General features: G+C 63.3%; 48 protein-coding genes and 9 pseudogenes (2 of these 57 running past the window's edge). 47 read left to right on the top strand and 10 right to left on the bottom strand.

Translation table 11 applies throughout. The annotated features are described in order from the left end of the window. From ACQVLG_RS08590 to ACQVLG_RS08695, 22 genes and pseudogenes are all read left to right on the top strand, one after another. On the top strand, window positions 1-434 hold the 3' portion of the coding sequence (locus ACQVLG_RS08590) for a glycoside hydrolase family 43 protein (protein WP_474293961.1). It extends 514 nt beyond the left edge of the window; only the last 434 of its 948 coding nucleotides appear in the window; its start codon lies off the left edge, out of view; the stop codon is at window positions 432-434. A 17-nt stretch (window positions 435-451) separates the two neighbouring features. Then, the gene (locus ACQVLG_RS08595) at window positions 452-1,522 is read left to right on the top strand and encodes an aldose epimerase family protein (RefSeq protein WP_474293963.1); all 1,071 of its coding nucleotides are present in this window, start codon (window positions 452-454) and stop codon (window positions 1,520-1,522) included. 196 nt (window positions 1,523-1,718) lie between these two features. Next, a complete protein-coding gene (locus tag ACQVLG_RS08600) occupies window positions 1,719-3,464 on the top strand; it encodes an IlvD/Edd family dehydratase (RefSeq protein WP_474293965.1) in 1,746 nt (581 codons plus the stop codon). Between the two features lie 12 nt (window positions 3,465-3,476). Continuing rightward, a pseudogene (araD1, locus tag ACQVLG_RS08605) lies at window positions 3,477-4,479 on the top strand (AraD1 family protein). Further along, window positions 4,476-6,053 carry an aldehyde dehydrogenase (NADP(+)) gene (locus ACQVLG_RS08610; RefSeq protein ID WP_474293967.1) on the top strand — a complete coding sequence of 526 codons (1,578 nt, stop codon included), beginning with the start codon at window positions 4,476-4,478 and terminating at the stop codon, window positions 6,051-6,053. Before araD1 ends, ACQVLG_RS08610 begins: the two are co-directional and overlap by 4 nt. Before the next feature lie 35 nt (window positions 6,054-6,088). Continuing rightward, window positions 6,089-6,856, top strand: a complete 768-nt coding sequence (locus ACQVLG_RS08615; protein ID WP_474293969.1) for an SDR family NAD(P)-dependent oxidoreductase — start codon at window positions 6,089-6,091, stop codon at window positions 6,854-6,856. 163 nt (window positions 6,857-7,019) lie between these two features. Beyond that, window positions 7,020-8,570: an alpha-N-arabinofuranosidase gene (locus tag ACQVLG_RS08620; RefSeq protein WP_474293971.1), complete on the top strand. Its 1,551-nt coding sequence runs from the start codon at window positions 7,020-7,022 to the stop codon at window positions 8,568-8,570. A 94-nt stretch (window positions 8,571-8,664) separates the two neighbouring features. Continuing rightward, window positions 8,665-9,411, top strand: coding sequence for a family 43 glycosylhydrolase (locus ACQVLG_RS08625; RefSeq protein ID WP_474293974.1), 747 nt, complete (start codon window positions 8,665-8,667; stop codon window positions 9,409-9,411). Next, window positions 9,299-9,871 (top strand): glycoside hydrolase family protein, encoded by a 573-nt coding sequence (locus ACQVLG_RS08630; protein WP_474293976.1) that lies wholly within the window; start codon window positions 9,299-9,301, stop codon window positions 9,869-9,871. The genes ACQVLG_RS08625 and ACQVLG_RS08630 overlap by 113 nt, the downstream gene beginning before the upstream one ends. Then, window positions 9,805-10,200, top strand: coding sequence for a lipocalin-like domain-containing protein (locus tag ACQVLG_RS08635; protein WP_474293978.1), 396 nt, complete (start codon window positions 9,805-9,807; stop codon window positions 10,198-10,200). Before ACQVLG_RS08630 ends, ACQVLG_RS08635 begins: the two co-directional genes overlap by 67 nt. 15 nt (window positions 10,201-10,215) lie before the next feature. Beyond that, complete coding sequence (locus ACQVLG_RS08640; RefSeq protein ID WP_474293980.1) at window positions 10,216-11,250, top strand: family 43 glycosylhydrolase; 1,035 nt, start codon at window positions 10,216-10,218, stop codon at window positions 11,248-11,250. Window positions 11,251-11,259: 9 nt separating this feature from the next. After that, window positions 11,260-11,679, top strand: a pseudogene (locus tag ACQVLG_RS08645) (beta-L-arabinofuranosidase domain-containing protein); the annotation flags it as partial. 43 nt (window positions 11,680-11,722) lie between these two features. Further along, window positions 11,723-12,904, top strand: coding sequence for a glycoside hydrolase family 127 protein (locus tag ACQVLG_RS08650; protein WP_474293982.1), 1,182 nt, complete (start codon window positions 11,723-11,725; stop codon window positions 12,902-12,904). Window positions 12,905-12,935: 31 nt separating this feature from the next. Next, window positions 12,936-13,085, top strand: a pseudogene (locus ACQVLG_RS08655) (DUF4986 domain-containing protein); the annotation flags it as partial. 136 nt (window positions 13,086-13,221) lie between these two features. Next, complete coding sequence (locus ACQVLG_RS08660; RefSeq protein WP_474293984.1) at window positions 13,222-13,620, top strand: DUF6805 domain-containing protein; 399 nt, start codon at window positions 13,222-13,224, stop codon at window positions 13,618-13,620. 165 nt (window positions 13,621-13,785) lie between these two features. Continuing rightward, window positions 13,786-14,760 carry an ABC transporter substrate-binding protein gene (locus tag ACQVLG_RS08665; protein WP_474293986.1) on the top strand — a complete coding sequence of 325 codons (975 nt, stop codon included), beginning with the start codon at window positions 13,786-13,788 and terminating at the stop codon, window positions 14,758-14,760. A 12-nt stretch (window positions 14,761-14,772) separates the two neighbouring features. Beyond that, window positions 14,773-16,313 (top strand): annotated as a pseudogene (locus ACQVLG_RS08670) (sugar ABC transporter ATP-binding protein). 47 nt (window positions 16,314-16,360) lie between these two features. Next, window positions 16,361-17,394: pseudogene (locus ACQVLG_RS08675) on the top strand (ABC transporter permease). Then, the gene (yjfF, locus tag ACQVLG_RS08680) at window positions 17,391-18,368 is read left to right on the top strand and encodes a galactofuranose ABC transporter, permease protein YjfF (RefSeq protein WP_474293988.1); all 978 of its coding nucleotides are present in this window, start codon (window positions 17,391-17,393) and stop codon (window positions 18,366-18,368) included. Before ACQVLG_RS08675 ends, yjfF begins: the two are co-directional and overlap by 4 nt. A 40-nt stretch (window positions 18,369-18,408) precedes the next feature. Next, a pseudogene (locus ACQVLG_RS08685) lies at window positions 18,409-18,708 on the top strand (family 43 glycosylhydrolase); the annotation flags it as partial. Between the two features lie 49 nt (window positions 18,709-18,757). Then, entirely contained in the window at window positions 18,758-19,261 is a 504-nt protein-coding gene (locus ACQVLG_RS08690; RefSeq protein ID WP_474293990.1) for a family 43 glycosylhydrolase, read from the top strand. A 179-nt stretch (window positions 19,262-19,440) separates the two neighbouring features. Further along, a pseudogene (locus tag ACQVLG_RS08695) lies at window positions 19,441-20,381 on the top strand (LysR family transcriptional regulator). A 121-nt stretch (window positions 20,382-20,502) separates the two neighbouring features. Here ACQVLG_RS08695 and ACQVLG_RS08700 read toward each other — a convergent pair. From ACQVLG_RS08700 to ACQVLG_RS08710, 3 genes are all read right to left on the bottom strand, one after another. Beyond that, window positions 20,503-21,768, bottom strand: a complete 1,266-nt coding sequence (locus ACQVLG_RS08700) for a DUF6445 family protein (RefSeq protein WP_474293992.1) — start codon at window positions 21,766-21,768, stop codon at window positions 20,503-20,505. A gap of 46 nt (window positions 21,769-21,814) precedes the next feature. Next, window positions 21,815-23,413 carry a hypothetical protein gene (locus ACQVLG_RS08705; RefSeq protein WP_474293994.1) on the bottom strand — a complete coding sequence of 533 codons (1,599 nt, stop codon included), beginning with the start codon at window positions 23,411-23,413 and terminating at the stop codon, window positions 21,815-21,817. Between the two features lie 85 nt (window positions 23,414-23,498). Then, entirely contained in the window at window positions 23,499-24,884 is a 1,386-nt protein-coding gene (locus ACQVLG_RS08710; RefSeq protein WP_474293996.1) for a caspase family protein, read from the bottom strand. Between the two features lie 187 nt (window positions 24,885-25,071). On the opposite strand from ACQVLG_RS08710, the gene ACQVLG_RS08715 reads away from it, so the two are divergent. The 12 genes from ACQVLG_RS08715 to ACQVLG_RS08770 all read left to right on the top strand — a co-directional run bounded on the left by ACQVLG_RS08715 (window position 25,072) and on the right by ACQVLG_RS08770 (window position 37,566). Beyond that, window positions 25,072-25,839, top strand: a complete 768-nt coding sequence (locus ACQVLG_RS08715; RefSeq protein ID WP_474293998.1) for a hypothetical protein — start codon at window positions 25,072-25,074, stop codon at window positions 25,837-25,839. Then, window positions 25,836-26,858, top strand: a complete 1,023-nt coding sequence (locus ACQVLG_RS08720; RefSeq protein ID WP_474294000.1) for a hypothetical protein — start codon at window positions 25,836-25,838, stop codon at window positions 26,856-26,858. The genes ACQVLG_RS08715 and ACQVLG_RS08720 overlap by 4 nt, the downstream gene beginning before the upstream one ends. 28 nt (window positions 26,859-26,886) lie before the next feature. Beyond that, entirely contained in the window at window positions 26,887-27,747 is an 861-nt protein-coding gene (locus ACQVLG_RS08725) for a hypothetical protein (protein WP_230540218.1), read from the top strand. Between the two features lies 1 nt (window position 27,748). Then, entirely contained in the window at window positions 27,749-29,389 is a 1,641-nt protein-coding gene (locus ACQVLG_RS08730; protein ID WP_474294002.1) for a hypothetical protein, read from the top strand. Further along, window positions 29,364-30,269 carry a glycerophosphodiester phosphodiesterase gene (locus tag ACQVLG_RS08735; protein ID WP_474294004.1) on the top strand — a complete coding sequence of 302 codons (906 nt, stop codon included), beginning with the start codon at window positions 29,364-29,366 and terminating at the stop codon, window positions 30,267-30,269. The genes ACQVLG_RS08730 and ACQVLG_RS08735 overlap by 26 nt, the downstream gene beginning before the upstream one ends. A 201-nt stretch (window positions 30,270-30,470) precedes the next feature. Continuing rightward, on the top strand, window positions 30,471-31,496 hold the full coding sequence (locus tag ACQVLG_RS08740; protein ID WP_474294006.1) for a LacI family DNA-binding transcriptional regulator: 1,026 nt from the start codon (window positions 30,471-30,473) through the stop codon (window positions 31,494-31,496). After that, complete coding sequence (locus ACQVLG_RS08745; protein WP_474294008.1) at window positions 31,496-32,983, top strand: sugar ABC transporter ATP-binding protein; 1,488 nt, start codon at window positions 31,496-31,498, stop codon at window positions 32,981-32,983. Before ACQVLG_RS08740 ends, ACQVLG_RS08745 begins: the two co-directional genes overlap by 1 nt. Then, a complete protein-coding gene (locus ACQVLG_RS08750) occupies window positions 32,964-33,971 on the top strand; it encodes an ABC transporter permease (RefSeq protein ID WP_474294010.1) in 1,008 nt (335 codons plus the stop codon). The genes ACQVLG_RS08745 and ACQVLG_RS08750 overlap by 20 nt, the downstream gene beginning before the upstream one ends. Before the next feature lie 61 nt (window positions 33,972-34,032). Beyond that, entirely contained in the window at window positions 34,033-34,995 is a 963-nt protein-coding gene (locus tag ACQVLG_RS08755; protein ID WP_474294012.1) for a substrate-binding domain-containing protein, read from the top strand. Window positions 34,996-35,040: 45 nt separating this feature from the next. Continuing rightward, a complete protein-coding gene (locus ACQVLG_RS08760; protein ID WP_474294014.1) occupies window positions 35,041-36,093 on the top strand; it encodes a sugar phosphate isomerase/epimerase family protein in 1,053 nt (350 codons plus the stop codon). Between the two features lie 9 nt (window positions 36,094-36,102). After that, window positions 36,103-37,254, top strand: a complete 1,152-nt coding sequence (locus ACQVLG_RS08765) for a Gfo/Idh/MocA family protein (RefSeq protein WP_474294016.1) — start codon at window positions 36,103-36,105, stop codon at window positions 37,252-37,254. A 9-nt stretch (window positions 37,255-37,263) separates the two neighbouring features. Then, a complete protein-coding gene (locus ACQVLG_RS08770) occupies window positions 37,264-37,566 on the top strand; it encodes a 2Fe-2S iron-sulfur cluster-binding protein (protein ID WP_474294018.1) in 303 nt (100 codons plus the stop codon). A gap of 1 nt (window position 37,567) precedes the next feature. Here the strand turns inward: ACQVLG_RS08770 and ACQVLG_RS08775 are convergent, their stop codons facing one another. Then, window positions 37,568-37,879, bottom strand: coding sequence for a hypothetical protein (locus ACQVLG_RS08775; RefSeq protein ID WP_474294020.1), 312 nt, complete (start codon window positions 37,877-37,879; stop codon window positions 37,568-37,570). 91 nt (window positions 37,880-37,970) lie between these two features. On the opposite strand from ACQVLG_RS08775, the gene ACQVLG_RS08780 reads away from it, so the two are divergent. Both ACQVLG_RS08780 and ACQVLG_RS08785 read left to right on the top strand, forming a co-directional pair. Beyond that, window positions 37,971-38,240 carry a MoaD/ThiS family protein gene (locus ACQVLG_RS08780; protein ID WP_474294022.1) on the top strand — a complete coding sequence of 90 codons (270 nt, stop codon included), beginning with the start codon at window positions 37,971-37,973 and terminating at the stop codon, window positions 38,238-38,240. A gap of 2 nt (window positions 38,241-38,242) precedes the next feature. Then, window positions 38,243-39,352, top strand: a complete 1,110-nt coding sequence (locus ACQVLG_RS08785; RefSeq protein WP_474294024.1) for a WD40/YVTN/BNR-like repeat-containing protein — start codon at window positions 38,243-38,245, stop codon at window positions 39,350-39,352. Here the strand turns inward: ACQVLG_RS08785 and ACQVLG_RS08790 are convergent. Beyond that, a complete protein-coding gene (locus tag ACQVLG_RS08790) occupies window positions 39,325-39,948 on the bottom strand; it encodes a TetR/AcrR family transcriptional regulator (protein WP_230540230.1) in 624 nt (207 codons plus the stop codon). The two genes, ACQVLG_RS08785 and ACQVLG_RS08790, sit on opposite strands and share 28 nt — an antisense overlap. Before the next feature lie 151 nt (window positions 39,949-40,099). On the opposite strand from ACQVLG_RS08790, the gene ACQVLG_RS08795 reads away from it, so the two are divergent. Further along, complete coding sequence (locus tag ACQVLG_RS08795; RefSeq protein ID WP_474294026.1) at window positions 40,100-41,143, top strand: MBL fold metallo-hydrolase; 1,044 nt, start codon at window positions 40,100-40,102, stop codon at window positions 41,141-41,143. A gap of 9 nt (window positions 41,144-41,152) precedes the next feature. Here ACQVLG_RS08795 and ACQVLG_RS08800 read toward each other — a convergent pair whose 3' ends face one another. Beyond that, a complete protein-coding gene (locus ACQVLG_RS08800; RefSeq protein ID WP_474294028.1) occupies window positions 41,153-41,485 on the bottom strand; it encodes a hypothetical protein in 333 nt (110 codons plus the stop codon). Window positions 41,486-41,920: 435 nt separating this feature from the next. Here ACQVLG_RS08800 and ACQVLG_RS08805 point away from each other — a divergent pair, with 435 nt between their 5' ends. Beyond that, window positions 41,921-42,931 carry a substrate-binding domain-containing protein gene (locus ACQVLG_RS08805; RefSeq protein WP_230540233.1) on the top strand — a complete coding sequence of 337 codons (1,011 nt, stop codon included), beginning with the start codon at window positions 41,921-41,923 and terminating at the stop codon, window positions 42,929-42,931. Window positions 42,932-42,938: 7 nt separating this feature from the next. Here ACQVLG_RS08805 and ACQVLG_RS08810 read toward each other — a convergent pair whose 3' ends face one another. The 3 genes and pseudogenes from ACQVLG_RS08810 to ACQVLG_RS08820 form a co-directional block, all read right to left on the bottom strand. After that, complete coding sequence (locus tag ACQVLG_RS08810) at window positions 42,939-44,396, bottom strand: ATP-binding protein (RefSeq protein WP_474294030.1); 1,458 nt, start codon at window positions 44,394-44,396, stop codon at window positions 42,939-42,941. A 146-nt stretch (window positions 44,397-44,542) separates the two neighbouring features. After that, window positions 44,543-48,141: pseudogene (locus tag ACQVLG_RS08815) on the bottom strand (indolepyruvate ferredoxin oxidoreductase family protein). A 199-nt stretch (window positions 48,142-48,340) separates the two neighbouring features. Next, window positions 48,341-49,281, bottom strand: a pseudogene (locus tag ACQVLG_RS08820) (LysR substrate-binding domain-containing protein). Window positions 49,282-49,450: 169 nt separating this feature from the next. Here ACQVLG_RS08820 and ACQVLG_RS08825 point away from each other — a divergent pair. Both ACQVLG_RS08825 and ACQVLG_RS08830 read left to right on the top strand, forming a co-directional pair. After that, entirely contained in the window at window positions 49,451-49,888 is a 438-nt protein-coding gene (locus tag ACQVLG_RS08825) for a DUF3391 domain-containing protein (RefSeq protein WP_474294032.1), read from the top strand. Window positions 49,889-49,928: 40 nt separating this feature from the next. Continuing rightward, window positions 49,929-50,642, top strand: a complete 714-nt coding sequence (locus ACQVLG_RS08830; RefSeq protein ID WP_474295586.1) for an HD-GYP domain-containing protein — start codon at window positions 49,929-49,931, stop codon at window positions 50,640-50,642. 122 nt (window positions 50,643-50,764) lie between these two features. Here ACQVLG_RS08830 and ACQVLG_RS08835 read toward each other — a convergent pair whose 3' ends face one another. Then, window positions 50,765-51,811, bottom strand: coding sequence for a GGDEF domain-containing protein (locus ACQVLG_RS08835; RefSeq protein ID WP_474294034.1), 1,047 nt, complete (start codon window positions 51,809-51,811; stop codon window positions 50,765-50,767). Between the two features lie 481 nt (window positions 51,812-52,292). Here ACQVLG_RS08835 and ACQVLG_RS08840 point away from each other — a divergent pair, with 481 nt between their 5' ends. The 7 genes from ACQVLG_RS08840 to ACQVLG_RS08870 form a co-directional block, all read left to right on the top strand. Next, the gene (locus ACQVLG_RS08840; RefSeq protein ID WP_034752975.1) at window positions 52,293-52,475 is read left to right on the top strand and encodes a Flp family type IVb pilin; all 183 of its coding nucleotides are present in this window, start codon (window positions 52,293-52,295) and stop codon (window positions 52,473-52,475) included. A 54-nt stretch (window positions 52,476-52,529) separates the two neighbouring features. Beyond that, window positions 52,530-53,063, top strand: a complete 534-nt coding sequence (locus tag ACQVLG_RS08845) for an A24 family peptidase (RefSeq protein WP_474294037.1) — start codon at window positions 52,530-52,532, stop codon at window positions 53,061-53,063. 93 nt (window positions 53,064-53,156) lie between these two features. Further along, complete coding sequence (locus ACQVLG_RS08850) at window positions 53,157-53,969, top strand: ATP-binding protein (protein WP_474294039.1); 813 nt, start codon at window positions 53,157-53,159, stop codon at window positions 53,967-53,969. Next, window positions 53,917-54,531 (top strand): P-loop NTPase family protein, encoded by a 615-nt coding sequence (locus tag ACQVLG_RS08855; protein WP_474294041.1) that lies wholly within the window; start codon window positions 53,917-53,919, stop codon window positions 54,529-54,531. Before ACQVLG_RS08850 ends, ACQVLG_RS08855 begins: the two co-directional genes overlap by 53 nt. After that, window positions 54,528-55,385 (top strand): Flp pilus assembly protein CpaB, encoded by an 858-nt coding sequence (cpaB, locus tag ACQVLG_RS08860; RefSeq protein ID WP_474294043.1) that lies wholly within the window; start codon window positions 54,528-54,530, stop codon window positions 55,383-55,385. The genes ACQVLG_RS08855 and cpaB overlap by 4 nt, the downstream gene beginning before the upstream one ends. An 18-nt stretch (window positions 55,386-55,403) precedes the next feature. After that, window positions 55,404-56,834: a type II and III secretion system protein family protein gene (locus ACQVLG_RS08865; RefSeq protein ID WP_474294045.1), complete on the top strand. Its 1,431-nt coding sequence runs from the start codon at window positions 55,404-55,406 to the stop codon at window positions 56,832-56,834. A 16-nt stretch (window positions 56,835-56,850) separates the two neighbouring features. After that, on the top strand, window positions 56,851-57,010 hold the 5' portion of the coding sequence (locus tag ACQVLG_RS08870; protein ID WP_474294047.1) for a hypothetical protein. It continues 143 nt past the right edge of the window; the window shows 160 of its 303 coding nt (coding positions 1-160); it begins with the start codon at window positions 56,851-56,853; its stop codon lies beyond the right edge, outside the window.

Here is a 57,010-nt window from a genome sequence, read left to right on the forward strand (position 1 = left end):
CCGGCCCGCCCGTGATGCTGAGCAAGCCGGAATTCGACTGGGAAATCCGCGGCTTCTGGGTCAACGAAGGGCCATCCGTGCTGAAACGCAATGGCAAGATCTTCATCAGCTATTCGGCCAGTGCCACCGATGAAAACTACGCGATGGGCCTGCTGTGGGCGGACGAGTCCGCCGACTTGCTCGACCCGTTCTCGTGGACGAAGTCGCCCGAGCCCGTGTTTGCCACCTGCTATGAGCACGGCATCTACGGCCCCGGCCACAACAGCTTTACCACGGCCGAGGACGGCGACGGCGTATTGCTGGTGTACCATGCCCGCACCTACACGGAAATCGTCGGCGACCCGCTGTGGAACCCGGATCGCCACACGTTTGTGAAGCCGCTGCGCTGGGATGCGCAAGGCATGCCCGTGTTTGGCCGCTCATCGACCCTGTAAAACCTGGACCCGACGCCATGACCCCAGTTGATTCTGTTTCAGTGACGCAAGCGCCGTTCGGCGTCCTGCCCGGCGGCGACCACGTCACCGTGTTTACCCTGACGAACCGCCAGGGCATGCAAGTGAAAGTGCTCGATTTTGGCGCCATCATCAGCGAAATCCACGTGCCGGACCGCACAGGTGCCTTTGCCGACGTGGTGCTCGGATTCGAGCGCATCGAGCCGTATCTGCACAACGGCGCTTTCCTGGGCGCCGTCATCGGGCGCTACGGCAACCGCATTGCCGGGGGACGTTTCAGCCTCGACGGCAAGGATTACCAGCTGGCCGTCAACAACGCACCGAATCACTTGCATGGTGGAAACCAAGGCTACCACCAGGTCATGTGGCAGGCCGAACCGTTCACGAAGGAAGACGCCGTGGGCGTCACGTTCACGCGCAGCAGCCCGGACGGCGAAGACGGCTACCCGGGCAAGCTCGACGTCACGCTGACCTATGAACTGGACAACGACAATGCCCTGAGCCTGCGCTACCATGCCGTCACGGACCAGGCCACGCCCGTCAACCTGACCAACCACAGCTATTTCAACCTGGCAGGGCAGGGCCATATCCTCGGCCACGAAGTGTCCATCAATGCGGACCGCTACCTGCCCGTCGATGCCGGTTCGATTCCCACGGGCGAGCTGGCGGACGTCACCGGCACGCCATTCGACTTGCGCCAGAGCACCGTCATCGGCGACAGCATTGACTTGCCGCACGAGCAGATCCGCACCGGGCGCGGCTACGACCATAACTTTGTGCTGAATCAACAACCCGGTCAGCTGCTGAACCTGGCGGCCACCGTGCGCGATCCGCAATCGGGCCGGGTGATGCAGGTGTACACGCAGGAACCGGGCATCCAGTTTTATTCCGGCAATTTCCTCGACAGCAGCCAGTATGGCAAGCTGCGCGCCATCAGCTACCGCAGCGCGCTGTGCCTGGAAACCCAGCATTTCCCCGATGCGCCGAACCAGGCGCATTTCCCGAACACCATCTTGCGCCCGGGCGAGGAATACCGGACGGAAACCGTCTACCGGTTTTCCGTAGAGTAAGCGCCCCAGCCAAAATCGCCCACGCCCTGCCGCCATGCGCCCGCAGGGCGTTTTCATTGGCACATGCCGATATCGTTTTCGATATCGGAACGCATTAAAAATTGATTGGAAAGGCATGGCAGGATTCTTTAGTATTCCAACATCGCTGCCCGGGCCGACGACCTTAGATCCGGCATGGCACAACCAGGAGAATGGCATGTCTGAGACAAAAAAGAAGGTACCCCTGCGCTCGGCCGAGTGGTTCGGCTCGCAGGACAAGAACGGCTTCATGTACCGCAGCTGGATGAAAAACCAGGGCATACCTGACCACGAATTTCACGGCAAGCCCATCATCGGCATTTGCAATACCTGGTCCGAACTGACTCCTTGCAACGCGCATTTCCGCCAGTTGGCCGAGCACGTCAAGCGCGGCATCCTGGAAGCGGGCGGTTTCCCCGTGGAATTCCCCGTCTTCTCGAACGGCGAATCGAATCTGCGCCCGACCGCCATGCTGACGCGCAACCTGGCCTCGATGGACGTGGAAGAATCGATCCGCGGCAACCCGATGGACGCCGTCGTGCTGCTGGTCGGCTGCGACAAGACGACGCCGGCCCTGCTGATGGGCGCTGCCAGCGTCGACATTCCCACCATCGTCGTCAGCGGCGGCCCCATGCTGAACGGCAAGCTGAACGGCAAGGACATCGGTTCCGGCACGGCCGTGTGGCAGCTGCACGAGCAGATGAAGGCGGGATCGATCACCTTGCACCAGTTCATGTCGGCCGAATCGGGCATGTCGCGCTCGGCCGGTACCTGCAACACCATGGGCACGGCCTCGACGATGGCCAGCATGGCCGAAGCGCTGGGCACGTCCTTGCCGCACAACGCGGCCATTCCCGCCGTCGATTCGCGCCGCTACGTGCTGGCGCACATGTCGGGCATCCGCATCGTCGAAATGGTGCACGAAGACCTGCGCCTGTCGAAAGTGCTGACGCGCGAAGCGTTCCAGAATGCCATCAAGGTCAACGCGGCCATCGGCGGCTCGACCAATGCCGTGATCCACCTGAAAGCCATTGCCGGCCGCATCGGCGTGCCTTTGGAGCTGGAAGACTGGACCAAGACGGGCCGTGGCACGCCGACCATCGTCGACCTGCTGCCGTCGGGCCGTTTCCTGATGGAAGAGTTTTACTACGCGGGCGGCTTGCCGGCCGTGATACGCCGCCTGGGCGAGGGCGACGACTTGCTGCCGCACAAGAATGCACTGACCGTCAACGGCAAGTCGCTCTGGGACAACTGCGTCGAAGCGCCGATCTACAACGATGAAGTGGTGCGCACCCTGGACAACCCGCTGCTGGCCGATGGCGGCATCTGCGTGCTGCGCGGCAACCTGGCGCCCCGCGGCGCCGTGCTGAAACCGTCGGCCGCTTCGCCGCATCTGATGCAGCACCGGGGCAAGGCCGTCGTTTTCGAAGACTTTGAACATTACAAATCGCGCATCGTTGATCCGGATCTGGACGTCGATGCCAATTCCGTGCTGGTGATGAAAAATTGCGGCCCGAAAGGTTATCCGGGCATGGCGGAAGTGGGCAACATGGGCTTGCCGCCGAAATTGCTGGCGCAAGGCATCACCGACATGGTGCGCATTTCGGATGCGCGCATGAGCGGCACCGCCTACGGCACCGTCGTGCTGCACGTGGCGCCGGAAGCCATGGCGGGCGGCCCGCTGGGCATTGTGCGCGACGGCGACATGATCGCCCTCGACTGCCACGCCGGCAGCCTGAACATCGACATCAGCGACGCGGAAATCGCCGAACGCCTGGCGGCCCGCGAACTGGGCAGCGCGCCCGGACCGAAGAGCGGCTACCAGCAGCTGTACATCGAACACGTGTTGCAGGCCGATGAAGGCTGCGATTTCGACTTCCTGGTCGGCAATCGCGGTTCCGCCGTGCCGCGCCACTCACACTAAGCGGAGACAATTATGCTGTTGCTGCAATTTACGAATGAACATGGCGGGCGCCTCGTCGGCCTGCTGCAAGACGACGTCATCCGCGTCATCGAAGGCTACAACACGACCTATGCGCTGGCGCAAGACGCCATCCGCAAAAAGGTGAGCCTGGCGGAGCTGGTGAATGCCAGCGTCGGCAACGCCACGCACCTGTATGCGGATGTGGCCGCCAGCGGCCGCCTGCTGGCGCCGCTCGACCATGCGGACGAGGCGCACTGCTATGTGACGGGCACGGGCCTGACCCACCTGGGCAGCGCCGGCGCGCGCGACGCCATGCACAAGAAGATCGGCGGCGATGCCGAGTCCCTGAGCGACTCCATGAAAATGTTCCGCCTGGGCGTGGAAGGCGGCAAGCCCGCCGACGGCACGGCCGGCGCCCAGCCCGAATGGTTCTATAAAGGCGACGGCTCCATCGTGCGCGCTGGCGGCCAGCCGCTGCGCATGCCGGACTTTGCCCTGGACGGCGGCGAAGAGCCGGAAATCGCCGGCCTGTACGTGATCGGCGACGACGGCCAGCCTTACCGGGTCGGCTACGCCATCGGCAATGAGTTCTCGGACCACGTGACGGAACGCCAGAACTATCTGTACCTGGCCCACTCGAAGCTGCGCATGTGCAGCGTGGGTCCGGCCCTGCTGGTAGGCGAATTGCCCGCGCACATCGCCGGCAGCTCGCGTGTGCTTGATGCGGCCGGCAAGGTGCGCTGGGAAAAGGCGTTTGTCAGCGGCGAAGAGAATATGTCGCACACGATTGCCAACGATTGCCAACCTGGAACACCATCACTTCAAGTATCCGCTGTTCAAGCGCCCTGGCGACGTGCACGTGCATTTCTTCGGCACGGCCACCCTGAGCTTTGCCGATGGCGTCAGCGTGGCGCCGGGCGAAACCTTTGAAATCGAAGCGCCGGCCTTTGGCCCTGCCTTGCGCAACCGCCTCGACGTCTTCCCAACCGAATTTGCGAAAGTGAGCACATTATGAGTTTCAATATCACCGGTGATGCATTGATCGGCGGCGTCGCCGTCAAGGGCAATGGCGGCTCCTTCGAAGCGTGGGACCCGGCCGCGCGCGCGCACATCGCGCCCGCCTTCCACATGGTTGACGTGGCGCAAATCGATGAAGCCTGCCGTCTGGCGCAAGCAGCCTTCGACCCGTTTCGCGCCACCACGGATGCGGAACGCGCCGACTTTTTGGACACCATCGCCGCGCAAATCGGCGAACTGGGCGACGACTTGATCGTGCGCGCCATGATGGAAAGCGGCTTGCCGCGCGCGCGCCTGGAAGGCGAGCGTGGCCGCACCGTGGGTCAATTAAAACTGTTCGCCGGCTTGCTGCGCGAGGGTTCCTGGACCGATGCGCGCATCGATTCGGCGCTGCCGGACCGCGTGCCGCCCCGTCCTGACTTGCGTTTGCGCATGATCGGCCTGGGCCCCGTCGCCGTGTTTGCCGCCAGTAACTTCCCGCTGGCCTTCTCCGTGGCCGGCGGCGATACGGCCTCGGCCCTGGCGGCCGGCTGCCCCGTCGTGCTGAAAGCCCATTCGGCCCATCCGGGCACGTCCGAGCTGGTGGCGCGCGCCATCGTCAAGGCGATTGCCATCTGCAAGCTGCCGGTTGGCGTGTTCGCCTTGCTGACGGGCACGGGCAATGGCATCGGCCAGGCGCTGGTCGCCCATCCGGCCATCCAGGCCGTCGGCTTTACGGGTTCGCGTTCGGGCGGCATCGCCCTGATGAAGGTGGCGGCGGAACGCCCGCAGCCGATCCCCGTGTATGCGGAAATGAGCAGCATCAACCCCGTGTTTGCGCTGCCGCAAGCCCTGGCTGCCCGTGGCGCGGCCATCGCCAGCGGTTTTGCCGCGTCGCTGACGATGGGCGTGGGCCAGTTCTGCACCAATCCCGGCCTCGTGCTGGGCCTGGAAGGTGCCGACTTCACGGCGTTTGCCGCCGCCGCCGCCGAAGCGCTGGCGCCGGCACCGGCCGCCACCATGTTGACGGCTGGTATCGCCAGCAGCTATGCGAAAGGCGTGGCCGCGCTGGCGCAGCACGCCGATGTGACGCCGCTGGTGCAAAACACGGGCGAGGAAGGCAAGGGCGCCGCCGCCCTGTTCGTCACCTCGGGCGAGGCCTTCCTGGCCAGGCACGACTTGCGCGATGAAGTCTTCGGCCCCGCTTCCCTGCTGGTGGCGTGCCGCGACATGGAGCAAATGCTGGCGATCACGGAAAGCCTGGAAGGCCAGCTGACGGCCACCCTGCAGATGGATGCGGGCGACCTGGAAGACGCGCGCCGTTTGCTGCCCGTGCTGGAGCGCCGCGTGGGCCGCATCCTGGCCAACGGTTTCCCGACCGGCGTGGAAGTGTCGACGGCGATGGTGCACGGCGGCCCGTTCCCGGCCACGTCGGACGGCCGCAGCACCTCGGTAGGCACGGCGGCCATCAACCGCTTCCTGCGCCCCGTGTCGTACCAGAACCTGCCGCAGGACTTGCTGCCGGAGTCGCTGCGCGATGATAATCCGCTCAGTATCTGGCGCCGTCACGATGGCGTGCTGGGCAAACGTTAATTACAAAAAATAAAAAATACACAGGTGGAGACAAGATGAAGCAATTGGCGAAATATGGCAGCTTGCAGGGCAAGCGCGTGTTCATCACGGGTGGCGGCAGCGGCATCGGCGAATCTTTGGTGGCGGAATTTGCCGCCCAGGGCGCGCTGGTGGCGTTTGTCGACATCGCCGTGGAAGCGAGCGAGGCCCTGTGCCGCCGCCTGGCTGAAGCGGGCCTGACGGCGCCACTGTTCCGCCATTGCGACATCACGGATATTGCTTCCCTGCAAGCCGTCATGGCGGAACTGGCGCAGAAGCTGGGCGACTTCGATATCCTCGTCAACAACGCGGCCAACGACCAGCGCCACCAGGCGCAGGACGTCACCCTGGAATACTGGAACGAGCGTATTGCGATTAATCAACGTCCGATGTTCTTCACCTGCCAGGCCGTCTTCGAAGGCATGAAGCGCAGGGGCGGCGGTTCCATCATCAACGTCAGCTCGATTTCCTGGCACATGAAGTCGGGCGGCTATCCCGTCTACGCCACCACCAAGGCGGCCGTCGTCGGCCTCACACGGGGCCTGGCGCGCGATTTCGGCGCCCATAACATCCGCGTCAATACCGTCACGCCCGGCTGGGTCATGACGCAGCGCCAGATCGAACTGTGGGTCGACGAGGCGGCGGAAGCGGAAATCAAGAAGAGCCAGTGTCTGCCCAATAAAATGATGCCGCAGGACATCGCCGCCATGGTGCTGTTCCTTGCCTCCGATGACGGCGCGATGTGCTCCAGTCAGGAATTCATTGTGGATGCTGGCTGGGTATAAGCCTTAGCGCATCGTTTAATTCGCGCCGGCACTGACCGGCAACTCCGATCTTGAAACTCCCCTCATGCCGCCCCAACCCCGCGGCAGGAGAGGCATCGCCACATCCAGATTGCGCCGGGGTTGATCCCCGGCCCTTGCTTTTCACTAAAAAACAGGAGACAGCATGAAATTCATCCATACCAGCATCGTGGCCCTCAGCCTGGCCATGGCCGTCGGCAGCGCCTTTGCCGCGCCCGTCAACGTCACCATCGACGTGGCCAAGCCCGGTCCCGTGATCAACAAGAACGTGTACGGCCAGTTCGCCGAACACCTGGGGACCGGCATCTACGAAGGCATGTGGGTGGGGCCGGACTCTGCCATCCCGAACACCAAGGGCTGGCGCAATGACGTGCTGGGCGCGCTGAAACAGCTGCACGTGCCGCTGGTGCGCTGGCCGGGCGGCTGTTTTGCCGATGAGTATCACTGGAAGGATGGCATTGGCGCGCGCGACAAGCGTCCGACCAAGGTCAACACCAACTGGGGCGGCGTGGAAGAGTCGAATGCCGTCGGCACGCATGAATTCTTCGACCTGGCCGAGCTGCTGGGCGCGCAGACCTACATCAACGGCAATCTCGGCTCCGGCACGCCGCAGGAAATGTCCGAATGGCTCGAATACATGACGTCGGACAGCAAGTCCACCCTGGCCGAGCTACGCCGCAAGAATGGCCGCGCCCAGCCATACAAGGTTGATTATTTCGGCATCGGCAATGAAGCCTGGGGCTGCGGCGGCAATATGCGCCCGCAATACTACGCCGACCTGTACAAGCACTATCACACCTTCATGAAGACGCCGGAAAGCGCGCGCCCGAAATTCATCGCCAGCGGCGGCAATGACGACGACATCAGCTGGTCCGGCACCCTGAGCCGCGAAATCAAGCCGAACATGATGGACGCCATCAGTTTCCACTACTACACGGTGCCGACCGGCGTGTGGGAAAAGAAGGGCGCAGCCACGGGTTTTGGCGAAAACGAGTGGATTTCCACCCTGAGCCGCACCCTGCGCATCGATAGCTTGATCAAGAACAATCTCGCCGCCATCGACAAGAACGACCCGTCGAAAAAGACGGGCTTGTACGTCGATGAATGGGGCACCTGGTACGACGTCGAGCCGGGCACCAACACGGGTTTCCTGTTCCAGCAAAACAGCTTGCGCGACGCGCTCGTCGCCGCCCTGAACTTCAATATTTTCCATGCCCACGCGGACCGCGTGCGCATGACGAATATCGCGCAAATGGTCAACGTGCTGCAGGCCATGATCATCACGGACAAGGACAAATATTTCCTCACGCCGACGTATCACGCGTTTGAAATGTACGTGCCGTTTCAGGATGCCACGTCCTTGCCGGTTGCCATTAGCGGCAATGGCAAGTACAGCCTGGGCAAGGTCAGCATTCCTGAGGTAAGCGCCTCGGCCGCGCGCGCCAGGGATGGCAAGGTGTACTTGTCCCTGGTCAACACGAACCCGCACAAGGCCGTCGACGTCAACGTGGCGCTGGCCGGCAAGCAAGTGGCCAGCGTGAACGGTCGCGTGCTGACCGCAGGCAAGATGGATGCCGTCAACAGCTTTGCGCAGCCGCAAGCCGTGCAGCCGGTGGCCTTCCATGCCCAGGCGCAAGGCGGCAAGCTGACCGTGTCGGTGCCCGCCAAGGCCGTCGTGGTCGTCGCCGTCGAATAAGCCGCCAGCTTCCTGCTGTCTACTCTGTGCCGGCGCGGGAGCTTTCCTGCGCCGGCCAGCCGCATCGTGCTGCACGTTGTAGAGAAAGTATTCCATGAACAGAAGAGAAGCTGTACTGGCGCTCGGTAGCGCCATGGCCCTGGCCGCCTGTGGCGGCGGTGGCTCGTCCGGGAGCGCGCCTGTCGTATCCGTCACGCCGCCCGTCGTGCCTCCCGTCGTCCCTCCCTTAGTCGTGCCGCCCGTACAGGGCGCCATCACCTTTATGAATGCTTCCGTGCATGACCCGTCCGTCATCAAGGTGGCCGGCACCTATTATGTGTTCGGTTCGCACCTGGCGGCCGCCAGGTCCACCGACCTGATGAACTGGACGAAGATGGCCGACGGCGTCAACGCCGGCAATCCCCTGTTCAGCAATGTCGTCAGTGCCTTGGCCGACACCTTTGCCTGGTCGCAAGTGACGGGCCTGTGGGCGCCCGATGTCATCCAGCTCGCTAATGGCAAGTTCGCCATGTATTACAACAGTTGCAAGGGCGATTCACCCCGTTCCGCCATGGGCCTGGCCCTGGCCGACAAGGTGGACGGCCCCTATGTGAACCAGCAGATTTTCCTCAAGTCCGGCATGTGGGGCCAGCTCAGCGAGGATGGCGTGACGCTCTACGATGCGTTGACGCAACCGAACGTGGTCGATCGATCCGAACACTTTCCGCGACGCCACGGGCAAGCTGTGGATGATATACGGCTCGTATTCGGGCGGCATCTTCATCCTGGCCATGGACCCGGCCACGGGCTTGCCCGTTGCAGGGCAGGGCTATGGCAAGCACGTGATCGGCGGCAACCATAGCCGCATCGAGGGCGCCTACGTGCTGTACAGCCCGCAATCGCAGTATTACTACCTGTTCACCTCGTTTGGCGGCCTGGACGCGAACGGCGCCTACAATATGCGCGTGGCCCGTTCGCGCAATCCGGACGGCCCCTACGTGGATGCCCGGGGCAACGATATGCGCCAGGTCAAGTCCAACCCCGCCTTGCCCCTGTTTGACGATGCCTCCATCGCACCGTTCGGCCAGAAGCTGATGGGCAACCATCAATTCGCGCTGGCGGCGGGCGAGACGGGCACGCCGCCGGGATATGTGTCGCCAGGACACAATTCAGCGGTGTACGATGCTGCCACGCAGCAGTATTTATCATCTTCCACACGCGCTTCCCCAACACGGGAGAATTGCACGAGCTCCGTGTGCACGAGCTCTTCCTCAACGCCGATGGCTGGCTGGTGGCGGCGCCGTTCCGTTACGTGCCCTTGAGCAAAAGCGTCACGCCGCTGGCGGCGCAGGTGGCGGTAGCGGAGGTGGCGGGCAGCTATCAATTGATCAACCACGGCAAGGATATTTCCACGGCGCTCAAGCTGTCGCAAAGCGTCACATTGCTGGCCGACGGCACGCTCTCGGGGGCGCAAACGGGCACGTGGCAGCACCAGGGCAACAATTTGCTCGCCGTCACCCTGGCGTCGGGCGGCCTGTTCAATGGCGTGCTGTCGCGCCAGTGGCATACGAATGCGCAAGCCTTCGTCGTCACGTTCACGGCGCAGTCCATCGATGGCGTGTCGCTGTGGGGCGCCCGCACGGGCAATTAAAAGTAAAGGAAAACCATGATGCAAACGCTCAAGCGCGGCCTGGCCGCCGTTACCGCCACCCTGCTGGCGCTGTCTTGCCACGCCGCGCAAGTGAGCGTGCACGACCCCGTGATGGCCAGGGATGGCGACACGTATTACCTGTACAGCACGGGGCCCGGCATCACCTTCTACAGCTCGAAGAATATGGTCGACTGGCAACCGGAAGGGCGCGTCTTCGCGGGCCAGCCTGTCTGGGCCAAGACGGCCGCGCCGTCGTTTGACGACCATATCTGGGCGCCCGATGTGCAATTCCATGACGGCAAGTATTACCTGTACTACTCGGTCTCCGGCTTCGGCAAGAACACCTCCGGCATCGGCGTGACCGTCAACACCACCCTGAACCCCCGCTCGCCCGATTACCGCTGGGTCGACCAGGGCATGCTGCTGCAATCGGTGCCCGAGCGCGACGAGTGGAATGCCATCGACTCGAACATTGTCACCGATGCCAAGGGCACGCCGTGGATGGCCTTCGGCTCGTTCTGGAACGGCATCAAGCTGGTGAAACTCAACGCCGACTGGAAAACCATTGCGGAACCGCAAGAGTGGCATTCCCTGGCGCGCCGCGTGCCCCTGCCGCCAAGGGCCGGCGAATTCAAGCCCGCGCCCGAGGAAATCGAGGCGCCGTTCATCTTCCAGCGCGGCAACGATTATTTCCTCTTCGTCTCCTGGGGACTGTGCTGCCAGAAGGAAAAAAGCACCTACCACCTGGCCGTGGGCCGTTCGAAAAGCGTGACGGGGCCGTATCTGGACAAGGATGGCCGCGACATGGCGCAGGGCGGCGGCACGGTGGTCTTGAAAGGCGACAAGGATTGGCGGGGCCTGGGCCACAACAGTGCCTATACCTTTGACGGCAAGGATTACCTGGTGCTGCACGCCTACGAGACGGCGGACAATTATTTGCAGAAGCTCAAGATCCTGCCCATGACGTGGGACAAGGATGGCTGGCCGCAGGTGGATCCGCGCGACTTGAACCGCTACCAGAGCAAGCAGTTGCCCGCTGCCAAACCGTAAGGGTCTGCCATGAAAACAACCTTGCTGACGCTGGCGCTGGCCGCCGGCGGCCTTGCCACGCCGCTACTCCAGGCGGCGGAGCTGTTTCCCCTCGCGTCCGTGCGCCTCGGTGCGGGACCGTTTCTCGATGCGCAGACGACGGACTTGCAGTATCTGCTGGCCTTCGACCCGGATAAGCTGCTGGCGCCGTTCCGCCGCGAGGCGGGCTTGCCGCAGATCCAGCCCAGCTATGGCAACTGGGAAGCGACGGGCCTCGACGGTCACATGGGCGGCCATTATCTGTCCGCGCTGGCCCTGATGGTGGCGTCCACGGGCGACGCGCAGGCGCGCGAACGCCTCGACTACATGCTGGCGCAGTTGAAGCAATGCCAGGACGCGAATGGCAACGGCTACCTGGGCGGCATCCCGGACGGCAATGCCGCCTGGCAAGCTATCGCTCGGGGCGAACTGCAGGCTGACACCTTCTCCGTCAATGGTAAATGGGTGCCGTGGGTACAACCTGCACAAGGTATTCGCCGGCTTGCGCGACGCCTACCAGTACACCGGCAATGCCGAGGCGAAGGCCATGCTGATCGGGCTGTCGGACTGGGCCGTGAAACTCTCGGCCTCCTTGTCCGATGCGCAGATGCAGGCCATGCTGCGCGCCGAACACGGCGGCATGAACGAGGTGCTGGCCGACGTTTACGCGATGACGGGCGGGCAAAAGTATCTGGACCTGGCCGTGCGCTTTTCGCACCAGGCGGTCTTGCAGCCTTTGGCGGCCCGGCAAGACAAGCTGACGGGCCTGCATGCGAATACGCAAATCCCGAAAATCATCGGCTTCGAGCGCATCGGCGCCCTGACGGGCCGGCGCGACTGGCAGCAGGCGGCGCAATTCTTTTGGCAAACCGTGCACGACAAGCGCACGGTGGCCATCGGCGGCAACAGCGTCAAGGAACATTTCCACGACGAACACGATTTTTCCTCGATGGTGGAGGAAGTCGAGGGGCCGGAAACCTGCAATACCTACAATATGCTCAAGCTCACGCAGCAGCTGTTCCGCCGCGACGAGCAGGTGAAGTATGCGGATTACTACGAGCGCGCCCTGTACAACCATATTTTGTCGTCGCAGCGCCCCGGCACGGGCGGCTTTGTCTACTTTACGCCCATGCGCCCGAACCACTACCGCGTGTATTCGCAAGTGGACAAGGGCATGTGGTGCTGCGTGGGTTCCGGTATCGAAAGCCAGGCCAAGTATGGCGAGTTCATCTACGCGCATGACGGCGACGCGCTGTACGTAAACCTCTTCATGGCCTCCACCCTGGACTGGGCAGAGCAGGGCGTCAAGATCGTGCAATCGACCCGGTTTCCCGACCAGGACACGACGCGCATCAAGGTGCTGGGAAATAAAACCTTCAGCATGAAGATACGCTACCCGCAGTGGGTAGCCAAGGGCAAGCTGCGCCTCAAGCTCAACGGCAAGGCCCTGCGCGTGGCCGGCGCGCCGGGCGAGTACGTACGTGAGCATCACGCGCGCCTGGAAGAGCGGCGACACGGTCGACGTGGTGCTGCCGATGAGCACGCGCCTGGAACAGATGCCGGACCAGTCGAATTACTATGCCGTGCTGCACGGCCCCATCGTGCTGGCCGCCAGGACGCAGCCGTTTGTGTATGAACAACTGAACTATTTTGCCGACGACTCGCGCATGGGCCATATCGCCCAGGGGCAAGTGTGTCCGCTGGAATCGTCACCGCTGTTCGTCAGCGACACAAAAGAATTCATGCACAAGATCAAACCCGTGAAGGGCCAGCCGCTGACGTTTACGGCGCCCGGCTTGATCCAGGGCAAGGATGCGGCGACGATCAAACTGATCCCGTTCTTCCGCCTGCATGACTCTCGCTACATGCTGTACTGGCCCGTATCCGCGCCGGCCAGGCTGGCGCAGCTGCAGGATGCCACGCGCCAGGCGGAAGCCGAGCGCCTGGCGCTCGATGCGCAGACCATCGACCAGGTGGCCGGGGCAGCAGCAGCCCGAATCCGACCACAGCTTCCAGGCCGAAGGGGGAGAAAACGGCGTCAACAAGGGCCGGCACTGGCGCCATGCGACGGGCTGGTTCAGCTATGACCTCAGCGACCCGAAGAGCGAAGCGAGGATTTTGCAGCTGACCCTGTCCACCCTCGATGCGGGCAGGACCTTCGACGTGTTGCTCAATGGCGTCAAGCTGCAGACGGTGGCCGTGGCGGCCGATGCGCCGCAGGAGCTGCATACGGTCGATATCGCCGTGCCTGCGGACTTGGTCGCGGCCGCCAAGGGCAAGCTGGTCGTGAAATTTGTTGCCGGCAAGGACTCCGTGGCGGGTGGCCTGTACGGGCTGCGCCTGCTGCGCTGAGGGGGAGGGCGCAGCTGCGGCCATCCAGTGATACGCAAATCGGTATCGCAAGCGAAAAAGAATTGATTGGATGGCTATGTTGCTTTCTCCTACCATGGGTTCATAAAAAACCGCCCATCCGGCATCCGGCTGTGATGGTATTCCAATAAAAAACTGGAGACAAGAATGACCTTGAGCCGCCGCACCCTCCTCGCCAGCGCCATGCTGCTGGCCGCTTCCGCCACCACCTTCGCCACGCCTTCCGCGTTTGCCGCCAAGCCCCTCGTCATGGGCTTTTCGCAGGTGGGCGCCGAAAGCGAATGGCGCACCGCCAATACCGTCTCCATCAAGGAGGCGGCCAAGAAAGACGGCGTCACCCTGAAATTTGCCGATGCGCAGCAAAAGCAGGAAAACCAGGTCAAGGCCCTGCGCTCGTTCATCGCGCAAAAGGTCGACGTGATCGCCTTCTCGCCCGTGGTCGAATCGGGCTGGGATACGGTCTTGCGCGAAGCCAAGGCCGCCAAGATCCCCGTCATCCTGACGGACCGCGCCGTCAACGTGGCCGACAAATCGCTGTACGTGACCTTCATCGGTTCCGACTTCGTGGAAGAGGGCCGCCGCGCCGGCCAATGGCTGCTGGACTATGCCAAGAAAACCCCGGATGCCACGCTGAACATCGTCGAACTGCAAGGCACGGTCGGCTCCGCGCCAGCCATCGACCGCAAGGCCGGCTTCCTGGAAGTGGTGGGCAAGAATCCGAAGATGAAGATCATCCGTTCGCAAACGGGCGACTTTACGCGCGCCAAGGGCAAGGAAGTGATGGAAGCGTTCCTGAAAGCGGAAGGCAAGAAGATCAACGTCTTGTATGCGCACAATGACGACATGGCCATCGGCGCCATCCAGGCCATCGAAGAAGCGGGCATGAAGCCGGGCAAGGACATCATCATCATCTCGATCGATGGCGTCAAAGGCGCGTTCGAAGCCATGATCGCCGGCAAGCTGAACGTCACGGTCGAGTGCAGCCCGCTGCTGGGCCCGCAATTGATGTCCATCGCCCGCGATGTGGTGGCCGGTAAACCCGTGCCGGCGCGCATCACGACGGTGGAAGGCGTGTTCCCTGCCGAGGTGGCCGCCAAGGAATTCCCGAACCGTAAATACTAAGCTTGCCGCATGATGAATACGCAAGCGCATCACACGGCCGCGCCAGCTCCCTTGCTGGAGTTGCGCGGCATCAGCAAAGCCTTTCCCGGCGTCAAAGCCCTCAGCGATGTTGCCCTGCGCCTGTATCCGGGCGAAGTGCACACCCTGATGGGGCAAAACGGCGCGGGAAAGTCGACCCTGATCAAGGTGCTGACGGGCGTCTACACGCCCGACAGCGGCCAGATCCTGTTTGACGGCAAGCCCATCGCCCCCGCCTCCACCTCGGACGCGCAGACGCTCGGCATCAGCACCGTGTACCAGGAAGTCAATCTGTGCCCGAACCTGTCGGTGGCGGAAAACATTTTTATTGGCCGCTATCCGCGCCGCTTCGGCTTCATCGATTGGCGTGCCATGCAGCAGCAGGCGCGTGCCTTGCTGCAGCAATTGCAGATCGATATCGATGTCACGGCGCAACTGTCCAGTTTTCCGCTGGCCATCCAGCAAATGGTGGCCATCTCGCGCGCGCTGAACATTTCGGCCCGCGTGCTGATCCTCGACGAACCCACGTCCAGCCTGGACGAGGCGGAAGTCAATCTGCTGTTTTCCGTGCTGCGCCGCCTGCGCGAGCAAGGCATGGCGATCCTGTTCGTCACCCACTTCCTTGACCAGACCTATGCCATTTCCGACCGCATCACCGTCATGCGCAATGGCGAGCGCGAGGGAGAGTATGCGTGCAGCGAACTGTCGCGCCTGGCGCTGGTCAATAAAATGATCGGCGTGGCGGCGGATACCCAAGCGCAAGAGCTTGACCTGGCGCAAGAAGCGGGCGCGGCCAGCTTTGGCCCGAATGTGCTGGAAGCGCAGGGCCTCGGCCGCAAGGGCGCCTTGCTGCCCATGGATTTCCACATCCGCCAGGGCGAATTGCTGGGCCTGGCCGGCTTGCTCGGTTCGGGCCGCACGGAACTGGCGCGCTTGCTGTTCGGCGCCGACAAGGCCGATTCGGGACGATCACCATGCAGGGCCAGCCGCGCCACTTCAATGTGCCGCGCGACGCGATTGCCCGCGACATCGGTTTCTGCTCGGAAGACCGCAAGCACGAGGGGGCGATTTTGTCGCTGTCCGTGCGCGAAAACATCATATTGGCCTTGCAAGCCCGCACGGGCTTGCTGCGCGCCATCCCCTTTAAACGCCAGCAGGCGCTGGCCGATGAATACGTGAAGGCGCTCGGCATCAAGACGGCCAGCATCGAAACGCCGATCGGCAGCCTGTCGGGCGGCAATCAGCAAAAAGCCTTGCTGGCGCGCTGGCTGGTGACCTCGCCCGCCATGCTGATTCTCGACGAACCGACGCGCGGCATCGACGTGCGCGCCAAGCAGGAAATCATGAGCTATGTGGCCAAACTGTGCCGCAAGGGCATGGCGATTCTGTTCATTTCGTCCGAACTGCCGGAAGTGCTGCGCTGCAGCGACCGTATTCTGGTCATGCGCGACCGCAAGGCCTGCGGCGACTACTATGCGCGCGGCGAGCTGGACGATAGTTCCGTGCTGCAAGTGATTGCCGGAGATGCCACATGAGTTTATCCACGCCATCGAGCGCGCCGCTGGCGCGTCCGGCTTCCACTATGGGTACGTCCGCCTTGCATACCGTTCTGCACTATCCTTTGAGCCGGCCGCTGGCCGCGCTGTGCTTGCTGCTGCTGGTCGATTTCTTCGCCATCCCCGGCTTTTTCCATCTGGAAATCCGCGATGGTCATTTGTACGGCAGCGTGATCGACATCGTCAACCGCGCCGCCCCGCTGATGCTGGCCGCGCTGGGCATGACCCTGGTGATCGCCACGCGCGGTATCGACATTTCCGTGGGCGCCGTCGTGGCCTTGTCCGGCACCGTGGCCGCCATGCTGATCGGCGGCACCATGGTGATGGACAATGGCGTGCCCACCTACGTGAGCAATATCCCCATGGGCTGGGCCCTGGCGGCCGCCCTGGGCGCGGCCCTGCTGTGCGGCGGCGCTGGAATGGCGTGCTGGTGGCCGGTCTCGGCTTGCAGCCCATCGTCGCCACCCTGATCCTGATGGTGGCGGGCCGCGGCCTGGCGCAATTGCTGACGGATGGACAGATCGTTACGGTCTATTATCAGCCGTTCTTCTTCATCGGTAGCGGCTATCTGTTCGGCTTGCCGTTCTCGCTGTTCCTTGTCGCGGCGGTCTTCCTCATCACCGCCTTGCTGATGCGCAAAACGGCCCTGGGCCTGTTCATCCAGGCCGTCGGCATCAACCCCGTCGCCGCGCGCCTGGCCGGCATCAGGACGGCGACATTGATTTTCTTTGTCTACGTCTTTTGCGCCGCCTGCGCCGGCCTGTCCGGGCTGATGATCAGCTCGAACATCAAGAGCGCGGACGCCAACAATGCGGGCCTGATGCTGGAACTCGACGCCATCCTGGCCGTCACCCTGGGCGGTACTTCGTTGGCTGGCGGCAAGTTCAGCTTGGTCGGCAGCATGATAGGCGCGCTCATCATCCAGACCCTGACCTACACGATCTATTCGCTCGGTGTGCCGCCCGAGGTGAACATGGTCGTCAAGTCCGTCGTCGTGTTCCTCGTCTGCCTGTCGCAATCGTCGGAATTCAAGCAATTGCTGCATCGGAGAAAAGCATGAAGGGCTTGCTGCACACCCCGTATTTCACCTCGCTCGTCACGGTCTTGCTGCTGGTGGTGATGCTGGGCCTGGGCGGCGCCGCCTACCCGGGCCTGCTGTCCACGCAAGTGATCTTTAACTTGTTGATCGATAACGCCTTTTTGCTGGTGATCGCCGTCGGCATGACCTTCGTCATCGTTTCCGGCGGCATCGACCTGTCCGTCGGTTCCGTGCTGGCCTTGTCGACCATGATCGCCGCCTGGCTGCTGAACGTGGCGCACTGGCCGCCGCTCTTGGTGATCGCCACCGTGCTGGCGCTGGGCGCCGTGTTTGGCGCCGGCATGGGCGCGCTGATCCATTATTTCAAATTGCAGCCTTTCATCATCGTCACCTTGGCCGGCATGTTTCTGGCGCGGGGCCTGTGCTATTTGATCAGCATCAATTCCATCACCATCGATGACCCGCTGTTCGTGGCCATGTCGCAGACGCAATTGGGCTTCCTGGGCGGCTTCGTTTCGCCCGGCGTCGTGATTGCCGTGGTCACTTTGCTGCTGGCCATCTGGCTGGCGCACGCCACGCCGTTCGGCCGCGCCGTGTATGCGATCGGCGGCAATGAGCAGTCGGCCCTGATGATGGGCTTGCCCGTGGGCCGCACCAAGGTTTTCATTTACGCCTTCAGCGGATTCTGTGCGTCGCTGGGCGGCGTGCTGTTTTCGTTCTACATGCTGTCCGGCTATGGCTTGCATGCGCAAGGCACGGAACTGGATGCGATCGCCGCCGTCGTCATCGGCGGCACCCTGCTCAGCGGCGGCTACGGTTACGTGGCGGGCGCGCTGTCCGGCGTGCTCGTGCTGGGCACCATCCAGACCCTGATCGCCTTCGACGGCACACTCAGCTCGTGGTGGACCAAGATCGTCATCGGCGGCCTGCTGTTCGTCTTTTGCGTCGTGCAAAGACTGATGGCCATGGGCCAGAAAACCATCAAAGGGAGTTAACCTTATGTTGAAGCAACACACACGTGCCGCAGCCATCGGCATGGCGCTGGCGCTCGCCTGCGCCACGTTCGGTGCGCAAGCGGCCAACCCCATCGTAAAAAATATCTACACGGGCGATCCGGCCGCGCTGGTCGACGATGGCCGCGTGTATTTGTACGTGGGTCACGATGAAGCGAGTGCCACGGACACGGATTACCGGATGAACGAGTGGCGCGTATATTCCTCGTGCGACATGGCCAACTGGACAGATCACGGCTCGCCCGTGCGCTTTTCCACGTTTTCCTGGGCCGGCAAGGATGCCTGGGCGGGCGACATCGTCAAGCGCGGCAGCAAATACTATTTTTACTCGACCGTCGACCACAAGACCATCCCCCGGCAAGGCCATCGGCGTGGCCGTGTCCGACAGCCCCACGGGCCCCTTCGTCGACGCGCGCGGCAGCGCCCTGATCACGAACGACATGACGAAACAGACGGCGATCCCGTGGGACGACATCGACCCGGCCGTCTTCATCGACACGGATGGCCAAGCCTATCTTTACTGGGGCAACACGGTCTTGAAGTACGCCAAACTCAAAGCGAATATGACGGAGCTCGATGGCCCGATCTTGACCTTCGGCATGGATGCGTTCACGGAAGCGGCCTATATGCACAAACATGCTGGCACTTATTACTTGTCGTACTCGCGCAACTTCCCGGAAGAAACGGCGTATTCGACGGGGCCTACGCCGACAGGCCCATGGCATTTCCGCGGCGCCATCATGGAAAAGAATGCCGTCGTGAAAACCATTCACCAGGCCATCATCGAATTCAACGGCAAGTCCTACATCTTCTATCACAACGACAAGTTGCCCGGCGGCGGAGAATACCGGCGTTCCGTGCCGTGGAAGAGCTGAAATACAAGCCTGACGGCATGATCGAATTCATCCACCAGACGGCTGGCCCGGCAGCCAACCCGAGCGCTGCCTGCAAGGCATCGTGATCGCTGCTTGACGACGCTCAAAAAGGAGACAAACCGATATCTGGAATATCGATATTGAGTTAAAACTGATATCGATCATGATATGATTTATTCATGGATACCCTTAACCCCAACTGGTTCTTGCGAGCCCGCCTGAAGACGCGGCAACTGCTGCTGCTGATCGCCCTGGACGAGCAGCGCAACATCCACCGTGCGGCGGAAGAATTGCACATGACGCAGCCGGCAGCGTCCAAGCAAATCAAGGATCTGGAAGAGATGCTCGACGTGCGCCTGTTCGACAGGTTGCCGCGCGGCATGGAGCCGACCATCTACGGCGAAACGATGATACGCCACGCGCGCATGGCGCTGACGAGCCTGTCGCTGGCGCATGACGACATCGTCGCGCTCAAATCAGGCTGACGGGCCAGGTGGAAGTGGGCGTCATCATGACGCCGGCCATGGCCTTGCTGCCGCGCGCGATTGCCCGCATCAAGCAGCAGGCGCCCCTGATGCGCATCGGCGTGCACCTGGAGCACAGCAACACTCTGATGGACATGTTGCAGCACGGCACCCTGGACTTCATGATCGGGCGCATCCTGGAAAAGGAAAGCAGCGCCGGCCTCATCTACGAGGAATTGACGGAAGAGCCGGCCAGCGCCGTGGCGCGCAATGGCCATCCGCTGCTGTCGCGCAAGAATCTGCAATTGAAGGACCTGGCGGGCCAGCCGTGGATCTTGCCGCCGCAAGGCAGCATATTGCGCCACCGCTTCGACATGATGTTCCGCCGCGCCAGCCTGGAGCCGCCCGTCGACGTGGTCGACACGACCGCCTTGCTGCTGATCACGTCGCTGCTGCAGCAGACGGATTCGCTGCACGTGATGCCGACGGAAGTGGCCCATTACTATGAATCGCTGAACGTGCTGAGCATCTTGCCGATCGAGCTGCCGTGCAAGATGGATGCGTTCGGCATCATCCGCCAGCAGGATCATCTGTTGTCGCCGGGGGCGGATATGCTGCTCAAAGCTGTACGGGCGACGGCTGCCGACATGTATTGACGATCACCCAATAAAACGTCCATGGCGTTGTTGCCGTGCCTTGTCGTACATTCGTACTGCCTACGGCACGGCGCCTAGCCCTGAACAGTCATCAACTTCGGCGATTTTTACTGCGAATAACTTAATCCGGCACTTCAAAGAAAAACAGCTGCACCAGTCGGCCATTTTCCGGCGTGTCGCCAAAGACATTGCTGATCGAGTGAAAGTAATGGCCCTTGTAGACGATCAGGCGGTTGTGGCGCATGGGCACTTCCAGCAGCGCTTGCCAACTGTCGCGCTGTTCCTGTAAGTCGTTGAATTTCTGTACTTTACTGTTCGGCAGCCAGCGTTTCTGGAAATCCTTGAAGCTGGCGTAGCCGCCCGCTTTCACGTCCGCCTCGGGCAGTCTCCGGTACCAGCCGCTGGGCTGGTGGCGCCAGAACGTGGTGCCGCCCTGGCACTGCTCGGGCGGATTCAGGTACAGCACCCCCGCATAGAAATTGAAATTGTTGCCCGTCTCGTTGTCCACGTGGATATCCGTGCGCGCCATCGCATCCGCATAGCTGAGGCGATACGAGCCGTTGTCGGGCGAGATGAAACGGATGGGGCGGCCCAGCGCCGTGGCGATGCGTTCCATGATGGCCTGGCTGGGCTGGCCCGCCGTCTGGCTGCCCGGATAGTTCTGTCCCGCATAGCGCTGCTGCTCGAACGGCAAAGCCAGCGCCTGGGCGCGCCAGGCGGTCGGGTCGGGCAGGAAATCGTCGATGATGTGCAGGTCGGTTTCACGGATAAAATCGTGTATGTCATCCGCGGCATTGAGCGCCGTCAACGTTTCGGCGTATTCCGCTTGCGGACTGGCAAAGCCGATGCGGCAGGTTTGCGCCAGTGCCGGATGCAGCGCCAGGGCTTGCGCATAGCGGGCCAAGGCCAGTTCCTGCTGTCCCGTGCGGTAATACAGCTCTGCCAGGCCCTGCAGGGTTTGCCAGCGCTGCGGACGCAGGGCGTGGGCCCGTTCCAGTTCGGCAATGGTCTCCATCAGCCGCTGTTTCCCCAACAGCAATTCCGCATGCAGAATCGCGAAATCGTGCTCGTGCGGCGCCAGCCGCGCCGCCGTGGCGTAGCTGGCCAGCGCCGCTTCGCTGTCCGTACCGCGCAGCACATTGCCCAGGTTGTAGTGGAACAGGGCGTTGTCCGGCTGTTGCTTGAGCGACAGTTTTAACAGGCCCAGGCCGAGGGTGCCCTGGCCCAGTTCCAGCATCGCCAGGCCCTGGAAATGCTGGGCTTCGGCCAGGGCCGGGTCTTGCTTGTAAGCAGCCTGGTAAGCGTTGATCGCCTCGATCAGCTTGCCTTGCTGCTGCAGTTGCCGGCCCTTGGCCAGCTGTTGTTCCGCCAGTGTCTGTTCGCCCATGTTTCGATCCCGATGCAATGTGGCGAACAGTGTAACCGAGCTCGTTCTACAGCGCCTGGCTGACGGGAATTTCCTGCCCGTTCAGCTTGATCGCCACCTTGACGATCTGCGCCTTGACCTGGTTGCTGGCCATGTCCGCTTCCTGGGCATACGCGTACACGACGATGGCGAAATCCTTGTAGCCGCTGCGCGCCGCCTCGATCTTGCGCGCCGCTTCCTGGTCCACCTTCAGCAGCGAGTAGCCGTCGCCGTTCGTGAATGCCAGCTTGTAGTCGCCGTTGTCGTACATGTAGTAATACGTGCCCGCTTCGGCGAACTTGGCGGGGAAGGCGGCCTTGTCCATCGCGTACGGCGACAGCGCGCCCTGGCCGTTGATCTGGTAGCGCAGGTAGCGTTTCGTCTTTGCTTCATTGACCTTGGCGTCGATCTGCGGTTTCAGGGCGTCGAGCACTTCCTGCTTGCGGAAGGCGTCGTTGCTGCCCGCATATTCGCGCGAGATGCGCTGCGCCACGGCCGCATAGTCGGGCGGCACGCCGGACAGGGCGATGTAGCTGTACATCAACTGGTTGCCGCTGGTGATGTCGACATAGCTGGCGCTTGGCGTGGCCGGATCCGCTTGCGGCAGGCTGGCGGCCGCCGCCTTGACTTGTGCCTTGGCGGCCATGTCGGCCACGCTGGTGGCGGGCGCCGAAGCGACAGGAGTTGCATTCTCGGAGGGCTTGCCGCAGGCGGACAGCAGGATGGCGATGGCGAGCAGAGCGGGCAGGGTACGGTTCATGATATTTCCTTCAAAGTAAGTGGAGAGTAAGTGGAGAGTGGGTGACTTAGCCGATGGTTTTACGTTTGTATTCGCCGACGCCATAGGCCGCGAGGACGATGGAAGCGGCCAGCACCAGGTAAAAGCCGATGCCGAACGACAGCCCCTGCCACACTTGCCCCAGCATTTCACTGGCCATCTGCTCGGCCATGCGGCCGCGCGGCTGCCCATGATGCCGCCCATGGCGTTGCCCGCGTCGCTGACGGCGCCTTTGATCTTGATGAACAGCAAGCTGCTGTGGATGACGATGAACAGCAGCGGCGCGCACTTGCCCAGCGCCGCTTTCGGGTGGCTGCTGGCCATGGTGGCGCAGCAGGCGGCAATGGCCAGCAGGAAGAAGAATTGGGCCGAGGTAAAACCGCCGCCGCCATCGCGGGCAAAGCTTTCCAGGCTGTCGGCGGACAGGCCCAGCAGCTGCCAATAGGTGCGTGAGACGGAAGCGAACAAACGGATGCCGATGGCGTTGAAGACGAAGGCGCCGGCGATCAGCACGCCCAGGCTGGCCAGCACCTGGATGCCGAGCGCCGAGACGGCCCGGCCCCACAGTTGCCGGCCCTTGTCGCGCGCCAGCTTGGCGGCGCCGGCCATGTCTTCCTGTGCCAGTTGCTGCGCGGGAATGGCCGTGACGGTGGCGAGGCCGCCGGCGTCGTCGAAACGCACATCGACGACGGCGTTGATGGCGGGCGCCACGTCCGAGCGCCAGTGGGTACTGATGTCGAAGGCATGCTGGATGCCGGCCACGCTGACGGAACCTTGTCCGCTTGCTTGGTAGGCGAGGATGCGGCCCCGTTGGCCGGTGGTGATTGTTGCTGGGCTGGATGCTTGCATGGGATTTCCCTGGTCACTGTCATGCTGTATTGCATGTACCCACGGATAACGGGGGCAGTTCAGGGAAATCCAAAATTATTTCAAATTATTTTTTCGGCGGCTGCATCATGTCCTTGGCAGCGCCCTGGTAATCCTTCATCAAGCCCATGAAGGCGTCCTGCAAATGCCGGGCCGCATCCTGCGGCGGCGCGCCCGTGCGCCGCGCCAGGTCGAATTTGTAGGCGTGGGCGGGGCTGTAGCCGGCCTGCGAGGCGGCATCGAGCAGCACGCCCGCCCGTTTCAGCGAGGCCGGGTCGCCCTTGACCATCAGCAATTCGGCCAGATAGGTCTGGGCAATCGGGAAATCCTTGGAGGCCGCCTTTTCCAGCCACTGCATGCCCGCCTTCGGCTGTTTGACGCCGGCATCGCCGCCGCCGATACCGTAGCCGAGGGCCGTCAGCGCCACGAGGTCGCCGCCGCGCGCGCGCTTTTCCAGCTGTTGGCGGGGAAACGGCCGCGCCGCGATCTGCATGCGGATTTCATAGTTGATGTCTTGCAGCACATTGCCAGGCCACACCTTGGCGCCGGGGGCGGCCGGCTTTTCCACCGCTGGCGCAGGCGCCGGGACCGGTGCGCGCATGCCGCCCTGGCCTTGCGCGCCGGCCAGCACGCCCGGTGTTGCCTGGCTGACACCCTTGCCGCTGCCCATGTTCAGCACCAGGCGCGCCGACGTTTCGCCAAACGACACGCGCGGTTTTTGCACGTCGTGCGTCATGGCGGCGACCCGCGCCGCCACTTGCGAGAACACGTCGCTCATGGGCAAGCCCGGCGCATCGAGCGCGTCGAGCAGGGCGCTGGTATACGGGCTGTTGCGCGAATCGGGCGACCAGAAATCGCGCGCCAGGGCGCCGGGACCGGCCGAATAGGCGATCACCACGCCGCGTGGTGCTTGCGTGTCGGCAAAGCCGTGGCTGGCCGCATTGCCGCCGGGCACCATCACGGCGCCGCCGCGCGTGTATTCCTGGCGGCAAGCATCGAGGATCAGCACGGCGCCGCGCGCGCCCGAGCGCTGCAGATCGCCCGCCAGGCTGGACACGGACACGCCCTGCGCGGCGATGGTGGCGGCGCTGAGCGCATGCATGTTCGCGCCCAGCGGCAGCACGTAATTGGCTTCGCCCGCCTGGGCGCCGTGGCCCGCGTAAAACACGAGGGCAATATCGGCGCCGCGTGCCTGCGTGGAAAATTCGGCCGACGCCTTTTGCAGCTGTTGCGCATTGATGTCCGTGCGCAACAGCACCTCAAAACCCAGGCGGCGCAGGCGCTCGGCCATGGCGCGCGCATCGTTCACGGGATTCAATAGCGGCTGCGGATAGGCCGCGTTGCCGATCACCAGGGCGATGCGCTTGCCGGGAGCCGCCGGCGCGGCGGCGTGCGCCATGTTGCTGAACAGTAAAACGAACAGGCTGAAAAACAGGGGAATCAGGCGTTGCATCGGGATCTCGGGGATTGTCGTGAAAGTAACAAAAGTTAGCGATTTTTACTGTGATATGAGAAAATTGCCTAAATGCATTTTACCTTACTGACAAGTTTCTCTTGTCTGGCCAGCGCATTGCTTGTTTGCCTGTGCGCATCGCCGCCGGCCAGTGGCGCGTGCCGCCCAACACACGATCGGACCGGCTTTGCAATCGGAACAATTTGAACGCATTCATGACTTCTGGACGCGCCGCCAGCGGCTGACACAAGGCGAACTGGGCGAGTTTTACCAGCGCGTCATCGCCGCGCTGACGCCATGCCGCCGCCCGCGCGAGGCGGCCTCGCTCGGCGATTCGCTGGCCGACTTGCGCCACCAGTTCTTCATTGAAAAAGTCCTCCATGGCGACAGCGACGCCGCGCCCCACCACGTCGGTGCCTTGTTCCTGTACTTCAAGCGTTTCATCATCGACCAGTTGCGCAAGCAGCGCGATGACGAGGATGCCGATGCGCAAGAGGGCTGCGACTTGCAGGCGCCCGACTCTTATGCGGCGCCGCTGCGCGACTACCAGCTCACGCCACAGCAAGTGCGCGCAGCGGCCGACGTGTTCATCGCCACCTTGTCCCGCGATTTGATCTTGCTGCTGCGCCATTGCGGCTGCGGCGGCATGCCCGTCAAGGAACTGGCCGAGCAGATCGCTTCCGCGCATTACCACGGCGGAAAATTAGGTCTCGTGCACCGGCAGAAGGGCGATCCCGCCAGCGCGGGACGGCAGATCGTCGAGCCGGCCCACCGCGCCACCTTGCTGGGCAGCTGGGTCTTGACCCTGCTCAAGCTGCGCGTGGGCGACAGCTTGGGCGCGCGCGATATGCAGGCGGCGCAAATAGTTTTGGATATTCTGTGCGTGGCCGCGTTATCCCTGCACATGGACCCCGTGTCCACCCACCCGAACCCTGATGAAAGGCCACCGGCATGACTGCATTGACGCCCTCGCTGGCCATCGTTGCCGCGCGCCTGCCCTCACCCCCATCTTCCGCCGAGCTGCTGGACGCGGACGTGGCGGGCGACACCCCCGACTGGCGCGGCATTGCCGTGCCGGAGCACTTGATGCAACGCTTTGCGCGCCGCAGCGACGCCGCGCCCCTGGCCGCGCGGCCCATCGCGGGCGGACAGATCCACCTGCTGGCGCGCCGCCCCGGCTTTGGCGCCGTGCTGCTCGACGCCTGGGACAGCACGCGCCAGCGCTGGCGCGGCTGGCTCGTCACGCCGGACGCGTCCTATGCGGATGCCTGCGGCCTCGTGGTCGAGGAGCGCGACGCGCCCGCCGACCCGCGCGCGGGCCTGGTGCTGTGCGACATGCCCGTGACTGTCTCCGTGACGGACCTGGGCGCCTGCCTGGGCGTGTTCAGCCAGGAGCGCCTGCAGGCGGCGCGCTGGCTGGAAACGCATGGCCGCGCCAATGGGGCCGCCGCGGCGCCGGGCGTCATCGCCCGCGTGGCCTTGCCCGGCGGCGATTACGCCTTGACTGGCACGCCGCTGTCGAGCGAGCTGGGCAAGGATGGCCGCGTGGCCTACCGGCAATTGTTGCGCCAGGGCTTGCAGCAGTTGCAGATCGCCCCGGCCGATGCCGCCGCGCCACAGATGACGCCAATCAAGCCCGCCAACGCGAACCGCTGGCTGAAGATCGTCACCGCCGTGGCCGCCAGCGTGATGGTGGTGCAATCGGCGTGGCTGTTCCTGCCGAAAGACCAGGCTGTCGTCGGCAATGCGGAATTCCGCAACGGCGGCAGCGGCGTCGAGACGGGCGTGCGCACGCGCGTGCTGTTCCGCGCCGAAGCAAGCGAGGCGGAGATCCGTACGTGGCTGCAGCGCGAGCAGCTGGAAATCGTTGCCGGTCCCGATACGCTCGGCGCCTTCACCGTGTTGTCGCGCAACCGCCAGAAGGTCTTGCCGCCGCCAGGCCCGGGCAATCCGCTGGCCGTCATCAATCCCTGAATCCTGAAATAAGAGAAAGTTATCAAGCATGACAACGTATAAGAATTTTGCATCCGCGCACTGGCGCACACTGGCCATGGGCCTGGCCGCCGGCATGCTGTTGACGGGCTGCGCCATGACGCCGAACGGCCGTGGCGGCGTGATGATGGGCCTCGATACGGCCGAGCTGTTCGGCACGCCGCTGTCCACCTTCCGCTTGCGCGACGGCACGGAAGGCACCTTGCGCAAGGATCCGCAAGGCAAGTATTCGATCAAGCTGTCGCAGGCGTTTCGCGTCGTGCCGCTGGCCAACGCGATCACGGCCCGCGTGGCGCGCGTGGAAAACGTGGGCGAGCGCACGGTGGTGATCGTCGAAACGCAGGAGCGCGGCTGCGCCTACCGCTATGAAGTGCTGGCTTTCCAGGGCACGGACGTGCTGCAGTGGACGGTCGGCAATTGCAAGGACCGCCCCCGCGTGGAACTGGCGGCGGACGCCAAATCGCTGAACATCGACTTTCCCAACTACAACCGCCTGTCGCGCATGATCTACACGGACAACCGCCTGCTCAACGCCAGCGTGGCCGTGCCGCCCGGCGTCGATACGCGCGCCCAGCCGTTTGCCGACGACGCCTTGCGCGCCACCGGCCCGGCGATTGCCACCGTGCCTGGGAGCGGCAGCGACAGCGGCCGCGTGATCCCGGCGCCGCCGGCCGCCGCTCCGGCCCCTGCCGCCGCGCCGAAAGCGGGCAGCCGTGCCAGCGCCAAGCCGCGCCGCCAGGAAACCCAGGCCAAGGCGGCGCCCGCCATCAGCCTGCCGGCCCCGCGCAGCGCAGCCTCTGCGCCGGCGGCCGCGCCGATGATCTTCCAGGCCGAAGAGATCAAGCCCGTCGTCATCGATCTGAGGAAATAAGATGGCCGCGAGTTTGCGCAGTCTGCAAATCCGGCAGACCTTGATCCTGATCATCCTGACGATCATTTATTTGTGCTGCGAGCTGGGCTTCAACGCCCGTTTGCTCGACGTGGTGGGCGGCGACGTCAAGCCGCACGACGTGGAAGGCGTGGAATTCTATGGCCGCAGCCTGTCGGGCATCGCCGCCGCGCTGGTGGTGCTGCAACTGATGTGGCGCCGCCGCCTGAAGAACAATGGCAGCGGCCCCAGCTGGAAAAAGATCCTCTTTTGCTGCTTCGCCACGGCGGCGGTCGTGTTCGGCATTCTGAAGACCACGGTCACGGTGCTGGTGGAAACGCGCGATGCGCAATTTCGCCGCCTGGCCTTCAACACCACCCTGATGCAGCGCTCGCTGGTGGGCGGCAGCCTGCAATTGCAGGGCCTGGTCGACGATGCCACCCTGTTTGCCAAGCCGGAAGGCAAGGCTTTCCTGGCCCTGTTTCCGTTCCTGGCCGTCTCGGTGGGCCACCTCGACGAGCGCATGGAGCCGGCCAAGGAACAGTTGATCAATTTTAATGTCCGCAAGATCGCCGGCGGCGCGGCCGGCTACTATGACAAGTACCAGCAGGCGATCGGCGAGGTGCATGACAAGTGGAAATTGTATTCGGGTATCATTCCCGACGACGATGCGGGCTTGCGCCAGCAGCAGGAATCCGCGTGGAACGATTACCGGCAAAGCCTGTCGCGCCACGGCTGGCAGCCGCATTCCGTGCCGGCGCGGCGCAAGGCGGCCGTCGTCAACAATGTGCGCAAGAAGGTGCCCGTGCCGGCCAACTGGCATCCGGCGGACCAGTTGAGCTTCCGCGCCGCCGTCAAGCGCCGCTATGCATCGGAAGCGGCCAGCAAGGGCTTGACGGTCAAGGGCGACCGCATTCCGCCCGGCTTGTCCTTCCCCGCCTTCGTGGCGCGCCCCGGCATCCAGGCCGTCCTGCGCGACGGGCCGGACGGCGGCGACGGCAGCGAAGCGAGCAAGGGCTTGCGGCTGCCCAAGGGCGCCTTTGTGCAGGACGCGTATGCGAGTCCTGCCGAGTTCAGCCGCCTGTTCGACCAGTTCGCCGCGCGCCAGACGGCGGAAAAGCTGGTCGAATACCGCGCCAGCCGCAGCGACTTCGAAGTGCATGGCAAGTATTATGCGGAGGGCAAGGAGGCGGCACGCGCCGCCATCGTGCCGCCCGTGGCCCTGTTTTTCTCGCTCCTGGGCGCCATCGGCCACTTTTCGAAACTGCTGTACCTGATCGCCACCGTGGGTTTGCTGGTGCTGGCGGCGCGCCGGGGCGAGCAGGCGGGCGCCGATGGCCAGCTGAGCCGGCGTTCCGCCTGGATCGCCACGGGCGTGCTGGCCGGCGCCTTCCTGGGAACCTGGGGCATTTTTACCCTGTCGGACAACAATGTCACGAAGAGCGAGCTGTTCCGCCAGATGCTGGACTGGAACCGCCAGGCGGCCGACGACAGCACGCGCTGGCAAATCGCCGGCAAGGGCTTGCTGGCCAATATCACGCACGTCGTGGCGGTGGGGCAGGGTTACAGCTACCCCGTCAACGAAGCGATCCGCATCAATGTTTTGCAGGGACTCGAATATGGTTATCACCCGGAAAAAAAATAAGGCGGCCGCCCTGGCCTTGCTGCTGTGCATGGCCAGCACGGCCGTCCAGGCCGACTGCCTGGGCATGAAGGTACACGCCCACCGCGGCGCCGGCAATGCGCCGGAAAACTCGCTGAGCGCCCTGCGCAACACGTATTTCGGCACCTGGGACGGCGTCGAGACGGATTTGCAGCTGTTGGGTGACGGCAACTGGGTCGTGCATCACGACCTGCTGACGGGCAGGGTGGTCGACACGGGCGCGCCCCGCACCGTGAAGCAATTGACGGCCGACGACTGGCGCGCGGCCAGCATGAAGAACCGGGGCGTGCTCACGCCGGAAACGCCGCCCTTTGTGACCGACGTCGTCGCCGACCTGGCCACCGCGTTCCCGGCCAAGACCCTGAATGCGGAAATCAAGGACGTCGTGCCGTCGTGCGCGCCCATCGCCACCCTGGTGGCGCAGTTGCGCGGCATCAAGCATGGCAACTGGTTCTTGACGTCGGGCGTGCCGAACAACCTCGCTTGCGCGCGCCGCGCCGATCCGCAGGGTTACCTGGGCCTGCTCGTGTTTGACGCGCGCAATGCGCAGGCGGCCGGCGCCAACCGGGTCAGCCGCTATATCGCGAAAAATGCCCGTCCGCCCAAGCTGGACAAGCCGTGGCTGCAGCGCGTGCAGCAGCAGATCGGCATGCCCGTCGGCGTGCACGTCGATGCGCGCAGCCTGGACGCCAATCCCAGGCTGCTGGACGACGCGGCCGGCCTGAACATGCCCGTCTTCGTCTACGCCGTCGATGGCGACTCGGCCCTGGCCGCGTCCCTGTTGCGCGCCCAGCAGCGCAGCCACCGCCTGCCCAGCGGCGTCATTCTTGACGGCAATCCCCCGAAACGTTTTGTGCGATGATGAAATAAGTTTTCGCTGCTCTGCGAGGCGCTGGTTTTGCCGTGCAGCAGAACGCCTTGCAGTCCCAGAAATAGCAGCGTCCAACGGCCCGTACAGGGCCGCTTTTTGCACATCTTTTGCGCATTGCAGCATCGATAATGTTTGCATCGCGCGCGTGACTGGCCTATAAATGTAATCGATTACATTTATGTGAAAAACCCCATGCTGCCAGCCGTCCCGTCTTCCTTGCCGACAGAAACCGTCTCCATCAGCGCCGTCGCCGCGCATGCGGGTGTGTCGGTGGCCACCGTCTCGCGCGTGATGAACGAGCAGGCAGGCGTGCGGGCGCCCACGCGCGACAAGGTGCTCGCGTCCGTGGCCGCGCTCGGCTACCGCATGAACCACCTGGCGCGCAGCCTGCGCACGGCCGAGAGCCGCATGCTGCTGACCATGGTGCCCGACGTGGGCAATCCGTTTTATGCGCAAATCGTGCGCGGCATCGACACGGTGGCGCGCGAACACGGCTATTTTGTATTGCTGTGCGACACGGGCGCCGACGCGGGCCGCGAGCGCTCCTACTTCGACTTGCTGCGCATGCACCGCGCCGACGGCGCCATCTGCCTGGACCCGGACACGGTGCAGCATGCGCTGTCGCATGAGTCCGCCAGCTTGCCGTGGGTGGCGTGCTGCGAATTCGACCCCGCCGTGGCCGTGCCCTATGTCGGCATCGACAACCACCGGGCCGCGTCGGACGCCGTCGCGCATCTGCTGTCGCGCGGCCATACGCGCATCGGCCTGATCAACTCCGACGAGCGCTATTTGTACGCGCGGCAACGCCAGCAAGGCTATCTGGACACCCTGGCGGCAGCCGGCCTGCCCGTGCGGCCGCAATGGGTGCACACGGTGCAAAGCCTCGACTATGAAGCGGGCACGGCCGCCACCCTGCGCATGATGGCGCAGCCCGATGCGCCGACGGCCATCTTTGCCGTCTCCGACACCCTGGCCATCGGCGTCTTGAGCGCGCTGCGCCAGCTGAACAAGCGCGTGCCCGAGGACGTGGCCGTCATCGGCTTCGATGATATCGCCATCGCCGCGCAGATCGCCCCCGGTTTGACCACCATCGCGCAGCCGATGCGCGAGCTGGGCGAGACGGCGGCCCGCCTGCTGCTGCAGCGCTTGGCGGACCCGGCAGCCAGCGTGCCGGGCGTGTTGCTTGAACATAACTTGGTCTTGCGAGGGAGTGCATAGTGAGCGTTGCCGTCGGTTTCGAGGGGGTGTGCAAGGATTTCGGCCCCGTGCGCGTCTTGCATGGCGTCAGTTTTACCCTGGCGCCCGGGCGCGTGTATGGCTTGCTGGGCGAAAACGGCGCCGGCAAGTCGACCCTGATGAAAATCCTCGCCGGCTACGAGAGCGTGAGCGAAGGCCAGCTGCTGATCGATGGCCAGCCCCGGCGCTTCGCCAGTTCGCGCGCGGCGGAATCTGCCGGTATCGTGCTGATCCACCAGGAATTCAACCTGGCCGAGCACCTGACGGTGGCGCAAAACATGTTTTTAGGCCACGAAAAGACGCGCGGCTGGCTGCTCGACGAGGCCGCCATGCGCGAGGAAGCGTCGCGCTATTTGAAACAGGTGGGGCTGGACGTCTCGCCCGACACCAAAATACGCGACCTCATCGTTGCAGAAAAGCAACTTGTGGAAATCGCCAAGGCCCTGTCGCGCCGCGCCCGCTTTTTGATCATGGACGAGCCGACTGCCACCCTGACGTCGTCGGAAACCCAGCGCCTGTTCGCCGTGATGGCGCAGCTGAAAATCGATGGCGTGACGATTCTGTACATTTCCCACAAGCTTGACGAAGTGGAGCGCAACACGGACGAAGTCATCGTCATGCGCGACGGGCGTTTCGTCACGCGCGAGCCGACGGCCAGCTTGAGCCGCCAGCAGATGGCGAACCTGATGGTAGGGCGCGAATTGTCCGACATGTTCCCCGCGAAAGCGCCGCTGGCGGAAGAGTCTCCTGTGTTGCTGAAAGTCGAGGGGCTGACGGTGCCGGGCTGGTCCAGGGATTTGTCTTTCGAAGTGCGCGCCGGCGAAGTGCTGGGCTTTGCGGGGCTGGTGGGCGCGGGGCGCACGGAATCGTTCGAGGCACTGCTGGGCTTGCGCCCGCGCAGCGCGGGCTTGATCGAGATCAATGGCCAAGAAGTCGACATCCGCACGCCCAGGCAAGCCATGCAGCACGGCATGACGTATCTGAGCGAAGACCGTAAGGGAAAAGGCTTGCACGTGAACCTGGGCTTGCGCGAAAACCTCACCCTGATGACGATGGAGCGCTATGCGCGGCCCTGGCTCGATGTTGCCGGAGAGAAGCAGGCGCTGGCCAAGGCGGTGCTTGACTTCAATATCCGCACGGGCGACCTGGACAGCCGCGCGCGCATGTTGTCGGGCGGCAACCAGCAAAAGCTGGCGCTGGCGAAATACCTGCATTCGGACCCCCGTGTCGTCGTGCTCGATGAACCGAGCCGCGGCGTGGACGTGGGCGCCAAGCGCGACATTTACTTTCTGATCCACCGCCTGGCCGCCGAAGGGCGCGCCGTGATCGTGATTTCATCGGAACTGATCGAATTGATCGGCCTGTGCCACCGCGTCGCCGTGATGCGCGCCGGCACCTTGCAAGCCACCCTGTCTGCTGACCACCTGACCGAAGAGGAGTTGATTGCCCATGCAACCGGCACGCACTGACACCACCGTATCTCCAATCTCCCGATTCGGCGCGCGCATCAAGGGCTTTGGCCCCGTGCTGGGCTTGTTATCTCTGTGCATCGCGGGCACCTTGCTCAATGGCGACTTCGCCACCCTCGATAACCTGATGAACGTGCTCACGCGCACGGCGTTTATCGGCATCATCGCGGTGGGCATGACTTTCGTCATCATCTCGGGCGGCATCGACCTGTCCGTCGGCTCGATGGCGGCGCTGATCGCCGGCTGCATGATCTATTTCATGAATGCGCTGGCGCAAGGCGCGGGGGGCAACCTGGCGCCGATCACCATGCTGGTGCTGGGCATCGCCATGGCCCTGGTCTTGGGCGCCGGTTTCGGCCTGATGCACGGCTTGTTGATCAGCAAGGGCAATATCGAACCGTTCATCGTCACCCTGGGCACCCTGGGCATCTTCCGCGCCGTGCTGACGTACCTGGCCGACGGCGGCGCGCTGACCCTGGACGCCACCCTGTCCGAGCTGTACAGCCCCGTCTACTACACGAGCGTGCTGGGCGCACCGATCCCGATCTGGATTTTCCTGATCGTTGCCGCCGCCGGCGCCGTCATCCTCAACCGCACGACCTTTGGCCGCCACGTGCAGGCGATTGGTTCCAACGAGCAAGTGGCGCGCTATGCGGCCATCAATGTCGACAAGGTCAAGATTGCCACCTACATGCTGCTGGGCGTGTGCGTGGGCATCGCCACCGTGCTGTACGTGCCGCGCCTGGGTTCGGCCACGCCGACGACGGGCTTGCTGTGGGAACTCGAAGCCATCGCCGCCGTCGTCGTCGGCGGCACCGCGCTGAAGGGCGGCGAGGGGCGCATCGTCGGCACCGTCATCGGCGCGATTTTATTATCCGTGATCAGCAACATCCTGAATTTGACCAGCATCATCAGTGTCTACCTGAATGCCGCAGTGCAAGGCGTGGTGATCATCGCCGTCGCCTTCCTGCAGCGAGGCCGCAAATAAAACAAGAGCGGCGTTCTGAAAGGGCGGCCACCGGGCGCCCACAACCTTGGAGGAGAGCAGCATGAAGAGCTTTATACGGGTAGCAGGGATGGCAGTGCTGGTGATGCAGGCGTGGGCCTTGCCGAGTGCGCAAGCGGCTGACAAGTTGGTTGTCGGCGTGGCCATCCCCACGGCCACGCACAGTTTTACCTCGGGCATCGTGTGGTGGGCGAACCAGGCGAAGGCGGAGCTGGAAAAAGCGCATCCGGGGCTGAAAATCATCGTCAAGACGGCCGCCACGGCGCCCGAACAGGCGAACCAGCTGCAGGATATGTTGACGGTGAACAAGATCAATACCCTGGTGATCTTCCCCATCGAATCGGCCTCGCTGACGCAGCCCGTGGCGCAGGTGAAGAACAAGGGCGTGTACGTGACTGTGGTGGATCGCGGCTTGACGAACACGCAGTCGCAGGATGCGTACATCGCCGGCGACAACACGGCCTTCGGCAAGCTGCCGGCCGAATACCTGGCGAAAAGTTTGAATGGCAAGGGCAATATCGTCGTGCTGCGCGGCATGCCGACCACCTTGGACAACGAGCGCTTTGACGCGTTTTCTGCCGTGATGAAGGGCCATCCCGACATCAATGTCCTGGATGCCAAGTATGGCAACTGGAATCGCGACGATGCCTTCAAGGTCATGCAGGATTACCTGACCCGCTTCAAGCACATCGACGCCGTCTGGGCCGCCGATGACGACATGGCCATCGGCGTGCAGAAGGCCATCGCGCAAGCCAAGCGCACGGACATCAAGCAAGTGTTCGGTGGCGCGGGCGCGAAGGGCGCGGTGAAAAAGATCATGGACGGTTCCGACCCGCTGATCGTGGCCGACGTGTCGTACTCGCCGAAGTTCATGTACGACGCCATCAAGCTGACGACGGAAGCGCGCCTGAAAGGTGATAAATTGCCGGCCAACACGATCATCCCCTCGGTGCTGATCACGCGCGAGAACGCCAAGCAGTTTTACTTTCCGAACTCGCCTTTTTAACCGAACCTCCTCCAGGGCCAGCGTCCTGGGGGCTAAAGGATACCCATGAAAACCATCCAGGGCCCGGCCATCTTCCTGGCCCAGTTTCTCGGCGACGAGCCGCCGTTCGACTCGCTCGAGCACCTGGCGCAATGGGCGGCCGGCCTGGGCTACAAGGGCTTGCAGTTGCCGACGGCGCCGCGCTTGTTTGATCTGGAACAAGCGGCCAGCAGCCAGCAGTATTGCGACGACGTGGTCGCCTTGCTGGCGCGCCATGGCTTGCAGGTGACGGAATTGTCGACGCATTTGCAGGGCCAGCTGATCGCCGTGCATCCGGCTTACGACGCGCTGTTCGACGGCTTTGCGCCAGAACAGGTGCGCGGCGATCCTGCCGCGCGCACGGCGTGGGCCACGCAGCAGCTGCTGTGGGCGGCCACCGCCTCGCAGCGCTTGGGGCTGACGGCCCACGTGACGTTTTCCGGCGCGCTGGCCTGGCCGTATCTGTACCCGTGGCCGCAGCGCCCGGCCGGGCTGGTGGAAACGGCATTTGCCGAGCTGGCGAAACGCTGGCTGCCCATTCTCGATGCGTTTGACTCTGCTGGCGTGGACCTCTGCTATGAACTGCATCCGGGCGAGGATTTGCACGATGGCGTGACGTTTGAGCGCTTCCTGGCCGCCGTCCATGACCACCCGCGCGCGTCCATTTTGTACGATCCCAGCCACTTCGTGCTGCAGCAGCTCGATTACCTGGCCTTCATTGACATTTATCATGCGCGCATCAAGGCTTTCCATGTAAAAGATGCGGAATTCCGGCCCAACGGGCGCCAGGGCGTGTATGGCGGCTATGGCGACTGGCAAGACCGTGCCGGGCGCTTCCGCTCGCTCGGTGACGGGCAGATCGATTTCAAGGCGATCTTTTCGAAGATGGCGCAGTACGACTTTCCCGGCTGGGCCGTGCTGGAATGGGAATGCTGCCTGAAACACCCGGAGGACGGCGCGGCCGAAGGGGCGCGTTTCATCCGCGAACACATCATCCACGTGGCGCAGCACGCGTTCGACGATTTCGCGGGCAGTGCAGTTGACCAGGATCAAATCCATCACTTGCTTGGCTTGAAATAGGGAGACGACATGCAGCGACGGATACGCTTGGGCATGGTTGGGGGCGGGCAGGGCGCATTCATCGGCGCTGTGCACCGTATCGCGGCGCGTATCGACGACCAGTATGAACTGGTGGCGGGCGCCCTGTCGTCCGACCCGCAGCGCGCGCGCGACAGCGGCATCGCGCTGCATCTTTCTCCGGAGCGCTGCTACAGCGATTACCGTGCCATGGCGCAGGCGGAAAGCCAGCGCCCGGACGGCATCGAGGCCGTGGCCATCGTCACGCCGAACCATTTACATGCGCCCGTCGCCACGGCGTTCATGGAAGCGGGCATCCATGTGATCTGCGACAAGCCGCTGGGCATCTCGCTGGCGGAGGGGCAGGCCTTGGCCGCGCTGGCAGAGCAGAAAAACCTGCTGTTTGCGCTCACGCATACCTATAGCGGTTATCCGCTGCTGCGCCACGCGAAAGCGATGGTCGAGGCGGGCGAAATCGGCAAGCTGCGCCTCGTGCAGGTCGAGTATTCGCAGGATTGGCTGGCGGACGCGATACACGCGGGCGGCATGAGCGAGGGCAACTGGCATAACGACCCGCTGAAAGCTGGCCCGGGCGGCACCCTGCTCGACGTGGGCTTGCACGCGTATCACCTGGCGCAGTTCGTCAGCGGCTTGACGCCGCAGCAGGTGCTGGCGGAATTGTCGACTTTTGTTCCGCACCGCACCCTGGACGACCACGTGCAGGTGATGCTGCGCTACGCCAACGGTGCCAAGGGAACCTTGTGGGCCAGCCAGGTGGCGACGGGGTGTGAAAACACGGTGCGTTTGCGCCTGTTCGGCAGCAAGGCGCAGCTGGACTTTGACCAGGAACAACCTAATGAGCTGTGGTGCACGCCGCAGGGCGGCAACCGCCAGCTGCTGCGCCCGGGACGGGTCGACAGCGCCGCCGCGCGCCACGCCACGCGCGTGCCGGCCGGCCACCCGGAAGGGTATCTGGAAGCGTTTGCCCAGCTGTACCTGGATGCGGCCTTGCACATTCGGGCCTTGCAGGCGGGCTTGCCCGTGCCCAGCGAAGCCAGCTGGCTGCCGACGGTGGCCGATGGCGTGGCGGGCCTGGCCTTTGCCGAGGCCGTGCTGCGCAGCCATGCGCAGGGCGCTACCTGGACCACCCTGGCGGACTGTTAAACTGGGCGCATGAGCGCGCCCCTGACCACCTTTATCGTTACCATCGTCCCGCAAGGCTGGCAATTCCCGGCCGAAGCGGGCACCACCGTGTTGGCCGCCGCCGAGCTGGCCGGCATTCGCCTGCTCAGTTCCTGCCGCAACGGCACGTGCCGCACGTGCATCTGCCACATGCCCGAAGGAAAGGTGCGCTACACGGTGGACTGGCCCGGCATCAGTCCCGATGAACGGCTCGACGGCTATATCCTGCCCTGCGTGGCCGTGGCGGACAGCGATGTCACCATCCAGGCGCGCGCCGTGCGCACGGGCAATTAGTTCACGACGGCTTGCCGCCCTTGAGGCGCTGCAGCAGCGCTTCCACGCCGTCGCTGACGGGCAAGCCGTGGCGGCGCAGCAGCTGCACGTGCAAGACCAGGTTTTCCAGCACCAGCTTGGCCGCCACGGCCAGCAGGGCCAGGTTGCGGTCTTCCGGGCTGAAACTTTCCATCGCGTCGGCCATCTCGCACAGGTGATTGGCGATCAGGCCGCGCAATTCCTGCTCGTCGAAGGGCAGGTCGGCAAAGTCGATCGGGTCGGCCACTTCCACTTCCTGCATCAGCACCGCTAGTTCTTCCGGGGTAATCGTCATGCCTGGCCTCCTTGTGTGCTTGCCGCTATTTTAATTGTATTGGCCGTAAAGCGGACTAGAATGAGTCCAGGCCGACGACGTCAAAGGCACTATGGCGCACTTGCATTTTACGCAACAACTGGCGCGTTTCCTCGACGTCCCCACTGTGGACGTGGCGGCGCCATGCCTGCGCGCCGCCCTCGATAGCGTCTTTGCCCAGCAGCCGCGCCTGCGCGGCTACGTGCTCGACGAGCAGGGCGCCTTGCGTCCGAACGTGGTGATCTTCATCGATGGCGCCCGTTGCCGCGAGCGGCGCGTGCTGGACGACCTATTGCGGCCCGACAGCCAGGTGTATATCTTGCAGGCACTTTCCGGAGGTTAATCATGGGACCAGGCAGGGCGCAACGCGCGTATCTCGGCACCCGCAAGGGGCTGTTCCAGTTCGATGTCGATGCGGCCGGCGCCTGGCAGCTGGCGCTGGTGCAGTTTGCCGGCGACCCCGTCTCCATGCTGCTGCACGACGGCCGCGACGGCGCCCTGTACGCGGCCCTGACCCTGGGCCACTTCGGCGCCAAGCTGCACCGCCGCGATGCGGGCGCCAGCGCCTGGCAAGAAGTCGCCGTGCCCGCCTATCCCGCCAAGCCCGAGGGCAGCAGCGATAGCGTGGACTGGACGGTGCGGCAGATCTGGTCGCTGGCGGCCGGCGGCGCGGACCAGCCCGGCGTGCTGTGGGCGGGCACCCTGCCTGGCGGCCTGTTCCGCTCAAGCGACCGCGGCGACAGCTGGCAGCTGGTGGACTCGTTGTGGAACGTGCCGCAGCGGGCGCAATGGTTTGGCGGCGGCTATGACGTGCCCGGCATCCACAGCATCTGCGTCGATCCGCGCGACAGCAATACCGTGCTGGTGGGCGTGTCCTGCGGCGGAGTATGGCAAACGCGCGATGGCGGCGCCAACTGGGCCTTGAGCGCGACGGGCATGCGGGCCGACTACATGCCGCCCGAACTCGATGAAAACGAAGCCGTGCAAGACCCGCACCGCATCGTGCGCAGCGCCGGCACGCCAGACGCGCTGTGGTGCCAGCACCATAACGGCATCTGGCGCTCGCAAGACGCCGGCTGGCACTGGCAGGAAGTCACCACGGCGCCGCTGTCGCATTTCGGCTTTGCCGTGGCCGTGCATCCGCGCGACGGCGAGACGGCCTGGTTCGTGCCCGCGCAGGCGGACGTGCTGCGCATACCCGTCGATGGCGCGCTGGCCGTGACGCGCACGCGCGACGGCGGCAAAACGTTCCAGGTGTTGCGCGAGGGATTGCCGCAGCGGCATTGCTACGACCTCGTGTACCGCCACGGGCTGGCGCTGGCCGACGACGGGCGCAGTTTAGTGATGGCGTCGACGACGGGCGGCGCCTGGTATTCGGGCGACGAGGGCGAGCATTGGCAGACCATCTCCGCCCACTTGCCGCCCGTCTATGCCGTCTGTTTTGCCACGCCGTAATAGCACAGGAAGATATCGACGGCCAGTTCCGTCACTTCGCGCCGGCGTGCCGGGCCCAGCAGAGGCTCACCGAGGGTGATCTGCGGCCAGAAGGCAAAGGTCTTCAGTGGAGCCATCAGCAGGTGCCCCACTTCCAGCGTCTCGCCCGCCTTGATGCGCCCGTCTTGCTGCGCCGCGCGGATCCAGATATTCAGGCCCGTTTCCTTTTCATTCAGGCGCGCCACCATCGCTTGCGCGCGCTCGGGCGAGTGGATGGTTTCGCCGAAGATCACGCGCGCCAGGTCGATGAATGCCGCGTCGCACAGCAAGGCCATTTTCTGCTCGACCAGGGCCAGCACTTGCGGCCGCAGCGGCTGGTTGGCCACATAGGGCACGGCAGGCTGGGCCATGCTGCTTTCCCACATGCGCTGCAGGATTTCCGCGAACAGCTCGTCCTTGCTGGGGAAATGGTTGTACACGGTGCGCTTGGACACGGCGGCCGTGGCGGCGATCCTGTCCATGCTGGTCGCATCAAAACCGTGCTCGCGGAACTCGGCGATGGCGGCATCGACGATGGCGACGCGCTTGCGGTCGGTGAGGCGTTGCGGTGCGGCCATGGCTGAAAATCTCCTTTGAAAACAATATTTTACACCTCTTGGTTTACTTTGCCAGAAATAGGAACTACACTGTGTAGTGTAATTTAATCCTTGTATTTTATTGACCGGGCTGCATATGTACCGCATCTTATTCTTGGGAGTTCTGATCATCATGAGTTCTTGCACCTTGCGCGCCGCGCCCGTCGCGCCCACCGAATCACCGCAACGCCTCGACGGCAAGTTCCGCAATCCCGTGCAGATGCACAAGCTGGGCACGGCGGCAACGCTCAAGCTGATGTGGACGTTTCTCTTCGATAAGCCCGACAGCACGGTGCCGGCCGCTGCCGTGCCCGTGCAAGCCCTGACCCGGGCGCAACTGCTGGCCGCGCCCGACAATAGCCTGTTTCGCCTCGGCCATTCGACCCTGCTGCTGAAACTGAACAATGAGTTTTTCCTGACGGACCCCGTGTTTTCCGAGCGCGCCTCGCCCGTGCAATGGGCCGGCCCGAAGCGCTTTCACCAGCCGCCCATCAGCATCGCCGACTTGCCGCCGATCAAGGCCGTCATCCTGTCGCACGACCATTACGACCACCTCGACCATGCTGCCGTGCTGCAACTGGCGGCCAAGACCGAACATTTTATTGCGCCGCTGGGCGTGGGCGACACCCTGGTGTCCTGGGGCGTGCCGGCCGCCAAGGTGCAGCAATTCGACTGGTGGCAGGGGACGACGATAGCCGGCGTGAAACTCGTCGCGACGCCGTCGCAGCATTTCTCGGGACGCGGCTTGTTTGACGGTAATCAAACCCTGTGGGCCTCGTGGGTTATCGACGCGCCCGGGGTGCGCGTGTTTTTCAGCGGCGATTCCGGCTATTTCGACGGTTTCAGGCAGATCGGCGACAAATACGGCCCGTTCGACGTGACCATGATCGAAACGGGCGCCTACGACAAGCTGTGGCCGGACGTGCACATGCAGCCCGAGGAAACCTTGCAAGCCCACCTGGACTTGCGCGGCAAGTGGCTCATGCCCGTGCATAACGGCACCTTTGACCTGGGGCTGCACGCCTGGCATGAGCCGTTCGACCGCATTGCGGGACTGGCGGCCAAGCGGGGCGTGAACCTGGCCACGCCGCAGATGGGCGAGGCGGTTGACCTGGCGCAGCCGAAGCAGGGGACTACATGGTGGCTGCCAATGCTGGAAGAGGAAATGCTGCGGTAATTTACGCCGTTACGCCGTCACGTCGATCAGGCGGCCCAGCGTCTGGCCATAGCCGTTCAGCTGGGGCGTGCTTTTCGGCGCGGCCGGGATGGCTTGCTGCGGCACGGCTACCTTGATCGCCTGATCCAGCTGCGGTGCCTTCACGGCGGCGGGGGCATCGGCCTGCGCTTGCTGGCTGCTGCGTTGCGTCTGGCTCAGCGATTCCTGTTCCCGCGCCAGCAGCTGGCGGCTTTGCGCCAGCTGTTCGCTGTCGCGCCGTACCTGGTTCTGGCCTTGCTCGACCCGGCGCCGCGCCGTGGCCAGCGAGGCTTGCAAGTTGTTGGCGGATGTTAGCGTGACCACATTGTTCACCTTTGAAAGAATATCCAGGCTTGCGCAGGAGAGGGAAGTCAGGCCGGGGAGCGCGACGTGTCCGCAGGTAATCTTTACCTGAATCAAGAGTAGGACAAATTCTCGCACAGTTCCAGTGAATTATGTTTTCTTGATAATTTTATCGTGCGCGCTTTGCCTTGCCGAAGCGGCATGCCGAAACTGGCCGGACATTTGCCAAAGTGAGTACCCGCTGTGGCTTTCAGTCCTTGTTTGTCTGGCATTGCCGAGGCCAGGCCGCGCACAGTTGTTAAACGTGGTCGCCTATAAAACGTTGCTTTTTAAATAGTCAATATGTTGTTGTTTTTCTACCATGTATGAGCACGCGAATGCGCGGCCTGTTTGGCGCTCTGGGCTATAATGGACGGTCAGAGTTGGTTTCTTTTGCCATACAGACAGGTAGTTAACATGAATCTCAAGAGCCTCGCAATTGCCCTCGGCATGTCGAAAACGACAGTCAGCAGGGCGTTGAACGGCTATCCGGAAGTCAATTCCCGCACCCGTGAAATCGTCCTGGCCGCCGCCAAGAAAGTCGGCTACCGGCCCAATCCGCTGGCGCGCAGCCTGGCCGTCGGCCGCACCAACGTGCTCGGCATGATCTATCCGCTGCTGCCCAGCGACCTGGGCGACAGCGTCTTTCTTTCCGTCGTGAATGGCATGTCGGATGCCGTCGAAGCGTCGAAGATGAGCCTGATCATCGCGCCCGTGTCGCCGCAGAACGAACAGCCGTCATATGAAAACATGGTGCGCGGACGCCAGGTTGATGGCCTCGTGGTGGGCCGCACCAAGGTGGTCGACGAGCGCATCGCATATCTGACGAAAGTCGGCTTTCCGTTTGTCGCGAACGGCCGCACGCGCATCGACGCGCCCTACGCGTATTTTGACTACGACAACGACACGGGCATCGACCTGGCCGTGTCCTTCCTGGCGGCGCATGGCCACCAGCGTATCGCCCTGCTGAGCGCGCCGCTGGAGCTGCATTTTGCTTATGAGCGCAAGGAAAGCTTTATCCGCTGCATGGCGCAGGCGGGCTTGCCGCTGGATCCCGCCTATCTGCTCGATAATACTTTCGACCGCCGCAGCGGCTACCAGGCCATGCAGCAATTGCTGGCTTGCTCGCCCCGTCCGACGGCCGTCATCGTCGACAACCACCTGTCCGGCGTGGGCGTGGTGCGCGCGCTGATGGATGCGGGTATCGAAATCGGCAAGGAAATCTCCGTCATCGTCTGGGGCAATGTGGAAGATACCTTGATCGGCATCAACGTCACCACCATCGACCAGCCCGACCTGCGCCGCGCCGGCGCCAAGATGGTGGAAATGCTGCAATCGCTGCTGGCCGGCACGCCGCCGGAACGGCTGCAGGAAATCTGGCAACCGGTGCTGTTGCCGGGGGCGACGGTGGGGCGCTGCGCGGATTGACATCAGTTCATGCCCAGTATGGGACGTATTCCGCGAATTTATTGCCGCTGGTGCTGTCCTTGCGCTTGATGCGTCCCGCTGCGACAGCATCGGCAATCAAGTTGGTGATTTGATTGCGCTGGCGCTCGCTGACCTTGAAGCGGGTACGCAAGGTGGTATTGGTCAATGTCTGGCTGGAAAAATACTGCAAAACGGCATGTTGATAGCAAGCTTCCACGCGCTCGACCTGCGCCATGTCGGCGAACTGCCTTGGCGCGTACAAGGTGACTTGGAAACCATTTTCCAGTGGCGTGAAGAGGACGGGCGGCATGCCGAATAACTCGACGGCCGAGACCACTTTTTGGAATCCCGTACCCCTTTCTTCACAGATCCGATATTGCCGAAATTTGGATGCCAGCAATTCATTGCGTGACTCTGGTGTCGTACCGATCAGACGGTCAAGGCGCTTGCTTGGAAGCAGTGTCCCCGGATTGGTGAAGGTGATGCGGTCGTCGTAGATTTCTATAGTAGGGCCAGCGCCTGTGACGTTGAAATCCTGGTGGATCAAGGCATTCGCGATTAATTCGCGTAGCGCAATTTCAGGATAGAGGCTAACTTGCTCACGCAGGGATTGCTGGATCACTTCCGAATGTGGCAGGACGCGCAGTAGATAGCCGATCAAGCCTTCGAAACCCACTGCATAGCCTTTGTTGCCGCGAACTTCATCAATTGTATCGACTTTGTTGGTGCCGCTATAACGGATGACGCGAATACGTTTACGACTGAGGTGCGTGAAGTGCTCCAACTCACGCGCTGCTGAGATACCACCGAAATGCGTAATGTAGTAGCCGCTGCCATCGGGAATGACCATATTTTCCTCCTCCAGCCAGCGCATCAGCTCAAAGCTGTCGTCAGGAAGAGGGCGTTGCAAGAGTTTGGAAATGGTCGCCAGATCGAGATGTTCGATGACTTCATCGGCAGAAAGCAGGGGTGTCGTTCGTAGTTCCTCCCAGCGGGGAGCATGGCTGTTGAGCATGAGTGCACCAACTTCCGATCGAGATGCTTTACGACTTGTGCCACCCGATCTTATCCATGTTTCTTCAATACTCTTGCCCCTGCGATGTGCGGGCTTGTCTGCTTGTTCACGGATATAAACGAATAATAAAGGAACGGTGTCGTATTCGACTACTGCATGGTCGAGGATAAGAGGCGGCTCAACTGCATCGCGGCCCAGATTGGTCAACTGCAAAATGGTTTCTTCAACTTGAGTTTGCTCAACTCCCATCAGCGCAGCTCCAGCGTCTGCGATGCCATAGACCATATAGTCGCCGTGCGGACAATTGGAGAAGGCGATCAGATGTTCGATTAAGCGCTCTTTGTTGCCGGACAACGATAGTTTCCAGTCCAGTTCATTGATCTCATGGGGCACGGGATCCCGACTGGACTTAAGCAGCGCTATTGCCTGGACGACCCAATGTTTTGCCATGTGATTGTAAGTGGCTGATTTTTATGGTTATTTTGCGTCTGTCGTTTTTCTGGTGTGATAAAGCGAGTGAAATAAATGGCAGGATCAGGATAGTGAATTAAACGCTGCCAGGCAAGCCACCTGGCAGCGTTGTATTCCAGAGTTACCTAGGCTGCGTGCTTGCTCCCATCAGCCAGCTTTGCCAGCAACCTCGCCTTGTCCTTGCGGTAAGTATCGACGGCCGCTTCCTTGACGTGGCCGAAGCCGCGGATTTTCTCGGGCAGGGTCGCCAGTTCCACGCAGGTGGCAATATTGTCCGCTGTCAGGTTCACCAGCATGCCGGCCAGCAGTTCGCGGTACTCGACGATCAGCGCGCGTTCCATCTTGCGCTCGGCCGTATAACCGAAGATGTCGAAGGTGCCGCCGCGCAAGCCTTTTGCTTTGGCCAGCAGCTTGAAGGCGCGCCACATCCAGGAACCGAACTCCGCTTTCACCAGATGCCCTTTTGCATCTTTCTTGGCGAACAGCGGCGGCGCCAGGTTGAATTTCACGGAGAAGTTGCCTTCGAACTGCTGCTGCAATTGCTCCACGAAACGGCCATCCGTGTACAAACGCGCCACTTCATACTCGTCCTTGTAGGCGAGCAACTTGAAATAGCTCTTGGCGACAGCCGTCGACAGCTTCTGGCCCAGTCCCAGGGCATTCTCGCGGTCGCGTACCTGTTTGACCAGGGTCAAGTAACCATCCGCATACGCGGCGTTCTGGTACGCGGTGAGGAATTCCACGCGCTTTTTCACCAGGCTATCCAGGCTTTGCGGCATCTGCACGAGGATCGCTTGCGACGGCGTGGCGATTTGGGTCACCTTGCGCACGTCGACGGCGGCGCGGCGGCCCCACAAAAAGCTTTTCTTGTTCGATTCGATGCCGACGCCATTGAGTTCAATGGCGCGCAGCAAGGCCGCTTGCGTCAACGGGATGCGGCCCTTTTGCCAGGCGTAGCCGAGCATGAACAGGTTGGCGGCGATCGAGTCGCCCATCAGCGCGGTAGCCAGTTTTGTGGCGTCGATAAAGTCGGCAGCATCCGCGCCGCCCACGGATTCTTCGATCAGCTGGCGCACTTCCGCCGTTGGATATTGCCAGTCGGCATTTTGCGCAAACGTGCCCGGCGGCTGTTCGTGCAGGTTGACGACGGCCAGGCTTCTACCCGGGCGCATTTTCGACACGGCATCCTGCGCGCCGGCCGTCAGCATGTCGCAGCCCAGAATCAGGTCCGCTTCGCCCGTGGCGATGCGCTGGGCGCGGATGTGCGCGGGGGACTTGGCGATCTTCACGTGCGAGGTGACGGAACCGTTCTTTTGCGACATGCCCGTCATGTCCAGCACGGACGCGCCCTTGCCTTCCAGGTGGGCCGCCATGCCCATCAGCGCGCCCACGGTGATGACGCCCGTGCCGCCGATGCCGTTGATGAGGATGTTGTACGGCGCGTCGCAGGCAGGCAATTGGGGTTCCGGCAGCGGGCCGAAGTTGTCCGTCTCGCCCGCTTTACTCGCTCCCGTCTTGGTTTTTTTCAGGCTGCCGCCTTCGACGGTGACGAAGCTGGGGCAGAAACCCTTGGCGCACGAGTAATCCTTGTTGCACGAGGATTGGTCGATGGTGCGCTTGCGGCCAAATTCCGTCTCTTTCGGCAGGATCGACACGCAGTTCGATTGCACGCCGCAGTCGCCGCAGCCTTCGCAGACGGCGTCGTTGATGACCATGCGTTTCGGCAAATCGGGATACTCGCCTTTTTTCCTGCGCCGGCGCTTCTCGGCGGCGCAAGTCTGGTCGTAGATCAGCACGGACACGCCTGGTACCTCGCGCAATTCGCGCTGCACGGCATCCATGTCCTTGCGGTCGTGCAAGGTCAGGTGGGCGGGCAGGTTGCTGCGGTCGCTGTAGCGTGATAAATCTTCCGTGACCAGGGCGATGCGGGCGATGCCTTCGGCCGCCACCTGCTGCGCCATCATCGGTACGGTAATCAAGCCGTCCACGGGCTGGCCGCCCGTCATGGCGACGGCGTCGTTGTACAGGATTTTATAGGTGATGTTGACCTTGGCCGCCTGGGCGGCGCGGATGGCCAGGTAGCCCGAATGAAAGTAGGTGCCGTCACCGAGGTTCTGGAACACGTGCGGCAATTCGGAAAATGCGGCTTGCCCGATCCACGGCGCGCCTTCACCGCCCATGTGCGTGGTCAGCTTGTTCATTTCCGGATAGATCGAGGTCGCCATCACGTGGCAGCCGATGCCGGCCAGCGCCAGGCTGCCGTCGGGCACCTTGGTCGACGTGTTGTGCGGGCAGCCGGAGCAGTAGAACGCGGGGCGGAAAGGCGTATTCACGGCCTTTTTCAATACCGCATCCTTGGCGTCGAGGAAACTTAATCTCGCCTTGATCAGGTCGCAGGTGACGGGGTCGGAAATCAGGCGCGCGATGCGGCTGGCGATGACACGCGCCACTTGCGAGACGGAAAAGTCGGCCTTCGAGGTCAGCAGCCATTCGCCGCGCGGCGCCACCCATTCGCCTTTTTCGTCGAACTTGCCGATCACGCGCGGACGCACGTCGTCGCGCCAGTTGTACAGCTGTTCCTTGAGCTGGTATTCGACGATCTGACGCTTCTCTTCTACCACGAGAATTTCATCGAGACCTTGCGCAAACTCACGCACGCTGTCCGGCTCCAGCGGCCACGGCATGGCCACCTTGAACAGCCGCATGCCGACATCGGCCGCCATCTGCTCGTCGATGCCCAGCTCTTCCAGCGCTTCCAGCACGTCCAGATACGATTTGCCGGAGGCAATGATGCCCAGCTTGGCGTTCGGGCTGTCGATGGTGGTGTGTGGTTGAGCTTGTTTTCGCGCGCGTAGGCCAGGGCCGCATAGATCTTGTAATCCTGCATCAGCGCTTCCTGGTTGCGCGCCTGCTGGCCCAGCGGGATGCTCGACAGGCGCGCGTTCAGGCCGCCTTCGGGCATGACGAAGTCTTGCGGAATTTTCACTTCCACGCGGAACGGATCGGCGTCGATGGAAGCCGACGATTCGACCGTGTCGGCCAGGGCCTTGAAGGCTACCGTGCAGCCGGAAAAGCGCGACATGGCCCAGCCGTGGATGCCCAGGTCCAGGTATTCCTGCACATTGCATGGATACAGGACGGGGATCATCGAGGCGGAGAACAGATGGTCGGACTGGTGCGGCAGGGTCGACGAATACGCGCCATGGTCGTCGCCGGCTACCAGCAGCACGCCGCCCAGTTTCGAGGTTCCCGCATGGTTCATGTGCTTGAAGACGTCGCCGCAGCGGTCCACGCCCGGGCCCTTGCCGTACCACATGGCGAACACGCCGTCGTACTTGGCCGGGCCGATCAGGTCGACCTGCTGCGAACCCCAGACGGCCGTGGCCGCCAAGTCTTCGTTGACGCCGGGCACGAACTGCACGTGGTGCGCTTCCAGCTGTTTCTTGGCTTTCCACAGGTTTTCATCGAGGCCGCCCAGGGGCGAGCCGCGGTAGCCGGAAATGAAGCCGGCCGTGTTCAGGCCCGCGGCCTGGTCGCGCAGGCGCTGCATCATGGGCAGGCGCACGAGGGCCTGGATGCCGGACAAGAAGATGGCGCCGGAAGTGGCCGTGTATTTGTCGTCGAGGCTGACGGTGGTCAAGCGGGAAGTGTCGGGGGGCGTAGATGGCGCGGCACCGGCGTTTCTAGCGAACGCTACGGAGCCGTTTTCCGTGGTCACGGACATGGCTGTCTCCAAAAGGGTGTTTCAGATGACGGCTGTACAAGGGACGCGCCCGGTAAGGCGCGCACTGTGCAGACGGGACGGCCGCGTGTGGGCGGCACATAATAACTATTTTAAAAATTTAAAATAATTAATGTGGTCAGTGTAGAACGAGTCAGGAGTGGGGGCAAATACGCTTTGGCGATGGGGGTATAAGAAATACTTATGCCGTGGGCGAGAGCACGTGCGCCCCCACCCAGCGCCCGCTGCCGCACAGCTCGGCGGCCACTTGCAGCACGAGGTGCTTCACGGCGTTGCCCGCATTGGTGAGGGGAATGTTTTTCGAGGCGCACAGGGCCACCGTGCGCGACAGCACGGGGCTGTGGATGGCGTAGCTGCGCATGGCGCCGCTGTCGAGTTCGGCCAGCAGCGGGGCGGCGGGCAGGATGGTGGCGCCCATGCCGGCCAGGATGGCCGATTTCAGGATGGCGATGGAGTTGATCTCGATCACGTTCGCCGTCTCCAGGCCCAGTTCGCGGGCGCGGCTGTCGATGCGGGGGCGCACGCCGTGCTGCAGGCCCGGCAGGATCAGGGTGGCGCTCAAGGCTTGCTGGAACGACACGGCAAGGCCGGCGGCGCGAACGGCGAATCGCTGCGGCAAATAAAACGCATCTCTTCTTCCACCAGCGGGCAGCAGGAAAACGGCGTCAGCTGGCCATCGTCGAACAGCACGGCCAGGTTGATGCGGCCCGATTTGAGCTGTTCATTGAGGTTGCCCGTGATTTCTTCCGTCAGTTGCAGGGTGATCTCGGGATAGCGTTCGCGCGCGGCCAGCAGCAGGGGCAGGGCCAGGGCGCCGGAGATGCTGTGCGGCAAGCCCAGGGTGACATTGCCGGACGGCCGCGTGGCGCTTTGCGTGACGGCCGAGCGGGCGTCGGCCACCTGTTTCAGGATCGCCTGCGCATGTTCGTAGAATACCTTGCCCGCGTCCGTGCTGAGCACGCCCTGGGCCGAGCGGTGCAGCAGCTGCACCCCCAGTTCCTCTTCCAGCTGGCGCAGCTGCTGCGTCAGGGCCGGCTGCGCCACGTGCAGGACCAGGGCCGCGCGCGACAGCGAGCCGTGGTCGACGATGGCAACAAAGTAGCGTAATTGGCGCAGTTCCATGGGTTCCAGAAGCGGTACGGTGATCGGAAAAATTGCGCCGCGGCGCCGAACGCGGCCAGCAGAATAACAATTTTGTTATACTCATTCTAGCCCCTTCGGTGCTCCAGACGCGTATTTGTGGGATGACAGCATGCTCAAGAAAGTTGATTCGTCTCAATTAAAAGTGGGCATGTACATTCATGACCTCAGCTGCGACTGGATGACGCATCCCTTCGTGCGTAACCGTTTCCTGTTGCGCAGCGACGAGGAAATCCGCAAGATCGTGCAGGCCGGCATTCACGACGTGGTGATCGACAGCGGCAAGGGCCTCGACGTGCAGGACGCGCCCACCGTGGCGCAGGCGCGCGCCGAGACCGAGCGCGAACTGGTGCAGATCGCCGCGGCGGCGCCGCCAGTGGTCACGCGCGTGTCGCTGGGCATGGAACTGGCCCGCGCCACGCAGGTGCGCCGGCAGGCAGCGAGCCTGGCGCACGGTGATGGCCGATGTGCGCCTGGGCAAGGCCGTCGAGCTCGACCGTGTGCAGCACACGGTGCAAGATATTACCGAATCGATCCTGCGCAATCCCGGCGCCCTCGTCGGCTTGCTGCGCATCAAGACCAAGGATGACTACACCTTTTTGCATTCCGTCAGCGTGTGCGCGCTGCTGGTGGCGTTTTGCCGCTCGCGCGGCATCGATGCGGCCACCACGCACCAGGCCGGCCTCGGTGGCTTGCTGCACGACACGGGCAAGGCCCTGGTGCCCGACAGCGTCCTGAACAAGCCCGGTCCATTGACGCCGGAAGAATTCGCCCTGATCAAGCGCCATCCGCGCGACGGCTACGACATCCTGCGCCAGTCGCCCGAGCTGGGCGCGATTCCCCTCGACATCGCCCTGCATCACCATGAGCGGCGCGACGGCAGCGGCTACCCGGACCAGCTGGCCGGCGACGCCATCAGCGAGCTGGCGCAGATGGCCGCCATCGTCGATGTGTATGACGCGCTGCTGACGTCGGACCGCAGCTACCACAAGGGCATCGCGGCCGCCGAAGCCCTGCGCAAGATCTATGAATGGAGCAAATTCCACTTCAACCCCGTGTTTGCGCAGGATTTCATGCGCTGCGTGGGCATCTATCCGGTGGGCACCATGGTGATGCTGGAATCGGGCCGCCTGGCCGTCGTCGTCGAGGCGCACGAGAGCAATCTGCTGGCGCCGAAAGTGAACGTGTTTTTCAGTACGAAAAGCAAGACCTACATCAAGCCCGAAACGGTCGACCTGTCGCGCGGCTTCGGCTTCGGCGGCGCCGACAAGATCGTCGGCCATGAGTCGGCTGCCAGGTGGCAGGTCGATCCCATGCGCTTTCTCTCCCTCGCGGATGCCTGATCAGGTTTTTTGTTTTTGACTGAGAGCGCCTGAAAAACGTTCAGGGCAAGGCGCAGGCGCGAAGACAGTACGACCAGTACGGCGAGCGCCTGCAACGCCGCGATGGACGTTTTCTCAGGTGATCAGAAAAATTCCGCCGTATCGTTCGAGGCGATAGTGGTAAGCAAGCCCTTGGCGACCAGCTCGTCATAGTGGCAAGCCAGGTTGCGGCCATGGCTCTTGGCGTAATACAAGGCCTGGTCGGCGCGGCCGAGGATGATGACGGGCGCTTCGTAGGCGTTGATGCTGACGAAGCCCACGCTGACGGTGACTCGGCCCACTTGCGGGAAGTCGTGCGCTTCGACATTGGTGCGGAAGCGGTCGATGATTTTCTGCGCATTTTCCAGGGTGATCGAGCGCAGCAGCACGACGAATTCCTCGCCGCCGAAGCGGAAGATGCGGTCTTGCGAGCGGAACGACGATTGCAGCTGGTTGGCGATCAGGATCAGCACTTCATCGCCATACAGGTGGCCGAATTTATCGTTGACCAATTTAAAATGGTCGACGTCGATCACGGCCAGCCATTGCCGTTCCGTATCCGTATGGTGGCGCCGCTCTTCCTCGACGGGACGCGGCCTTTCCGCTTCCGGTTCGCCGCGGCTTTGCAGGATTTTCGCCAGCTGGTCGTCGAAGGTCTTGCGATTCAACAAGCCGGTGAGCGAATCGCGTTCGCTGTAGTCGAGCAGGTTCTGGAAATTGCGGTACACGCTGACGATGCCGCCGATCACCTGGATGGTGGCGCCCGTGTAGGGCGTGGGGTTGGTGATTTCCAGGCAGGTGGTGACCTGGTCGCCGATCCAGATGGGCAGCCATAGCAGGTGGCGGCCGTCGGCGCACAGGGTGTCGGCGCTCGCCTCGTGGCGCGCGATGCAGGCGGCCAGGGCCGGGTACTCCGACAGCGGTTCACCCGGCAGCGCAGGATCGGCATTGTCTTCCATGCGGGCAACGCTGCCCGCCACGATGATGGCCCGCGACCGCACGAACACCTGGCCACGCACGCTGGTCAGGGCCAGCACACGGGTCTGCGACGCGGAAGCGAGTTCCTGGACCGCCGAGATCACGGAGATGTCGAGCATCGTGTGGTCGCGGTGCCCGGTCATATCCACCATGTGTTTCAGTAGGGAATCCATTGTCGTTCTCTGGAAAGTAGTCACACAAGTGTCGTCATAGCAGCATTGCATCAAGCAAGAGCATGTTCGCGTCCGTCTACAAGAAGCCAAGATTTATTTGGTGGCATGACGCTCTGTACCGCCGGGCGAGAGGCCTTTCCAAAGAAGAGCTAAGCAGGATAATGTCTTTTTGCCTAATAGGCAATTAACGTATGCAATATTTCATGTAAATACATGAGATTAGGGCAGCGCGTTGCAAAAAACTTGCCCTGACGCAGACTTTCAATCCTGATCGCAACATTTGTTTGCGCCAGTCGTCATTTCAACAGGGTTTGATAATTTCCATATGGAAACTTGTGGCGCGTCAATTTGCCAAAACGTAGACGCTTTATAGTCAATGCAATGGCGCAGAAATTTACGGCAGGAAACATATTAGCAGGAATGGGCAATGTTTCACACCCGATTGCGCCAGGGACTTGTGATTCACTTTTGGGAGCTTGTCATGCATACCTTCCTGTCGGCAGTACAGCAGTTTGTCAAGGATGAGGATGGCATTACGGCAATCGAATACGGCTTGATTGCGGCCTTGATGGCTACCGCCATCACGGCCGGTTTCTTGCTGATCAAGACCAACTTGCTGGCCGTCCTCACCGACATTTCGTCGAACCTGGTGTTGACGCCCTAAGCGGGTGCCCGCTGCTGGCCGGCCGGCAGCGGGTTTTTTTTCGGGAGGTATGCCATGCCTGCAACTGCCTTGTGCGACCTGCTGTTGTTGTGTTTTGTGACGGCCGCCGCCGTCAGTGATTTGATCCGCCGCAAGATACCGAATGGTGTGGTGTTGTCCGGCATCCTCACCGCGCTGGCCCTGCATTTGTGGCTGTGGCCGCAAAGCGTGCCGTCGCTGTGGCTGGGCGGCATGGCCACGGGCTTTTTCCTGTTTTTACCTCTGTACGTGCTGCGCGGCATGGCCGCCGGCGACGTCAAGCTGATCGCCATGGCGGGCGCCTTTGCCGGCCCCTGGCCCGTGCTGCAGATCTGTTTCGCCACGTTTGTGCTGGGCGGCCTGATGGCCGTGCTGATGATCACCTGGCAGGGCAAGTGGCGCGCCTGCCTGGGCAATCTGCGCCAACTGCTGTGGCCGATGATCGCGCGCATGGCCGGCATTCCCCTGGCGCCAAACGCACGGGGCAGCGGTGCCAGCGTGGGCAACATGCCGTACGGCCTGGCCATCGCCCTCGGTTGCCTGCTGGTGCAAGGGCGGCATTATTTCTGATTGTCATTCATTGCTCTTGATCAATGGGCGCCAGTCCCCGCTCGCTAGAATGAATTCTGTTCAATGCAGTCCTAACCGGCTTGGAGATGCAGCATGACCGAGGTCGACTATTCCATGAGCACCGAGAGTGCGCCGCGCCCTGCCGACGCGAACCTGATGCCGCCCTTGCCGCCGCAGCCGAAGAGCTTGCGTGAAACGGGACTGGAGCGGCCGCTGGTGGTCGAACTGATCGCCAAGCTGATGTTTGTGGGCGGCAAGACGCATCTGTCCGCCCTGACGACGCGCTTGCGTCTGTCGATCAATGTCTTGCGCGAAGTGCTCGATTTCATGGTGACGGAGCAGATGGCCGAGGTGGCCTGGCGCGGCGAATCCGATATCGACGTGCAGTACCAGTTGACGGGCGCCGGCAAGCAGCGCGCCAGCGCCTTCCTCGAACGCTGCGCGTATATTGGCGCCGCGCCCGTCACCCTGGAAGCGTACCGCGCCATGGTGGCGCGCCAGTCGTGGCTGGCGCAGGAACAGCGCGTCGGCAGCGACGACCTGGTCGCCGTGCTGGGCGGCGCCCATGCGGGCCCGGGCATGCTCGACGTGGTCGGCGCGGCCCTGCATTCGGGACGCTCGCTGCTGCTGTACGGTCCGCCCGGCAGCGGCAAGTCGACCCTGGCGCTGCAGCTGGGACAATTGCTGCACGGGGCTGGTGGCCGTGCCCTACGCCATCATCGTCGGCCAGGACATCATTCAATTGTACGATCCGGCGCAGCATCTGCCGCCCGCGCCGCAGCATGTCAGCCATGCGCGCCAGGCGCTGGAGCGGCGCAGCACGGACATCCGCTGGGTGCTGTGCCAGCGTCCCGTGATCCACGTGGGCGCCGAGCTCGACGCCGGCACGCTGGAATTGCGGCATGACGCCAGCGGCGGCTGCTACCAGGCGCCGCCCCATGTGCGGGCCAACAACGGCATGCTGATCATCGACGACCTGGGCCGCCAGCGCCTGGGCGCGCAAGAACTGCTGACGCGGCTGATGCAGCCGCTGGCGCGCGGCAGCGACCAGCTGGGCCTGCCCGGCGGCGTGCAGGTTAGCGTGCCCTTCGACAATGCCCTCGTGCTGGCCACGAATGTACCTCCGGGCGAGCTGTTTGACGCCGCCTTGCTGCGCCGCATCGGCTACAAGGTGCAGGTGGGGCCGCTGACCGAGAGCGCCTATCGTGCCTTGTTCCGTCAGCAATGCCGCCTGGCCGGCATGGCCATCGACGAGCCGGCCCTGAACCATCTGCTGCAGCTGCATGGCGCGCAGGGGCGGCCCTTGCTGGCCAGCTATCCGCAGGAATTGCTGGCGCGCATAGGCGACTTTGCTGGCTTTGCCGGCAGCGAAGCGCGCCTGACGGTGGGCGCCCTGGAGCAAGCCTGGAGCAGCCTGTTTGCCAGCTGCGACATGCCGGCCGCCAGCCTGTGCGAGCGCATCGCATGAAGAACCGGCGCGCCATTCTGATGATGGGCCTGGCAGTCGTGCTGGGCTTGCTGGCCGTGCTGCTGGCATCGCACTGGCTGCTGCGCCAGACGCCGGCCGGCAAGGGCAAGATCGTCGTCGCCGCCAGCGATGTCAACCTGGGCCAGCGCCTGACGCCGGACATGCTGCGCCTGGCCGAGTGGCCGGCCGAAAGCTTGCCGCAGGGCGCGCTGCAAGACCCGGCGAAACTGGCGGGACGGGTGCTGAAAACGAGCGTGCTGCGAGGCGAGCCGCTGAGCGAAGCCAAGCTGGCGCCCGTGGGCACCCTGGGCGGCCTGTCGGCCCTGATCACGGAAGGGCGGCGCGCCATCACCGTGCGCGTCAACGATGTGATCGGCGTGGCCGGCTTCGCCTTGCCGGGCAACTATGTCGACATCATCGTCAGCACCCAGCAGGATGCCGGCGACCGCGCGTTTCCGCAAAGCCGCAACATTTCCAAGATCGTCCTCGAACGCATCCTCGTGCTGGCCGTGGCGCAGGAAGTGGGGCGCGACGAGACCAAGCCGCGCGTGGTCAATGCCGTGACCCTGGAAGTGACGCCGGAACAGGCGGAAAACCTGGATCTGGCGCGCAGCGTGGGCAGCCTGTCGCTGGTGCTGCGCAACCAGGTCGACCCGCAGCCGGGCGTGACGGAAGGCGCCACCAAGCTGACCCTGCTGGGCGGGCCGCACGAAGCCGCCGAGCCCGCTCCGGCCGCCGCGCCCGTGCCGGCCGCCGCGCCGCGCCCGGTGCGCGTGGCGAAGGCGCCGCAGGAAGCAAAGCGCCAGTGCAGCGGCGTTATCGACGGGACGCGCCAGTCGCGCGAATGTTTTTAGCCAACCATGGACACGCTCATGAACCGCGCCCTGCTGACACTGTGCTGCCTGCTGTTGCCACTTGCCGGCGCGGCGGCCGATCCTGGCCCGCGCTGCGGCGGTGACGCGGCTACGCCCGGCAACTTGCAGCTGCAGGTGGGCAAGTCGAGCATGCTGCGCCTGCCCGAGGCCGTGCTCGCCCGCAGCGTCGGCAACCCGGCCGTGCTGCAAGCCATGCTGGTGGCGCCCGACACCTTATATGTGGTCGGCGTCGACGTGGGCAGCACGAATATGATCATCCAGGGCAGAAGCGGCGTGTGCAGCGTGGTGAACGTCAGCGTCAGCATGGATCCGGCCGGCCTGCAAACGACCCTGGCGGCCCTGATGCCGGAAGAAAAAGCCATCCGCGTGACGGCCGTGGCCGATACCCTGGTGCTGTCGGGCACGGTGCAGGATGCGGGCGCCGTGCTGCGCGCCGTCGAGCTGGCGCACGCGTATGTGCGCCGCGCTACGCACGCGCTGGCGCTGCCCAAGCCGGCCGATGGCACGGCCTTGCCGCTGGCGGCCGCCGCGCCCGGCGGCGCGGGCAGCGCGAACAGCCGCGTCATCAATATGCTCGACGTCAGCGCGCCGCAGCAGGTGATGCTGGCCGTGCAGATCGCCGAAGTGTCGAAGTCCTTGCTGGAGCGGCTGGAAGTGGGCGCCACCCTGCGCTTCGCCTCCGGCAGCTGGGCCACCACCTTGCTGTCGAATTTCCTCAGCGGCACGGCGAACGGCTTGCTCGACGTGCGCAAGTCGAATGGCCAGCAGCTGACCATCGAGGCGCAGAAACAGGATGGCCTGGTGCGCATCCTGGCTGAGCCGACGGTGATGGCGATCAGCGGCCCGGAGGGCAGTTTTCTGGCCGGCGGCAAGATCTTCATTCCCGTCGGCCAGGACAACAACAAGATCACCCTGGAAGAGCGCGAATACGGCGTCGGCCTGCGTTTTACCCCGACCGTGCTGTCGGGCGGGCGCATCAACCTGAAGGTGGCGCCGGAAGTGTCGGAACTGTCGCGCGAGGGCGTGGGTATTTCCGCCGCCGGCGTCAGCGGACGCTCGATTTTGCCCGTCATCACCACGCGGCGCGCCTCGACCACGGTGCAGCTGTACGACGGCCAGAGCTATGCCATCGGCGGCTTGATCAAGAACAACCAGGTGAGCAACATCACGGGCGTGCCCTGGCTCAGCGAGCTGCCGATCCTCGGCGCGCTGTTTCGCAGCACGGATTTCCAGCATGACCGCACGGAATTGCTGTTCGTCATTACCGCGCACCTGGTGAAACCCTTGCCGGCCGATGCCGTGCTGCCGACGGCGCAGCTGGCGCCGCCCTCGCGCACGGATCTGATGTTGCACGGCAAGATGGAAGGGACGCTGGCGCCGCCGTCCGTGCCGCCGCCGCGCGCGGCCAACGGTTTCGAGTTGAAATGAGACGGGGAGACACGCCATGCCGAATTCGCTCCTGATGACGTTGCGGCGCCTGGCGGCGCTGCTGGCGGCGCTGCTGCTGGCCGCCTGCACGCACGGCAGCACGCCGCGGCTGGACGAGCGCTTCGGCGACGCCGTGCGCCTGGCCATGGCGCAGCAGGTGCGCGAGCCGGCCGGCG

The sequence above is a fragment of the Janthinobacterium sp. TPC_1 genome (assembly GCF_056037845.1).

What these genes read in the sequence shown, in the direction of transcription:
- ACQVLG_RS08595 (WP_474293963.1), top strand. Translation starts at nt 452, where the DNA reads ATGACCCCAGTTGATTCTGTTTCAGTGACGCAAGCGCCGTTCGGCGTC.
- ACQVLG_RS08600 (WP_474293965.1), top strand. Translation starts at nt 1,719, where the DNA reads ATGTCTGAGACAAAAAAGAAGGTACCCCTGCGCTCGGCCGAGTGGTTC.
- ACQVLG_RS08610 (WP_474293967.1), top strand. Translation starts at nt 4,476, where the DNA reads ATGAGTTTCAATATCACCGGTGATGCATTGATCGGCGGCGTCGCCGTC.
- ACQVLG_RS08615 (WP_474293969.1), top strand. Translation starts at nt 6,089, where the DNA reads ATGAAGCAATTGGCGAAATATGGCAGCTTGCAGGGCAAGCGCGTGTTC.
- ACQVLG_RS08620 (WP_474293971.1), top strand. Translation starts at nt 7,020, where the DNA reads ATGAAATTCATCCATACCAGCATCGTGGCCCTCAGCCTGGCCATGGCC.
- ACQVLG_RS08625 (WP_474293974.1), top strand. Translation starts at nt 8,665, where the DNA reads ATGAACAGAAGAGAAGCTGTACTGGCGCTCGGTAGCGCCATGGCCCTG.
- ACQVLG_RS08630 (WP_474293976.1), top strand. Translation starts at nt 9,299, where the DNA reads ATGATATACGGCTCGTATTCGGGCGGCATCTTCATCCTGGCCATGGAC.
- ACQVLG_RS08640 (WP_474293980.1), top strand. Translation starts at nt 10,216, where the DNA reads ATGATGCAAACGCTCAAGCGCGGCCTGGCCGCCGTTACCGCCACCCTG.
- ACQVLG_RS08650 (WP_474293982.1), top strand. Translation starts at nt 11,723, where the DNA reads ATGGTAAATGGGTGCCGTGGGTACAACCTGCACAAGGTATTCGCCGGC.
- ACQVLG_RS08660 (WP_474293984.1), top strand. Translation starts at nt 13,222, where the DNA reads ATGCGCAGACCATCGACCAGGTGGCCGGGGCAGCAGCAGCCCGAATCC.
- ACQVLG_RS08665 (WP_474293986.1), top strand. Translation starts at nt 13,786, where the DNA reads ATGACCTTGAGCCGCCGCACCCTCCTCGCCAGCGCCATGCTGCTGGCC.
- yjfF (WP_474293988.1), top strand. Translation starts at nt 17,391, where the DNA reads ATGAAGGGCTTGCTGCACACCCCGTATTTCACCTCGCTCGTCACGGTC.
- ACQVLG_RS08700 (WP_474293992.1), bottom strand. Translation starts at nt 21,768, where the DNA reads ATGGGCGAACAGACACTGGCGGAACAACAGCTGGCCAAGGGCCGGCAA.
- ACQVLG_RS08705 (WP_474293994.1), bottom strand. Translation starts at nt 23,413, where the DNA reads ATGCAAGCATCCAGCCCAGCAACAATCACCACCGGCCAACGGGGCCGC.
- ACQVLG_RS08710 (WP_474293996.1), bottom strand. Translation starts at nt 24,884, where the DNA reads ATGCAACGCCTGATTCCCCTGTTTTTCAGCCTGTTCGTTTTACTGTTC.
- ACQVLG_RS08720 (WP_474294000.1), top strand. Translation starts at nt 25,836, where the DNA reads ATGACTGCATTGACGCCCTCGCTGGCCATCGTTGCCGCGCGCCTGCCC.
- ACQVLG_RS08725 (WP_230540218.1), top strand. Translation starts at nt 26,887, where the DNA reads ATGACAACGTATAAGAATTTTGCATCCGCGCACTGGCGCACACTGGCC.
- ACQVLG_RS08730 (WP_474294002.1), top strand. Translation starts at nt 27,749, where the DNA reads ATGGCCGCGAGTTTGCGCAGTCTGCAAATCCGGCAGACCTTGATCCTG.
- ACQVLG_RS08735 (WP_474294004.1), top strand. Translation starts at nt 29,364, where the DNA reads ATGGTTATCACCCGGAAAAAAAATAAGGCGGCCGCCCTGGCCTTGCTG.
- ACQVLG_RS08740 (WP_474294006.1), top strand. Translation starts at nt 30,471, where the DNA reads ATGCTGCCAGCCGTCCCGTCTTCCTTGCCGACAGAAACCGTCTCCATC.
- ACQVLG_RS08750 (WP_474294010.1), top strand. Translation starts at nt 32,964, where the DNA reads ATGCAACCGGCACGCACTGACACCACCGTATCTCCAATCTCCCGATTC.
- ACQVLG_RS08755 (WP_474294012.1), top strand. Translation starts at nt 34,033, where the DNA reads ATGAAGAGCTTTATACGGGTAGCAGGGATGGCAGTGCTGGTGATGCAG.
- ACQVLG_RS08760 (WP_474294014.1), top strand. Translation starts at nt 35,041, where the DNA reads ATGAAAACCATCCAGGGCCCGGCCATCTTCCTGGCCCAGTTTCTCGGC.
- ACQVLG_RS08765 (WP_474294016.1), top strand. Translation starts at nt 36,103, where the DNA reads ATGCAGCGACGGATACGCTTGGGCATGGTTGGGGGCGGGCAGGGCGCA.
- ACQVLG_RS08770 (WP_474294018.1), top strand. Translation starts at nt 37,264, where the DNA reads ATGAGCGCGCCCCTGACCACCTTTATCGTTACCATCGTCCCGCAAGGC.
- ACQVLG_RS08775 (WP_474294020.1), bottom strand. Translation starts at nt 37,879, where the DNA reads ATGACGATTACCCCGGAAGAACTAGCGGTGCTGATGCAGGAAGTGGAA.
- ACQVLG_RS08780 (WP_474294022.1), top strand. Translation starts at nt 37,971, where the DNA reads ATGGCGCACTTGCATTTTACGCAACAACTGGCGCGTTTCCTCGACGTC.
- ACQVLG_RS08785 (WP_474294024.1), top strand. Translation starts at nt 38,243, where the DNA reads ATGGGACCAGGCAGGGCGCAACGCGCGTATCTCGGCACCCGCAAGGGG.
- ACQVLG_RS08790 (WP_230540230.1), bottom strand. Translation starts at nt 39,948, where the DNA reads ATGGCCGCACCGCAACGCCTCACCGACCGCAAGCGCGTCGCCATCGTC.
- ACQVLG_RS08795 (WP_474294026.1), top strand. Translation starts at nt 40,100, where the DNA reads ATGAGTTCTTGCACCTTGCGCGCCGCGCCCGTCGCGCCCACCGAATCA.
- ACQVLG_RS08805 (WP_230540233.1), top strand. Translation starts at nt 41,921, where the DNA reads ATGAATCTCAAGAGCCTCGCAATTGCCCTCGGCATGTCGAAAACGACA.
- ACQVLG_RS08810 (WP_474294030.1), bottom strand. Translation starts at nt 44,396, where the DNA reads ATGGCAAAACATTGGGTCGTCCAGGCAATAGCGCTGCTTAAGTCCAGT.
- ACQVLG_RS08825 (WP_474294032.1), top strand. Translation starts at nt 49,451, where the DNA reads ATGTACATTCATGACCTCAGCTGCGACTGGATGACGCATCCCTTCGTG.
- ACQVLG_RS08835 (WP_474294034.1), bottom strand. Translation starts at nt 51,811, where the DNA reads ATGGATTCCCTACTGAAACACATGGTGGATATGACCGGGCACCGCGAC.
- ACQVLG_RS08840 (WP_034752975.1), top strand. Translation starts at nt 52,293, where the DNA reads ATGCATACCTTCCTGTCGGCAGTACAGCAGTTTGTCAAGGATGAGGAT.
- ACQVLG_RS08845 (WP_474294037.1), top strand. Translation starts at nt 52,530, where the DNA reads ATGCCTGCAACTGCCTTGTGCGACCTGCTGTTGTTGTGTTTTGTGACG.
- ACQVLG_RS08850 (WP_474294039.1), top strand. Translation starts at nt 53,157, where the DNA reads ATGACCGAGGTCGACTATTCCATGAGCACCGAGAGTGCGCCGCGCCCT.
- cpaB (WP_474294043.1), top strand. Translation starts at nt 54,528, where the DNA reads ATGAAGAACCGGCGCGCCATTCTGATGATGGGCCTGGCAGTCGTGCTG.
- ACQVLG_RS08865 (WP_474294045.1), top strand. Translation starts at nt 55,404, where the DNA reads ATGAACCGCGCCCTGCTGACACTGTGCTGCCTGCTGTTGCCACTTGCC.